The sequence below is a fragment of the Amycolatopsis sp. NBC_00438 genome (assembly GCF_036026695.1).
Lineage (GTDB): Bacteria > Actinomycetota > Actinomycetes > Mycobacteriales > Pseudonocardiaceae > Amycolatopsis.
On the sequence record NZ_CP107923.1, the window covers coordinates 5,408,914 to 5,466,584 of the forward strand.

The 57,671-nt window shown below is 66.3% G+C and carries 50 protein-coding genes and 1 pseudogene (1 of these 51 running past the window's edge); 34 read left to right on the forward strand and 17 right to left on the reverse strand.

Annotation, left to right across the window (positions count from 1 at the left end):
* Positions 1–552: the start of a tRNA (N6-isopentenyl adenosine(37)-C2)-methylthiotransferase MiaB gene (gene miaB, locus OG494_RS23825; RefSeq protein ID WP_328442724.1), read on the reverse strand. 942 nt of this gene lie to the left of the window's left edge; the window shows 552 of its 1,494 coding nt (coding positions 1–552); the start codon lies at positions 550–552; the stop codon falls past the left edge of the window.
* 170 nt (positions 553–722) lie between these two features.
* Between miaB and OG494_RS23830 the strand changes: the two genes are divergently transcribed.
* The 11 genes from OG494_RS23830 (at position 723) to OG494_RS23880 (ending at position 9,839) form a co-directional block, all read left to right on the forward strand.
* A complete protein-coding gene (locus OG494_RS23830; RefSeq protein WP_328442725.1) occupies positions 723–1,079 on the forward strand; it encodes a hypothetical protein in 357 nt (118 codons plus the stop codon).
* Complete coding sequence (locus OG494_RS23835; protein WP_328442726.1) at positions 1,076–1,495, forward strand: hypothetical protein; 420 nt, start codon at positions 1,076–1,078, stop codon at positions 1,493–1,495. The genes OG494_RS23830 and OG494_RS23835 overlap by 4 nt, the downstream gene beginning before the upstream one ends.
* Positions 1,492–1,986 (forward strand): Mov34/MPN/PAD-1 family protein, encoded by a 495-nt coding sequence (locus OG494_RS23840; protein WP_328442727.1) that lies wholly within the window; start codon positions 1,492–1,494, stop codon positions 1,984–1,986. The genes OG494_RS23835 and OG494_RS23840 overlap by 4 nt, the downstream gene beginning before the upstream one ends.
* A complete protein-coding gene (locus OG494_RS23845; protein WP_328442728.1) occupies positions 1,980–3,518 on the forward strand; it encodes a hypothetical protein in 1,539 nt (512 codons plus the stop codon). The genes OG494_RS23840 and OG494_RS23845 overlap by 7 nt, the downstream gene beginning before the upstream one ends.
* A gap of 23 nt (positions 3,519–3,541) precedes the next feature.
* Positions 3,542–4,159: an RNA polymerase sigma factor gene (locus OG494_RS23850; RefSeq protein ID WP_328442729.1), complete on the forward strand. Its 618-nt coding sequence runs from the start codon at positions 3,542–3,544 to the stop codon at positions 4,157–4,159.
* A complete protein-coding gene (locus OG494_RS23855; RefSeq protein WP_328442730.1) occupies positions 4,156–4,905 on the forward strand; it encodes a hypothetical protein in 750 nt (249 codons plus the stop codon). Before OG494_RS23850 ends, OG494_RS23855 begins: the two co-directional genes overlap by 4 nt.
* Entirely contained in the window at positions 4,902–5,915 is a 1,014-nt protein-coding gene (locus OG494_RS23860) for an ImmA/IrrE family metallo-endopeptidase (protein WP_328442731.1), read from the forward strand. The genes OG494_RS23855 and OG494_RS23860 overlap by 4 nt, the downstream gene beginning before the upstream one ends.
* A gap of 351 nt (positions 5,916–6,266) precedes the next feature.
* Positions 6,267–7,090 (forward strand): IS5 family transposase gene (locus tag OG494_RS23865; RefSeq protein WP_328442732.1). Its coding sequence is split into 2 segments (ribosomal slippage): positions 6,267–6,603 and positions 6,603–7,090, totalling 825 coding nucleotides; the frame shifts between segments, so codons are not numbered across the junction.
* Between the two features lie 994 nt (positions 7,091–8,084).
* Complete coding sequence (locus tag OG494_RS23870) at positions 8,085–8,621, forward strand: hypothetical protein (protein WP_328442733.1); 537 nt, start codon at positions 8,085–8,087, stop codon at positions 8,619–8,621.
* Positions 8,602–9,339: a hypothetical protein gene (locus tag OG494_RS23875; RefSeq protein ID WP_328442734.1), complete on the forward strand. Its 738-nt coding sequence runs from the start codon at positions 8,602–8,604 to the stop codon at positions 9,337–9,339. Before OG494_RS23870 ends, OG494_RS23875 begins: the two co-directional genes overlap by 20 nt.
* A 200-nt stretch (positions 9,340–9,539) precedes the next feature.
* Positions 9,540–9,839, forward strand: a complete 300-nt coding sequence (locus OG494_RS23880) for a hypothetical protein (protein WP_328442735.1) — start codon at positions 9,540–9,542, stop codon at positions 9,837–9,839.
* 65 nt (positions 9,840–9,904) lie between these two features.
* Here OG494_RS23880 and OG494_RS23885 read toward each other — a convergent pair whose 3' ends face one another.
* The 3 genes from OG494_RS23885 to OG494_RS48425 form a co-directional block, all read right to left on the reverse strand.
* Entirely contained in the window at positions 9,905–10,810 is a 906-nt protein-coding gene (locus tag OG494_RS23885; protein ID WP_328442736.1) for a hypothetical protein, read from the reverse strand.
* A 21-nt stretch (positions 10,811–10,831) separates the two neighbouring features.
* Positions 10,832–11,203 carry a hypothetical protein gene (locus tag OG494_RS23890; RefSeq protein WP_328442737.1) on the reverse strand — a complete coding sequence of 124 codons (372 nt, stop codon included), beginning with the start codon at positions 11,201–11,203 and terminating at the stop codon, positions 10,832–10,834.
* Positions 11,204–11,402: 199 nt separating this feature from the next.
* Positions 11,403–11,936, reverse strand: coding sequence for an RICIN domain-containing protein (locus OG494_RS48425; RefSeq protein WP_442874266.1), 534 nt, complete (start codon positions 11,934–11,936; stop codon positions 11,403–11,405).
* A gap of 873 nt (positions 11,937–12,809) precedes the next feature.
* On the opposite strand from OG494_RS48425, the gene OG494_RS23895 reads away from it, so the two are divergent.
* The 5 genes from OG494_RS23895 to OG494_RS23915 all read left to right on the forward strand — a co-directional run bounded on the left by OG494_RS23895 (position 12,810) and on the right by OG494_RS23915 (position 17,856).
* Entirely contained in the window at positions 12,810–14,402 is a 1,593-nt protein-coding gene (locus OG494_RS23895; RefSeq protein ID WP_328442738.1) for a hypothetical protein, read from the forward strand.
* 991 nt (positions 14,403–15,393) lie between these two features.
* Positions 15,394–16,107 (forward strand): hypothetical protein, encoded by a 714-nt coding sequence (locus OG494_RS23900; protein WP_328442739.1) that lies wholly within the window; start codon positions 15,394–15,396, stop codon positions 16,105–16,107.
* 12 nt (positions 16,108–16,119) lie between these two features.
* Positions 16,120–16,470, forward strand: a complete 351-nt coding sequence (locus tag OG494_RS23905) for a hypothetical protein (protein WP_328442740.1) — start codon at positions 16,120–16,122, stop codon at positions 16,468–16,470.
* Positions 16,471–16,472: 2 nt separating this feature from the next.
* Positions 16,473–17,225 (forward strand): hypothetical protein, encoded by a 753-nt coding sequence (locus tag OG494_RS23910; RefSeq protein ID WP_328442741.1) that lies wholly within the window; start codon positions 16,473–16,475, stop codon positions 17,223–17,225.
* A 16-nt stretch (positions 17,226–17,241) separates the two neighbouring features.
* Positions 17,242–17,856 (forward strand): hypothetical protein, encoded by a 615-nt coding sequence (locus OG494_RS23915; RefSeq protein ID WP_328442742.1) that lies wholly within the window; start codon positions 17,242–17,244, stop codon positions 17,854–17,856.
* 159 nt (positions 17,857–18,015) lie between these two features.
* Here OG494_RS23915 and OG494_RS23920 read toward each other — a convergent pair whose 3' ends face one another.
* Together OG494_RS23920 and OG494_RS23925 are read right to left on the reverse strand one after the other, a co-directional pair.
* Positions 18,016–19,296, reverse strand: a complete 1,281-nt coding sequence (locus tag OG494_RS23920) for a GGDEF domain-containing protein (protein ID WP_328442743.1) — start codon at positions 19,294–19,296, stop codon at positions 18,016–18,018.
* A gap of 282 nt (positions 19,297–19,578) precedes the next feature.
* Complete coding sequence (locus OG494_RS23925; protein ID WP_328442744.1) at positions 19,579–20,838, reverse strand: MFS transporter; 1,260 nt, start codon at positions 20,836–20,838, stop codon at positions 19,579–19,581.
* A gap of 1,013 nt (positions 20,839–21,851) precedes the next feature.
* Here OG494_RS23925 and OG494_RS23930 point away from each other — a divergent pair.
* The 4 genes from OG494_RS23930 to OG494_RS23945 all read left to right on the forward strand — a co-directional run bounded on the left by OG494_RS23930 (position 21,852) and on the right by OG494_RS23945 (position 24,952).
* Positions 21,852–22,544, forward strand: coding sequence for a hypothetical protein (locus OG494_RS23930; RefSeq protein ID WP_328442745.1), 693 nt, complete (start codon positions 21,852–21,854; stop codon positions 22,542–22,544).
* A gap of 221 nt (positions 22,545–22,765) precedes the next feature.
* The gene (locus tag OG494_RS23935) at positions 22,766–23,152 is read left to right on the forward strand and encodes a hypothetical protein (RefSeq protein WP_328442746.1); all 387 of its coding nucleotides are present in this window, start codon (positions 22,766–22,768) and stop codon (positions 23,150–23,152) included.
* Between the two features lie 72 nt (positions 23,153–23,224).
* On the forward strand, positions 23,225–23,800 hold the full coding sequence (locus OG494_RS23940; RefSeq protein ID WP_328442747.1) for a hypothetical protein: 576 nt from the start codon (positions 23,225–23,227) through the stop codon (positions 23,798–23,800).
* A gap of 918 nt (positions 23,801–24,718) precedes the next feature.
* Positions 24,719–24,952, forward strand: coding sequence for a hypothetical protein (locus OG494_RS23945; protein ID WP_328442748.1), 234 nt, complete (start codon positions 24,719–24,721; stop codon positions 24,950–24,952).
* 326 nt (positions 24,953–25,278) lie between these two features.
* On the opposite strand, the gene OG494_RS48430 is transcribed toward OG494_RS23945, so the two are convergent.
* Both OG494_RS48430 and OG494_RS23950 read right to left on the reverse strand, forming a co-directional pair.
* Positions 25,279–25,572, reverse strand: a complete 294-nt coding sequence (locus tag OG494_RS48430) for an abortive infection family protein (RefSeq protein WP_442874497.1) — start codon at positions 25,570–25,572, stop codon at positions 25,279–25,281.
* A gap of 566 nt (positions 25,573–26,138) precedes the next feature.
* Positions 26,139–27,062, reverse strand: coding sequence for a hypothetical protein (locus tag OG494_RS23950; RefSeq protein ID WP_328442749.1), 924 nt, complete (start codon positions 27,060–27,062; stop codon positions 26,139–26,141).
* Positions 27,063–27,084: 22 nt separating this feature from the next.
* On the opposite strand from OG494_RS23950, the gene OG494_RS23955 reads away from it, so the two are divergent.
* The 4 genes from OG494_RS23955 (at position 27,085) to OG494_RS23970 (ending at position 33,889) form a co-directional block, all read left to right on the forward strand.
* Complete coding sequence (locus OG494_RS23955; protein ID WP_328442750.1) at positions 27,085–29,790, forward strand: phosphopeptide-binding protein; 2,706 nt, start codon at positions 27,085–27,087, stop codon at positions 29,788–29,790.
* A gap of 181 nt (positions 29,791–29,971) precedes the next feature.
* Positions 29,972–30,100 (forward strand): hypothetical protein, encoded by a 129-nt coding sequence (locus OG494_RS23960; protein ID WP_328442751.1) that lies wholly within the window; start codon positions 29,972–29,974, stop codon positions 30,098–30,100.
* A 943-nt stretch (positions 30,101–31,043) separates the two neighbouring features.
* Positions 31,044–32,528: a UvrD-helicase domain-containing protein gene (locus OG494_RS23965; protein WP_328442752.1), complete on the forward strand. Its 1,485-nt coding sequence runs from the start codon at positions 31,044–31,046 to the stop codon at positions 32,526–32,528.
* A complete protein-coding gene (locus OG494_RS23970) occupies positions 32,528–33,889 on the forward strand; it encodes a competence protein CoiA (RefSeq protein ID WP_328442753.1) in 1,362 nt (453 codons plus the stop codon). The genes OG494_RS23965 and OG494_RS23970 overlap by 1 nt, the downstream gene beginning before the upstream one ends.
* 19 nt (positions 33,890–33,908) lie before the next feature.
* Here the strand turns inward: OG494_RS23970 and OG494_RS23975 are convergent, their stop codons facing one another.
* Positions 33,909–34,742: a hypothetical protein gene (locus OG494_RS23975; RefSeq protein WP_328442754.1), complete on the reverse strand. Its 834-nt coding sequence runs from the start codon at positions 34,740–34,742 to the stop codon at positions 33,909–33,911.
* 168 nt (positions 34,743–34,910) lie between these two features.
* Positions 34,911–35,597 (reverse strand): hypothetical protein, encoded by a 687-nt coding sequence (locus tag OG494_RS23980; protein WP_328442755.1) that lies wholly within the window; start codon positions 35,595–35,597, stop codon positions 34,911–34,913.
* 155 nt (positions 35,598–35,752) lie between these two features.
* Here OG494_RS23980 and OG494_RS48435 point away from each other — a divergent pair.
* Positions 35,753–35,869 (forward strand): annotated as a pseudogene (locus tag OG494_RS48435) (NADP oxidoreductase); the annotation flags it as partial.
* A 207-nt stretch (positions 35,870–36,076) separates the two neighbouring features.
* Complete coding sequence (locus tag OG494_RS23985) at positions 36,077–36,199, forward strand: hypothetical protein (RefSeq protein WP_328442756.1); 123 nt, start codon at positions 36,077–36,079, stop codon at positions 36,197–36,199.
* A gap of 1,036 nt (positions 36,200–37,235) precedes the next feature.
* Here OG494_RS23985 and OG494_RS23990 read toward each other — a convergent pair.
* Both OG494_RS23990 and OG494_RS23995 read right to left on the reverse strand, forming a co-directional pair.
* On the reverse strand, positions 37,236–37,694 hold the full coding sequence (locus OG494_RS23990) for a hypothetical protein (protein WP_328442757.1): 459 nt from the start codon (positions 37,692–37,694) through the stop codon (positions 37,236–37,238).
* 38 nt (positions 37,695–37,732) lie between these two features.
* The gene (locus tag OG494_RS23995; protein ID WP_328442758.1) at positions 37,733–38,275 is read right to left on the reverse strand and encodes a hypothetical protein; all 543 of its coding nucleotides are present in this window, start codon (positions 38,273–38,275) and stop codon (positions 37,733–37,735) included.
* A 438-nt stretch (positions 38,276–38,713) separates the two neighbouring features.
* On the opposite strand from OG494_RS23995, the gene OG494_RS24000 reads away from it, so the two are divergent.
* The 3 genes from OG494_RS24000 (at position 38,714) to OG494_RS24010 (ending at position 44,046) form a co-directional block, all read left to right on the forward strand.
* Positions 38,714–40,519, forward strand: coding sequence for a hypothetical protein (locus OG494_RS24000; RefSeq protein ID WP_328442759.1), 1,806 nt, complete (start codon positions 38,714–38,716; stop codon positions 40,517–40,519).
* Positions 40,520–41,119: 600 nt separating this feature from the next.
* Positions 41,120–41,776: a toll/interleukin-1 receptor domain-containing protein gene (locus tag OG494_RS24005; protein ID WP_328442760.1), complete on the forward strand. Its 657-nt coding sequence runs from the start codon at positions 41,120–41,122 to the stop codon at positions 41,774–41,776.
* Between the two features lie 77 nt (positions 41,777–41,853).
* The gene (locus OG494_RS24010; protein WP_328442761.1) at positions 41,854–44,046 is read left to right on the forward strand and encodes an ATP-binding protein; all 2,193 of its coding nucleotides are present in this window, start codon (positions 41,854–41,856) and stop codon (positions 44,044–44,046) included.
* A gap of 206 nt (positions 44,047–44,252) precedes the next feature.
* Here OG494_RS24010 and OG494_RS24015 read toward each other — a convergent pair whose 3' ends face one another.
* A complete protein-coding gene (locus OG494_RS24015) occupies positions 44,253–44,498 on the reverse strand; it encodes a hypothetical protein (RefSeq protein ID WP_328442762.1) in 246 nt (81 codons plus the stop codon).
* A gap of 823 nt (positions 44,499–45,321) precedes the next feature.
* On the opposite strand from OG494_RS24015, the gene OG494_RS24020 reads away from it, so the two are divergent.
* A complete protein-coding gene (locus tag OG494_RS24020) occupies positions 45,322–47,304 on the forward strand; it encodes a hypothetical protein (RefSeq protein WP_328442763.1) in 1,983 nt (660 codons plus the stop codon).
* A gap of 400 nt (positions 47,305–47,704) precedes the next feature.
* Positions 47,705–48,097 (forward strand): hypothetical protein, encoded by a 393-nt coding sequence (locus tag OG494_RS24025; RefSeq protein WP_328442764.1) that lies wholly within the window; start codon positions 47,705–47,707, stop codon positions 48,095–48,097.
* Positions 48,098–48,494: 397 nt separating this feature from the next.
* Here the strand turns inward: OG494_RS24025 and OG494_RS24030 are convergent, their stop codons facing one another.
* From OG494_RS24030 to OG494_RS24045, 4 genes are all read right to left on the reverse strand, one after another.
* The gene (locus OG494_RS24030) at positions 48,495–48,818 is read right to left on the reverse strand and encodes a hypothetical protein (protein ID WP_328442765.1); all 324 of its coding nucleotides are present in this window, start codon (positions 48,816–48,818) and stop codon (positions 48,495–48,497) included.
* Between the two features lie 124 nt (positions 48,819–48,942).
* Positions 48,943–49,425 (reverse strand): hypothetical protein, encoded by a 483-nt coding sequence (locus OG494_RS24035; protein WP_328442766.1) that lies wholly within the window; start codon positions 49,423–49,425, stop codon positions 48,943–48,945.
* 127 nt (positions 49,426–49,552) lie between these two features.
* Positions 49,553–51,133 carry a DNA polymerase Y family protein gene (locus tag OG494_RS24040; protein ID WP_328442767.1) on the reverse strand — a complete coding sequence of 527 codons (1,581 nt, stop codon included), beginning with the start codon at positions 51,131–51,133 and terminating at the stop codon, positions 49,553–49,555.
* A complete protein-coding gene (locus OG494_RS24045; RefSeq protein ID WP_328442768.1) occupies positions 51,130–51,837 on the reverse strand; it encodes a hypothetical protein in 708 nt (235 codons plus the stop codon). The genes OG494_RS24040 and OG494_RS24045 overlap by 4 nt, the downstream gene beginning before the upstream one ends.
* Before the next feature lie 338 nt (positions 51,838–52,175).
* Between OG494_RS24045 and ligD the strand changes: the two genes are divergently transcribed.
* The 3 genes from ligD to OG494_RS24060 are packed head-to-tail and all read left to right on the forward strand — an operon-like array spanning position 52,176 to position 57,568.
* Positions 52,176–53,828: a non-homologous end-joining DNA ligase gene (gene ligD, locus OG494_RS24050; RefSeq protein ID WP_328442769.1), complete on the forward strand. Its 1,653-nt coding sequence runs from the start codon at positions 52,176–52,178 to the stop codon at positions 53,826–53,828.
* 48 nt (positions 53,829–53,876) lie between these two features.
* The gene (locus tag OG494_RS24055; protein ID WP_328442770.1) at positions 53,877–55,130 is read left to right on the forward strand and encodes a tyrosine-type recombinase/integrase; all 1,254 of its coding nucleotides are present in this window, start codon (positions 53,877–53,879) and stop codon (positions 55,128–55,130) included.
* Positions 55,127–57,568, forward strand: a complete 2,442-nt coding sequence (locus OG494_RS24060; RefSeq protein WP_328442771.1) for a tyrosine-type recombinase/integrase — start codon at positions 55,127–55,129, stop codon at positions 57,566–57,568. Before OG494_RS24055 ends, OG494_RS24060 begins: the two co-directional genes overlap by 4 nt.
* The last annotated feature ends 103 nt before the right edge of the window (positions 57,569–57,671 follow it).

Below are 57,671 nucleotides of genomic sequence, written 5' to 3' on the forward strand. Positions count from 1 at the left end.
CTCGCCGGGCCGCCGGTCGCGTTCCTTGCCGCGCAGGGCGGGCACGATGCAGAAGGTGCAGGTGTTGTTGCAGCCGACCGAAACGGACACCCAGCTCGCGTAGGACGATTCGCGGCGCGCGGGCAGCGTCGAGGGGAACGTCTCGAGGGATTCGAGGATCTCGACCTCGGCCTCGGCGTTGTGCCGCGCGCGCTCCAGCAGCGTCGGCAGCGACCCGATGTTGTGCGTCCCGAACACGACGTCCACCCAGGGAGCCCGCTTGACGATCTCCCCGCGGTCCTTCTGCGCCAGGCACCCGCCGACGGCGATCTGCAGATCCGGGTTCGCGGTCTTGTCGGGACGCAGGTGCCCGAGGGTGCCGTAGAGCTTGTTGTCCGCGTTCTCCCGGACGGCGCAGGTGTTGAACACGATGAGGTCGGGCTTCGCCCCGCCGTCGACGGGCACGTACCCGGCCTCTTCGAGCTGCCCGGCGAGGCGCTCGGAGTCGTGGACGTTCATCTGGCAGCCGAAGGTGCGGATCTGGAAGGTTTTGCGAACCTCGTTCTCGGTCATCGTGCTTCAGGGTAACCCGTCGCTGACCAGGCAAAGCCGCCGCCTACCTCGCTGTTCCTCGCTCGTCCGGCGCAGCCGCGCAAAAGATGTTCGGGTGTCCGGGTTACAAGGCCTCGGGCTCGCTCGCCAACAGAGCGAGGCCCTGCAACGGGGCCACGGAAGGAGCGGCGATGAGCGCCGACGAGCAGGTCAAGGAAGTCGACGTTGATCTCATCGAGATCGACGAGATCACGGTGAACGAGCGCGAAGAGCGACGCAAGAAGGCCTACGTGGTCGAAGTGCGAACGCCGGCCGGGTTCGAAGCCCGGTTCCGAGTCCACCCCCAGGAGAAGGTCGAGAGGCTCGCCCGGCAGGCCGAACGCCATTTCGTTCGTCGCGGCGAGCTGGCCGCAGGTAACTACCGGCTCGAGAAGCTGGAGGGCGGGACGTCGGTGCCGCTGGTTCCCTCGGCGACGCTGAAGGAGGCGGGCGTGGTGGCCGGGACGGTGTGCGTCCTCGTCGTCGCGGACCCACAGGTCGACGGATGACGACGCATCCCGCGCTGCTCACGCAGCTGCTCGACGACGAGGTCGAGGTCGCCCGGTCCCGGCTCGGGGACCGGGCAACCGGGATCGAACGCGTGAGCTCGACGATCCGCGTGCCGCTGTCCGCGCCCGACGGCAGCCCGCTGCTCCTCGTGCTGGACGGGTCGAACTTCGACGCCGCGCCGTTCGGCGTGACCGTCACCGAGCCCGATGGCTCCCCTGCTCCGCTCGAGCGTTGGCCGGCTGGGCTTGGCGCGAGCATGCACCCGGTCTTGAACCGGCCGTTCGTGTGTGTCCGCGGGTGCGCGGAGTACTACAGCCACCCCAGCCACCTTCAGGAAAGCTGGGACACGGTCCGCAACACCCTCCGACTGGCTGAACTACTCGACCACCTCCTGAGGAGGGGCGGGAAACCATGACCGAGTACCGCATCTTGCTGCCTGAGCACGTGCTCGCCGAGGCGGAAGCCTTTCTCACCGAGCGCGGGAGCCACGGTGTCGAGGGCACTGGGCTCATCGCGTGCGCGCGATCGGGGGCCGGCAGCCACTGGGTCGCACGTCGCTTCGTCGCGCCCGATCAACGGGGCCAACGAGTGGGCCTCGGGTGCTGGGTCGAGGTCACCGAGGCCGGCAAGCGCGAACTCGCCAGCACGTTGGGCCGCGACGAACGCTATCTGGTCCGGCTGCACAGCCATCCGGGCGAGGCCTTCCACAGCTCCACAGATGACGAAAACCCGGCGCTGACCTTCATCGGCGCCTTGAGCATCGTGGCGCCCTACTTCGGGCTGGGCTTGCGGCGTGGACTCGACGCCTGCGCGACTTTCCGGTTGACCCCGCGGGGGTGGAGGCCAGTCGACCGCAGCCGAACCGAATGGCTGCGCACGGTGAGATCCGGGGAGACAACATGGTGACCGATCCGCGGCTGCGGCTGGTGCAGGGCACCGACCTCGCGGAACACGAACAACGCGTGCTAACCGCCCTGGACAGCGTGCGGGTGATCCTGCGGATGCGGCGTGCGCCTGCCAGCGCCGCGGCGGGCATCGGGCTCATGGTGAGCTTGACCGCGCGGCTCTTCGCCCACGTCGAGATCGACGGCGACGCACAGGCCAGCGTTTCCGGCTTCACGACGCCCGCGACCGAACTTCTCGGAAGGCTCAGCTGGCTCCGCCCACCCGCGGCGGCCGCCGCCACAAGTGACGCCGTGATCGCCATCGGTGACACCGAGGACCGGGCAGTCGACCTCGGTGTTGGCGGCGGCGTCTGGACAGCGACGCTGGCGAGACGACAGCAGGTGCCACTCGCGGCCGACACAAGCGCACCTCACTTCGGTTTGCAAGCCGCCGCGTGCCTTGCCGTTGCCGAACTCGTCAAGGAGGTCCTGGCCCCGCTCGGCCTCAAGGCCCGCGTCCTTCGGGACTACTTGACCTGGGACCTTTCGAACTACGGGCTCAGCGCGATCGACCCACCGCCCAGTGGCGACACGCGCAATGACCAGCACCTCGCGATCGCCGGGGTCGGCTCGGTCGGCACGAGCGTCATATCGGCCTTGCTCAGCAGCCCGGAGCCCTTCGTCTCGTCAATCGACCTCATCGACCCCGAGGACTTCGACGACCGGAACCCGTACCGCTATCCAGCCCTGCTCGACGATGTCGTCGGAGAGAAGAAGGTGCTGTGGGCACGCGACCAACTCGCCCAAGCGGGGGTTCGCGCGGCGCCGCATCCTGTCGGGCTGGCCGAGTGGATCTCCCAGCAGGCCCGCCCCGGACTTTCCGGCGTCCTCGTGGCGTCCCCGGACACGCTCGACGGACGGCGGGACGTCGCCGACATGCTGGCCCGGGAGACCCTGTCCATCGGCGTTGCCGGGATGGCCTTCCACGTCTCGCGCCACCACCCCGGCGACGGACTAGCGTGTCCCTACTGCGAGTACGTGGACAGCACACCGACGTCATCGCAGGCGGATGTCTTCGCGGCGCACACCGGCCTAATGGCGACGCGGATCCGGCAGCTCATGCAGCCCGGAGCCCTACTGACCGCGGCCGACGTGGCCGCGAGCGTTGCCGCCGGCAAGATCACCTCGAACTCGGCTGACCGGCTCGCCGGCCACCGGTTGGACGATCTGGTGGCCAGGGCGTACGCCGAGGTCGCCGTGCCCGTCCTGGGGCAACGCAATGCGGGAGGCCAGGTCTTGCTCGCGGCGCCGTACGTGTCCGCGTTGGCGGGCATCCTAGCCGCGGTCGAGGTGTACAAGGGTCACCTTGGAGTACCAAGGATCGACCGACGCGTTGACGTCGACCTCACCGGGCTCCCTCAAGGCTTTGTACGCCGTCCCGCAGCCGATTCCTCCGGGAGGTGCTTGTGTGCCTCTCCCTTTCGCCAGCGAGCGGCAGCAGCCCTCTACGAAGCGGACGACCAGGTCTCGGCGCGTCGAAGCGGCGCATACTGAACGTGATGAGGAACACTTAACGCATGTCGGCGGGATCGCGGGCCGCCTCGGATGGCCCGGACTGGAAGGCGCTCTACGACGAGCACCGCACGATGATGTACCGCGTCGCTGTGCGGGAACTCGCGCAGACCGGACGCGGCGACACAGACGCGATGGACATCGTCCAGGGCGTGTTCGTGTCCATGATCAAGGCATCACCGTCGGCAGTCGACGACTGGGCTCGATACCTGGCTACAGCAACGCGCAACCGGGTGACCAGCTACTTCAGGCAGGCCGAGCACCAGAGAGCGCAGCTGGCGCTACTTGCCGACGATGGCGAGCCGCGGACCGTCGAACCGCCTCCCGCCGAAGCGTCCTCCGAGGTCGCCGCCCGTCGGCTGGAAGCCGAGGAGGTGCAGCATCGGCTGCTGACCTTGATCGACGCGATGCCCACCGAGCGCGCCGCAGTTCTCAGGGCACGGATCTTCGGGCAGAAGGACGTCGGCACCATCGCCACCGAGCTCGGAAAGTCGTCACCCAACGTGAGCAAGCTGCTCAAACGCGGGCTGGAGGAGATCACGCCGGCCCTGCGCGAGTTCGGTGTCAACGATGATGTCCTGCAAAATCTCCGACGAACACGGAACCCGGGAGGTGCGCCTTGAGCCGTTTCGACGACGATCGTCCGGACGCTGACCTGCCGGAGCAGATTGACCTGCCAGCGGACATGCCACCTTCGGAGACTGCAGCGGCAGCAGCTGAAGCGGGTGCCCGGTACTTGGACGAGCCGTCGACGGCCCTGGAGATCGGGCCTGACCATCCTGCGGACGTTCGTGCAATGGTTTTGGTCCTGGCCACCGCTCGAGACGACGCAGTCGCGGTCGAGCACCTTCGGTCTGGCGCCGCTCCGGTGGAGCCTCCTCCTCTGGATGACGATCCGCTTGCAGTCGCATTGGGCCTCGTTCCAGCTCAACAGGCGGCGCTCTCCGGGCCCGCACTGCGAACTGCGCGCCAACGAAAAGGCATGAAGGCAAGTCAACTGGCTAAGGCTGTTACCGAACTCGGTCATCCCCTCCGCCCAGGTGAACTCCAGCGTTGGGAGAGCACTCCCTCGATCCCCCTCTCCATCGGGACGATAGGCGCCCTCGCAACCGTGCTCGGGGCCTCGACCGAAAGCCTCAGCGAGACTGTGGAAGTACCACCTGCCTACGTGAGCTCGCGTCGCTTTCATCAGCTCGTGGAGCGGCTCGCACGGTGTCTGAAGATCCCGCTCGTCCTGGCCCAGACACAGTTGCTTGCCAAGGCCGCAGCACCTGCCCGTCGTGGCCAGGGCTACACCGACGATCACGTCCTGGACGCGCTCGAGCAGTACGTCGAAGAGCACGAGCGTCGCGGAGGCTTTTCAGAATGACCATCCTCGGCCACGCAGACCGGATTGTTTCGTCGCTCTCGCCTCAAGTGCGCTCAGCATTCATCGGTGCGCCCAAGAGCGCAGTGGAACTCCTGGGGTTGACCGCACGGCCGGTCCCCCGCCTTCAGGAGCGACGCGGCGACGGCGGATGGTGCGACGGGCTCTCGTTCCTCGATGACGGCATCATCCTGTACGCAGAGACGCCCAACAGTCGACGCGAGAACTTCACTCTCGCCCATGAAGCGGCACACTGGCTGGTCGACCACGACGATGACGCAGCGGACTGGGTCGCCGACCACGAGTCTCCTGAAGTAACCCTTGAGCAGCTATGTGATCACATCGCTGGACGTTTACTAGTCCCGACGGAAATACTCTCGAGCGTAGTGGGCAATGGGCCTCCGCGGGCCAAGCACTTGCAGGAACTCTATGTCGCAACGAACGCCAGCGAGCCAGCATGTGCCATTGCCCTGACACGGCACCTCGGGGGCTTTGGTGCTGCCGTCCTGCTGGACTTGAACACGAGGATAGTGAAGTACGCGTCGATCGTCTGGGACGGTTTCGATGGGCGCCCTGTGGCCTACCCGTGGTCGAAGCAAGATGCACCTCAGGGGCACTTTCTTCGCGCAATGAAAGCCAACGAGCAGCGAACTGTCAAGTCTTGGTGGGCTACCCCCTGGGGAGAACGACAGGCGTTCTACGTAGACGCCATCACTTCCAGCAAGGTCATGTTTGCAGTTTTTAGCGCACATGATTTGTGGGAGATCGAAAGACTTCACATCGAAGTCGCCGAACGCCAGCTTGACAGGCCAACACAAGAACTTGCCTGCCAGTGCGGATTCACCGGAAAGATCTCCGGGTTCCCATGTCCAACATGTGGAGTATTGTTCTGCCCAAAGTGTAAATCATGCGGTTGCCAACGCCTGTTTTCACGCCATAAGCCATGCTCCAGGTGTTTCACATCAAGTCCGACACACACCCTCAAAGAGGGCCTATGCGTCGAATGCCAATAGTGTCACTGACCCCGTAAAGATAAGCGAACAAGAGTTACTACCGAGTTACCAACTCGCGCTCGGAGCGTCGCCGTGGCAATCTGGGAACACGCCCGTCTCAGCGATCTTTCAGCAGTCCCTGCTGAGGCAGCCCTAGACCAAGGTCTCCCCCGACTCGCCGGTCCGGCAGCGTAATGTCACGACATGGCGGAGTAGAAGGATCAGCAAGTCAGCGCCGGATCGTCACGGTCGGCCAACAGGGTCGCGCCTGTGCGGTTGACCTCTCCTGCGAAGTCGAACCGCCACCGGCCGTGCGACTTAGACCGCATCTCGTTTGGTTGTGTTGCTGGGGCGACGATATCTTGATCGGCGATGACCGATGTGGAGAAGTGGTGTCCGGAGCCGTTGTGGCTGTTGGCGTATCCGCTGTTGCCTGATGCGCCGCAACGTCACCAGGGCGGAGGTCGGCGTCGGCTGGATGACCGGGCGGTGCTGGCCGCGATTCTGTACGTGCTGCAGACCGGTTGTGCCTGGTCAGCGCCGCCGGCCTCGTTCGGCGTCAGTGCCCCGACCGCGCATCGCCGGTTCAGCGAGTGGGTCGAGGCGGAGGTGTTCGCCCGGCTGCACCAGATGATGCTGGACTTGCTCGGTTCTGCCGGAGCGATCGACTGGTCCCGGGCGTCGGTGGACGCGATGCAGGTCAGGGCGGTAAAAGGGGGGATCTGACCGGTCCCAGCCCGGTTGACCGGGGCAAGCCGGGCTCGAAGATCCACGCGATGAGCGAGCGTGGTGGCCTCCCGTTGGCGGTGGTCATCTCCGCGGCCAACCGCAACGACCACCTGAGTTTCGAGGCGGTGGTCGATCCGGTCGCTGGGCCGGTCGGACGGCCGCGGCGTCGGCCGCACAAGCTGCACGCGGACAAGGGCTATGACTACCCGGCCTGCTGGACGGTGCTGCGTGCGCGGGGCATCGTGGCCCGGATCGCCCGTCGGGGTATCGAGTCGGCCAAGCGGCTGGGTCGTTATCGGTACGTCATCGAGCGGACCTTGGAGTGGGTTTCCCGGTTCCGTCGGCTGGCACGTCGCTACGAGCGCAAGGCTGCTCACTTCCTGGGTTTCACCCAGCTGGCCTGCGCAATGATCTGCTACCGCCGAGCCGTCAAGCTGGATCTTCTAGCCCACAACAACCCCAAATGAGATGCGGTCTTAGCCACGCAAGGAGTCGGTCACGCTACGACCGTGACATCCTCGGCGTGCCGCGGCGCCGGTTCTACGTCGGCGTCGCCAACGCCAGGTCGACGACCCTCGCGAACCCGAGTACAGCGGCCGGCTGCGCCGGTCGCGGCGCAGGGCGACGAGCCGACCCTTGCGGTCTGACCGTGGCCCTCACGAGCTGGCGGCGTCGCGCTCGCGCATCGTCCGGGCCTGCGGGCGTACGCCGGCCGCGGCCGTGCTCCAGATGCCGCTTCCGGTGGGGAGCCCGGGTCTCAACCTCCACAACCTGCCGTTCCCATCCGAGGGCCGTGGCGGCGATGACATCCCCGCGTCTGCGCTCCGTCGAGCGCGGCCCAACTTCCGTGCCCGCGCGGCGACCACGTCGAGTAGGTGCCCGCCCAGCGCCGGGGTGGCCGCTCGGCTGCACCGAGGATCGCGAAGCCCGGCGACGGGGGTGGGTAGCCCAGCAGCACCACGCTCGGCGTGCCGTCCGCGGCAACCAGCCTCTACTCGAGGTTCCGGCGAGGCGTGCCTGACCTCCGTCGCGAGTCGAGAACTGACCGAAAAATCTCGGCCGCGGCTCCCCGATCTTGATGGTTTTCGGCCACGTACCAATCGAACCCCAACGACAGGTGGGGATGATGCAGGAGGAGGTACTTTGTGGAACCCGTTTCTCTCGCGACGGCGGTGGCTGCGGCCACAAGTGTGATCGGCACGGTGGTCACGATTTGGGCACGCAGCCGGGTCACGTGGCAGCAGGCCCGGGAGCGAGCCCGTGCCGACCACATACGCCACCTCCCACCGGGAAGCCGGCTGGTCGATCTCGGCTCCCGCGGACTGACCATCGAAGTCGGCGGCAGCCCGCTCTCAGACGATCCGACTGCCCATGGCCAGCGATGAACACCAGCCGGATGCGGCGGGCGCCCCCCTTCGACCTGACTACTCCTCCCGAGCTGGGGCCATCAGGATGGAGGCAATGCGCGCCCAGTGGATCGCCTTCTACGACGCCGAGTGGGCGCTCGTGATCCGGTTCGTCATGAAGGCCGGCCCGGCCAGCCTTGAGGACGCCCGTGACGCGGCGCAGGAGGCGTTCGTCGAGTCGTGGCGCGAAATGGCCACGCGGCCCGATGAGTGGTCAGGGGTCAACTCACGCGGGTGGATCCGCACCGTGGCGCTACGCCGATTCCGCCGGCCACCCGGGCCGCGTCGCCGTCCCCTCATTGAGCCGGGCGTGGCGATGCCGAACCTGCCCGCGCCCCCTGTGGAGCCAGGCGAGTACACCGTGCAGGTCCACACCGTGCTCGACGCCCTCAGCCGCCTGGAGCCCATCGAACAGGAGGTGATGGCCTTCCTCACCGACGGATTCCGGTTAATCGACATCGCCGGCCTCGTCGACCTCACCGAGCAGAAAACCCGGGACGTAGCCCGCTCCGCAAGAGCGAAGCTCAAATGCCACCTCGCCGCAACCGCCACCTTGGAGGGAGGAGCACAGGATGAACGTCGGCGATCCTGAACACCACCACCTCAATGACGACCAGCTCGATGCGCTGCTGGCCGCCGCAGACCGCGAACTTCTGCAGCACATCCAGACCGAAGCCGACCCCACGGCCACCCTCCTCGCGGTCATGACTGGTACTGCGGCCGAAGCCTCAGTACCGCCGCCTAGGCAGTCCGAGCGCGGCGCGCGCAAGCACCACGATCACACAGCCGGTCAGATCACCTGGCGCTTCAACGTGCGTCGTCTCGCCCGCGACGTTGAAGTCGCATACCGCCTTGCCTGCGAGCTGACCCCGATCTGCGACCGCCACCTCGCGCTCTCCATCTACAACCTCCTCGAGCGCGTCCTCGACCTAGACCTCAACCTCGACCTAGACCGTGGCCTTTTCGACGTGCTCACTTGCGCCCGCGACCAGGCCCGCTACCTCGCCGACAACTTGGTCCTCGGCCTTGACCGTGAGCGTGTCCCCGCGCTTGTCCGCAACCTCTTCAGCGCCCGTCGCCGCGCCCGCGACCTTTCCTTGGTGGGTGGTGAGATCGACGCCTCCGGAGCCGACCTTTCTCGTCTGGAGATAGACGACCTTGACCTGGTAGCTGGCGTGGTGTGGACGGCTGGCACGGTCTGGCCGCCAGAACTCCGAAGCCGAATCCTGGCCCGATCCAGAGAGATCTGCGCCGGCGTGTTCCAGGTGAGCAACGGCACCGAGAGGACCTCCTTGTTTACCGATCGGTGAACCGAGTTGCAGCGCCCGACGTCGCGCATCGTGCCCGAGGCCCACCGACGAAGACGGAAGCGTCGGGCGGGCGGCGCGAGGCTGGCCACGGCGGCGGAAATCAGGTCGGCGATCGGGCCCACGATGACGGCGCGGTGCGGCGCACTGTTGATGGCGGTCCCTACTGCGAAGCGGCCGTCGTTGCGGGCTCGGCTGGCGGGGTGCCGCAGCAGTTCGGGCAGGATGTACTCGGTCGCGGTGACGATGCTCCGTCTTGGATGGATGCTGGGCGTGCAAGGCTGCCAGCGGCGGGTCAGCTCGGCGGTGGCCGGCTCGGTCAGCGACGCGTGGCGCAGTTTCCAGTTGTTCGCGCGCCCCGCCGGAAGCCCGGTCAGCTGGAACTGCTCGACGAAGACCTGACCGGCGTCGGTGAGCAGGATCTGCGGGGCGTCGTCGGGGACTGGCTCGGGCGCGGCCTGCAGGCAGCCACTGCCGCCGACCAGCTTGAACGAGATAGTTGACAACGCAGTTCCGTCTATCGCACTTTTCGGAGACCGTCCGGCACAATCGTAGTTCGACCTAAGAGCTAAATATCGACCTTGACCCCCTTCCGAGCGAGCAGGATTCGGTACAGGTGGACCGGCCAGCCCTTGTCATCGGATTTCAACCGCAGCATCTTCTTCCAGTATTTCGAATATGATTCGTCGAGTTTACGCCCTTCGACACCTTCCCCCGGATTGACGGCCAAGTAACGTGCACGAACCCAGACCGGACGCCCGACAAGTATCAGATCGAAAGGTATTTCACTCAAGATTCCACCAGGCTCGATCCGATACGATTCGTAAATATGCGCCAACCATTCAGTGTATTTTTGTTCCATTAGCGCAACGCGCGCGTAGTTGCTTGAGGGAAGCGGCATTTCCCGATATGGCGAAGCAATCTTGTATGCAACCATTCCGACCGGCTCTCCCCAGCGTCCGGGGAACTCCTTGTTTTCTTCGATCCAGGACAGCACATCCAAGGCAGCCGAGTTAGCCACACCCCTCACATTCTCTGGATGTATATCCTGAATCGACATGTCAAAGTTGCCCATGCTGCCAAAGAGGCATACCGCAACCCGAGTACCATTTACCTGAAGGTCGGAAAACAATGTAACACGACCAGTCCCCGTCGGCCCGCCCTCATTCGAACCCCATGCAGTCGCGTAGACCGTACCGGATCCGGCCATCAATGCATTGCCCACCTCCGAAAGGGTGGCCGGGTCGACATGGACATGCTCCGAAAACCGAATCTCGATCTCCGTGGCTACCGCATGGCGCCCAGACCTGGCCGCCGCTTGTTCAAGACTTAACTTCAGTCCAATAATCGGCAGACCCAACTCTATGCTCTTCACCGCCGGCCGTGACCGCGAGACAGTATCCCCGACGAGGTCGTCGATCGCTCGCTGCGACCAGTAGGTGTACCGGTACGGCGCAAAGGATCCCGACTGCATGAAAGGACGAGCTGGTTCACCTCACAGCTCGAATTTACCCCCGCCGGTCAGGATTGCGCCAAGTGCCAGCAGGAGAATGCCAACCAAGACGACGGAGGTCACTACTTCAGGCCAGTACCGACCACCAGGCCCGAACCAGCCGACCACGGCTAAGAGGACGCCTACCATTCCGAAGGCAGACGAACCTAGCCGAGCAGCTTTAGGCGCCCGCCAGTAGATGGCTGTGATTACGGCCACTTCGACTACCACAAGGACGGCTGCGATCTCTGGCTCCAGCGCGCCCACCCACAGCAGGAGCCCTACCCAGATCAGGGTGTAGGCAAGTGTCGCGAAACCGAGCCGGACATGCTTATAGAAGATTCCGGCCAGAAAGCATGCCTGCCACGCTGCCATTACCACAAGTGACACTATCGGGTTCACGATGCAACACGCTCCGATCTTCCCAGTAACCTTGCTACGCGAGGGTCGCAGTGTCGCATGACCGATTTCCCTAGAAGCGAACGTTGTCGATTGACCTCTACGTGCGCCAACCTCGGATATACGAAGCTCCTGTCACGGCGTTCCATGATGGCAGTTCGCATTCCTGAAGGTCTCAGCGCACGCCTGCGCCTCGACCGAACGGCAACCCGAGTAGCCATTGCTGCGAACGTTGTGCGTGGCGATCCTCAAACCAAGGCTGCCACCTGCGCTCCGCAGCCCCACTCAGCGTCAGGTACCGCTGGCTATGAGCCGATCGGATCAGATATCCAATTCCGTCAGGGCTGTCCTCCAAACGCCATCGCTGCCAGGGCTCACGGTTAATTTCCCACATCACTGGCTTAACGTCACCAGTCGTGGGAACGGTTGCGTCGAGGGCTAGGCCGTTAGCCACTGAGACGATGAGCGTCTGACCGGCGATCCCGCTTGGTCGCAGCTCCCACATTTGATGTTGAAGGCCGTGCGGCGTCCACATATGCGGAGCGGCACCAAGATCACTGCCAAACGCCGTGTCGATCGCCAACCCACAAGACCTGTTGATGATCAAGCACGGTCCACTCACCTTTGACTTGCGTTTGAAGATCGTGCGCACGTCATCGGTTCCGATTGACAAGCCAGGCAACCGCAGCTCGACCTTGACAGGACTCATGCGGACGTTATCGCTTGCCAGGGGAACAAACGTTTCATAGATACCAGAACGAGATCACGTCGTAGCACCAGACGGTTGCGCGGTCTTCCCTGAGGCGGTCAGCTGCGGACTGCCTGGTGACCGACGCAGAGCAGCAGTTCGGCCGTACTGACGACCTACGCGCAAACAGCATCTTTCCAGCGCCGACGCGATGCCTTGGCCTGGCAAATTTTACCCAACTGGCAAGCACTCCGAGCCAGTCGACCGCCGAACGCCCAGTTCTGAAAGTCGACGGCCTGGCCGTCCGCACTGACCGCGACCACCACGCTCATGGTGGGGATCAACGCCACGGTCAGCAACGGCCTACGCAGACTTCACCTCGCTTCGAGGATCCCAACCCGAGCCGGCCCAACAACCCGACCAGCTCGCCACGCTCCTCCCCCGGCTGATCCAGCTCCGCGACCAGTAACGGCGCCAAGAACTCCACCGAACCGCGAGGCGCGACGAAGGCGGCGAGGGTGGCGGCGAACAGGCTGTCGGCGACCCCGGCCTGGCTCCCCACCCCGGCGTCCACTGAGAGCTGTTCACCGACGCCACTGGGGAGGGGCTCTGGTGGTCAGTGTAGGAGAGGGGCTCGGCGCTTTCGTTGTGCCCCGCACGCTGGCCGAGCCGATGTCGCCCGTCTGGCTCATCTGATACGAGGTGAACGGCAAGGCAGTGCATAGGCGACCCAGCTGCGACGCCGGACTAACCGACCTCACCGCAACGGGGCCCACGAGCCCTCTCGCTGAACACGATCCGGCGGACCCCACCGTCTATGAAGATGCCACGCGCGGGCGACACCACTCGATCGTTGCCGCGGCGGAGACCAGGCAAGGGCTATCGTAACCACCCATGGCCGGGCTTTCGCAGTTGAACCGCGCGTTGACTAAGATCCCCTCGCGGGCTGAGAAGCGAGACACCAAGGAGCTGCGAGAGACCTTCGTTGACTCGGGCGTGGCCGACCTGCTGGACATGGTCGATCATCAGGTCCTTTACGGTCGACGCGGCACGGGCAAAACGCATGCCGTCTCCTACCTGGTCGCAGAGGTCAACTCGCGAGGAGACGTCGCCCTGAACATCGACCTGCGCACCGTCGGCTCGCCCGACGGCCTGCTGGATCCGGCAGCCGCACCGCTCTCCCAGCGGGCATCCCGGCTACTAGTAGACATGCTCGGACAGGTTCGTGACGGCCTTCTCGAAGCGGTACTTTCCGACGAAGAGTTGGTCAGCGACGGTGCCTTTGTTGACAAGCTGGACGAGTTGCTCCTGGCTATCACCAACGTCGAGGTAACTGGCGACGTCGAACTGTCGCGAGAAGCCGAGAGCAAGGCGGCTAGCAAGAGCGGCGCCAGCATGAAGGCCTCGCTGGGCTCCAGCCCAGGACTCGAAGCCCAACTGACGGGCGAGCGTTCCAATGAAGGTCGTGACCTCCTGCGCGAGACACGCCGAGGCGCGGAACGGCTCAGCCTGAACTTCAGCGACGTCGCCCGATCTCTCCGCGAACTGGCGAAGACGCTGTCGAGCCGGCGGATCTGGTTGATCTTCGACGAGTGGAGCAGCGTTCCGCGGGACATCCAGCCGTACCTCGCCGAGTTTCTCGTTCGCTGCGTACTGCCGCTCCAGCCGTTCACCGTCAAGATCGCCGCGATCGAGCAACAGAGTACGTTCCGCATCACGACGGCCGGCGATGAGACGGTCGGCATCGAACTCGGAGCGGACGTCGGAGCCAACCTCAACCTCGATGACTTCATGGTCTTCGAGCAGAACCAAGAGCAGGCCCGCACGTTCTTCAGCAACTTGTTCTTCAAGCACCTGACGTCAGGCGCCGACGAAGACATGCAAATCGCAGGCCTTGAGCGAGCCATTGACCTTATTCGACTGGGGTTCACCGATACTCGGGCCTTCGACGAGCTCGTTCGCGCCTCAGAGGGTGTCCCTCGGGATGCGATCTACATTGCAGCGAAAGCTGCGATGCAGGCCCGAGACAGCAAGATTTCCGTTCCGATCGTCCAGGACGCTGCGCGAGCGTGGTACCAGTCCGATAAGGCTCGCGCACTTCGCGCGCATCCCGAGCCGGATCGCCTCCTGAAATGGCTCATCGACAAGGTCATCCGCGCCAAGAAAGCCCGCGGATTCCTTGTCAACGAACGCGACGCCGACGATCCAGTCCTCCTCGCACTCTTTGACGCCCGCGTACTTCACATTGTTCGACGTGGCTACTCAGCCCAAGATCAGCCCGGCGAACGCTTTGATGTATGGGTGATCGACTATGGCGCCTATGTCGACCTGATCCACACGACCTACGCTCCCCAAGGTCTGCTGCCTTTCGATGGAGAGAACGGCGAAGAGCAGCACATCGGACTGGATGTTCCAGTCCAAGATCTCCGGGCAATTCGGCGCGCAATCCTTGACCTCAACGATTTTCGAACACAAGGCGGAATTTAGGCGAAGTCCGTGCCGCCCAGCGGCGCAGCTACGACTTCACCCCGCTTAGCTCGCCTTCACCCCGCCTGTGGAGTCGACGCACTCCCGTCGACTTGATCTCCGGCACGGTCCGAGGTCAACGCCACCGAGCGAACGCGGCGAGAACTGCCGACACGAGCAGACCGGCCGCGACAGCCACTAGAACGATCGGTTTAGAAATGACATAGAGGCTGCCCAGACGTGCCATAACGGCGTCACAAACGGCGACCAGCACCTGGTTGCGATCCCCGGAGCGCGAGGTCTGCGGAGGCTGGTCTCCGCTGTTCGACGCAAGGTTCATGTAGTTCTAGATTCGCAGCAGTGAAATCTGTGCAATCTCGCGGAAACCCCTGCACATGCCCGGCACATGATCGTCAGGCAAGCTAGTGGAGATTTGGCACTGTGCCTCGGACACGACGGAGCCGGCCTCCCATCCGACACGCTTCTGAACCGGCAGAAGATTCAACCAGCGGTCGGAGTCATGGCCGTTGCTCATTCCTCAGTTCAGCTAGCATTGCCGACGTTGCCAGTCGTATCCGTCTCCGAGTTCACCTGATGGAGTGATCTTACGCAGCCTTACGACATGCCACAGCTTCACCCTGGCCTTGAGTTCGTCCACACCGTCGAGGTGATCGAGCGGACCATGCGGTCACGCGCTCGCTAGCCGGCGGAACCGCTGCACTATCGCGACAAGAAGGGACATGGTCGACCAGTGACCTGACATAAGAGCTGTTATCGGCACATCTGACGGCTTTGATCGCTCTCGATCAACGTCTGCGTGAGCCGGGCTCGCGGAGCGTGTCCCCGAGCAGAGCGGCAGCGACGCGGGTGGGGCGACGACCGTGCACCCGGAGCTGCCACAGGCACCGCACGTTCGCCATGTCACTCTTTCCAGTGAAACCGGGCGAAAGAAACCAACCACCTGTAGGGTTTCGCGACGGTGTAGCCAGCCATGGCCGCAAGGGGAGGACCGTTGACGTTCAATCTTGACCACGTCGTGCTCGCCCAGCTTGACGTGCCCGACGTTGCCACCGCGAACGCACAGCTGAACGAACTGCTGCAACCCGGCGGGCAGCGAGTAGAGCCCGCCGCTGAATACGAAGCCCGGGACTCCACCGGCACGATCAGGGTCGCAGTCGACGCGCGACGTCAGTTGACCAGCGTCGACATCCAGCTCAGCTGGGCGACTCAGATTCCCGCCGCGCAGTTCGCCGCAGTGCTGTTCCAGACCTACATCACCGCCATCCAGCGCGCGATGGTCGTCGAACTCGCGAACGCCCAGCCGCGGGCTGCGGCTCTTCCGGCGAGCGAGTCTCCCGTTGCCGATGACGGTTCTCGATCGTTCGACGAGTGGAACGCCGTGATTCGTGCACGGATGAGCGACGTCGACGAGCAACTCGAGCGTATCCATCGCCTTGAGGCGAACCAGCCGGCTCCGACGGTTCGCGACGTCCGCAGTCCGCGCGGGTTCTTCGTGCTGCACCTGCGGGGCGGCAGTCCCGCCGGCCTGACCGGCTCGGCCAACGCGTTGACCAACGCCGGCGCGGACCGGCTCCGACTGGACCTCCTCGAGGTGTTCGCGGCCGCCGGACTGGCCTCGCCGGTTGACGAGCCGGCTCCCCGGTCCGCGCGACAGCCGTTGCCCGATGACGACGAGGAACCTTTCGAGTTCCGCTACGACGATTAGGGGGTACTGACGATGGTCGGCTACAAGGTGATCACCTCGGCAGTGCGCGCCGAGGGAACGAAGTGGCGTGGGTTCGCCGACACCGTGAACAAGGTGAACCCGGTCGTGAAGAACGCGACGCTGGGCTCGACGGCGTTTTTCGTCGGCGACCCTCTCACGCTGGCCAGTGAACTGCTGAACGCGTCGTTGCTGAGCGACACCTACGAATCGTTGCGCAAGTACGTGGAGACAGCCCTCGACGGTGCTGTCCTGGAGTTCGACCAGATCGACGACGCGCTGCAGAAGACAGCCGGGATGTACGACCTGGCCGAGGAAGTCACCGAAGTCGACCTGAAGAAGATTTACGGAACGGCGCAGAAGTAGACATGACCACGCCATCGGGCCCCGAGGCCTTCACCGGACCACTCGACACGATGTTCGGCACGGTCGAGGGCGAGATCCGGAAGATCATCGACAAGTACAACGCCGCGGTCGGGCACATCAACGACTGGAAGTACGTCCTGGGTCCGGTCATGATCTGGATCTCCGACGAGGTCAAGAAGCTGCGCGAAGCCCTGGACAAGGTCGTGAAACTCGTGCAGTACGCCGCCGAGCACCACATGCCGGTCGTGTCGCTGATCGTGCAGAGCTTCAACTGGCAGGACCACGTGCAGAAGGACATCGCCACCATGGTGGGCTCGGTGGAAAGCCCCGCCGACCCCAACCTCGCCTACTGGGAGGGTGCGGCCGCGACCGAGTACCGCAACCGCGCCAAGGTGCAGCGCGACGCGGTGGACGCGATCGGCGGCCAGGGCGGGAAGGCCGACGCCATCAGCAAGTGGCTGATGAACATCGCCCAGCTCAACGTCGAGTTCATGACCGGGCTGGTGAAGATCGTCGCCGACTTCCTCGGCGCGCTGGTGTCGGCCGCGATCGAAGCTGCGACGGTCGTCGAGATCCCCGCCGCCGTCATGGACGTCTCCGGCGCGGTCGGCGGAATCGTCACCGCCGGGATCAACCGGCTGGGCGAGATCGCCACCCGGCTGATGCAGACCCTGGACCAGATCCGCGACGCCAAGAGCCTGATGAACGACCCCCGGCTGCCCGGAGGCCAGTGGCCGCAGGCGGTCAACCTGTGACGCGGGAGACGCAGCCGTGAACGCACCGGTCCCCCAGGGCTTCCCGCCGTACCACGGCGGCGGTCCGCCGCCGCCGAAACGCGGCCTCGCCACCGGCTGGATCATCGCGATCGTGGCCATCGGCATCGTCGTCGTGGTCGGCCTTGCCGTCGGCGTGTTCGCCGTGCTGCACCGTGGCAGCAGCTACGACGAGGTCGACGGCAAGTACGGGTCCGCGCCGCTGGCGAGCTGTGACGACGTCGCCGGCCGGGCAGCAAACCTGCCGCGGAAGAGCTCCGACATGCCGTTGCAAGGGAGCAAGGGCTGGCTGTGCACCTTCACGGACTCGGCGAACGCGGTGACGGTTCATCTCGATGTCGAGGTGAACAGCGTGCAGCGCCAGCGCACCGGATTCGACGTCTATACCTCCTCCGGCGGCTACGTGCTCGACCCGGCGGTGCATCTGGGCGAGAGCGCGGCGTGGGGGCCGGCGCCCCGGGGAACGACGTGCGACCTGGTCGTCTTGGACAGCAACGCAACGTTCAAGGTCGGGATCTCTGACTGGAAGACGCCCGCGGATGACACGCAAGCCTGCAAGGACAGGGTGAAAGCCATCGCGCAGGCGTTCTACGACGTGATGCAGCCGCACTGATGCCCGTTCTGCGTTGGCCTGAACGGGCCGGCGCGCGGTGCGGTACCAACGGACGTCATGACCCGGCTCCAACTCGCGAAACCGTGGTCACAGGCCGGCGATATACCGCCCCACAGGATCACACGACAGATCGCGCAGCGGTTAACCTGCTGTGGCCGCTCAAAGGCTTGCCAGAGCAACCCGGTCACGACCGTCCCGCTTACCCCTGTAGAGCGCGTTGTCGGCTGCCTGGACGAGTACGTCCAGGTCGGGTTCGGGGATCGCGGGGTAGATGGCAGCTCCGACGGTGACCGTCAACGGGATGGGTTCACCGGTGGGCGCGGTGATGCGGAGAGCTCGGATCCGGGTGCGGATGCGTTCGGCGATGGTGCGGGCTTCGGCTTCGTCGACGCCGGGCAGCAGGGCTGCGAACTCTTCTCCGCCGTAGCGGCCGACAGCATCGCCCCGGCGGACGGCCTTGGTGAGCACGGTGGCGACCTGCGCGAGGACGTCGTCGCCGACAGGGTGGCCGTGTGTGTCGTTGATGCGCTTGAACCAGTCCAGGTCGATCATCAAGACACCGACCCGACCGTTGGTCGTGTGGGCACGGTCCACAGCGTTCCTTGCCTGCTCGTGCCATGTGACTGCGTTGAGGAGTCCTGTGCGCTGGTCGGTGCGCGCGGCGACCTTGTACTGGTCGAGCTGGACACATTGGTGTAGCGCGAACGTCGGGACGATCATCAACAACGCCGCAGGCGACCACCACAGCAGCGCGAGCGCGACGAACACCCCCAGCGCGAGCTGGGCGACCTCGAGCAGGTTGTCCGAGGCACTGCCGATTACCTGCCGCGGGTGCTCGATAGGTACCGTCCAGGCGATCACCGTGCCGACCAGCGCGGTGTTGACTGTCCACTGCGTTCCGCCGGCGGCCACCACCGCCGCCAGGTCAGCCAAGCCCGGCCGGACACCGGCAGTGAGATAAGCAAGGTGTTCGTGGGTGCCGGTCAACTGCAGCACCGCTATGGCTCCGGTAGCGGACAGGGCAAGAGTGGCGGCGGTGAACACGGTTCGGTGCGGTGGACGGAACGCGTCGAACCGGTTAACCAGCACCCACCGGTGCCCGTAGATCACGGCAACCAGGAGCAGCTCAAGGGCCAGCGGGAGGGCGATGGCGCCGGCGAAGATCCACACGCTGCACAGGTCGACATACGGCGAGTTCGACCGGTCGCGGCGTCGGCGCTCGATGAGGTGCGAGGCATGCAGGTGCAGCATCGCCGCGGCCGCGAGCCAGCCCGCCGTGGCCCACGCTCGTGGCTCGGGCACCGTCCGCGCCGCGAAGAACAGCACACCGAGCGCGGCCAGGTCGACGAGCAGGACGAGGGCCTGCACGCGTCTGGGCAGCGTCCATAGCTTCCATCGTGGTGGTGACCAGGTTCTGGGTGTGATCTTGTGGTCGCTCATCGCAGTGCCTCCCCGCGCCGCTCTGTGCCGGTAATCACATGCTCGCCAAGGGTAGTCGCGTTGCAGTCGGGTGTCAGCCATTTCCCGACATCGCCACGCCTCTAGGCGGCTGAGACCATTCCCCTGTATCTGTCACCGGACATACCGCACGGAAGGCAGGGCTGATGAGCGACAAGGGCTGGTGAACCACCACGACCGCCACGTCTCCCCCGCCCATCTGGAAGGAGCGCGCCATGAGCGACAAGGGCTGGTAAACCCACCTGCGACCACGACATCTCGAGGTCAGGATTCAGCGGGGAGGACAGCTGAGATCGCCGCCGGTTCCCGGCGCGACCAGACCGCGGCTGCGGCGAGCGCGACCAGCGCTCCCGCGGTCCCCGCCCATGCAATCGCCGTCACCGCGCCGACCTGCTGCGCGAGCACCCCACCGAGGACAACCCCGATCCCCTGGCCAGCGATCATTCCGGTCCGCGCGAACCCCAGCGCCCGCCCCCGCACCGACGGCGGCGTCAGCTGCACGAACGTCGCACCCGCTGTCACCTGGTAGGCCGAGCACAACCCGGACACGAACAGCAGGGCCAGCGCCATTCCGAGCCCTGGCTGGGCCCAGTACGCCAGCAGCGGGACCGATGTCCCGACCGCAAGAATGCCCAGCGCGCGGACCCGCGCTCGTCGTGGCACCAGGCGCAGCAGCAGCGCCCCGACGACGGCACCGGCCGGTTCGGCCGCGAGGATCACACCGATCCAGCCGCCGGCCGCGCCGACCTGCTGTGCGAACGGCACCGCGAGCCCTTCGGGTACGACGGTGAACAAGGCCAGCCACCCCAGCCACACCAGCGTCCGCAGCCTGCGGTCCTTGGCCACCAGGACCGCGCCAGCGGCGACTCGGTGCCACCCCGACACGATGACCGGCCCGCCGTCACCATCTGCGCCCGGCGGGTAGGGGCCGAGCCCGGCCTGGATCAGTACAGCGGAGACGGCGAACGTCACAGCGTCGATGGCCAGCGCGGTGTGTGCGCCCACGCCGACCACGACGAACGCGGCAGCCGCGAACCCCAGCACCAGGCACAACTGCGTCGTGACCTGCAGCACCGCCTGACCCGCCTCATACCGGGCGCCCAGCATCTCCGGTAGCACCGCGCCCTGCGCCGCCGAGAATGGTGCCTCGAACAGCTGGACCAGCACTAGCAGCACAGCCAGCAACCACAACGGCACCGCCGGCACAGCCATGACCGCGACCAGAGCGGCCCGAGTCACGTCGCAGGCCACCATCACCAGGCGACGCGGGAATCGGTCAGCCAACCACGACAGCAATGCCCCTGAGATCAGGGCGGGCAGCATCGACAGCGCGTACGTCGCGGCGCTCCACGCCGCAGAGTCCGTGCGTTGGAAAACCAAGATCGTGAGCGCGACCCGGGCCAGCTGGTCCCCGGCGACTGAGAGCAGTCCGGCCAGCCATACCAGCTGGAACTCTGGCACGCCGAAGGCGCGCAGCGTCCCTGCTCGTCGCTGACCAGCCATCCCCACCCCACAGGCCGTCACGCACAGCTCCTCAAGGAACGCTGACGGTAGTACTCCCCATCGCGTTCCGCCACCGCCTGTCGACCTGAACATCGTCACCGTCAGAGTCAGAAGGTGGTTGCGCCGCGGATACCGGATGCGGGCGCGTCGCCTAGCGTGACCAACGAGTTCCGGCTATGCGCGGCCGGTCCAATGGACCCTGCCGGGTGGTTTCATGGGCACCTTCGAGGGATGCCGCCGCGTCGCGGTTCCGCCGCAGATCGTCAGGCACTACAAGGATCCAGTCGGTGTCCGGCGTCTCGGCAGGTTCGGGGGGCCGACGCCCTGCCGGGTCCGGGCACCGGCGCGTCACTCAACTCGGTGATCGTCGGCCCGAGGCGTCATTCCGGCCGCGTCCCGCCCTCTTATCTGGTGCTGAGGTGATCGGTCCGGCACGCCCCCCGACCGTCCCGATTGCCGGCGGTTTGGCTCGGCGGCAAGACGCCCCCCGTTTGCCGCCGAGCCATACCTCCACGACACGACCCCGACGCGTGACGCTGGCGCACGTCATGCCCTAACAATCAACCACCTGCGGATTAAAGCGCAGCTCCTACAGATTAGCGATCGCAAGCATCGCCGCTTTGAGCACTTCTACCTGCGAAAATGCGCTACGTCCGCATCTTGCGTTTTCCCTCTGAATTGCCGGGCCGGCCAGGCCTTCGCCCGATCCACCGTGCTTGCATGCTCCGCCTAGCGCAATGACACCCCGATGAAGCGACTTCGCAACAGCGCAACGTGCCGGCAGTTCACCTCCTAGAGCCCATTCGCTGTAACGGCAAGCACGAAGTGCACTCTCAGAGTGACCTCACCTCACTCGAATGTGTTCAAATGTTCGCACTCAACTACTCGTTCGGTCGCTGTTGAACAGTCAGTGCTTCTGATCTGCTGATCGGATGCCCTTGATTCCTCAACGTGGCGACGCCACGAAGACCGCTGACTCCATCGAAGAGTTCTGGAACGGATGGAGAGCTGAGCGTCGCGAAAGCGGAGTCACCATGGATTCAGTCGCGGCGCGCTCCAACATCAGCAAGACCGTCCTCTACGAACTCGGCAAACCCGGGAAAAAGGCGTTTCTTGACAATGAAGAAGCCGTGAGAGCGCTGATGACCCTGGCCAAACTGCCGGAGGATGAGTGCGATGCCCAGGTCGCCCGCTACCGGCGACTGCGTGCAGCAGACACCACCACCGACGGCACGCCAGCACCGACGCGCCTGTCCTGGCGGCGCCTGGCGCTGATCCTCGGTGCCGCGGCCATCCTCGTCGCAGCCGGCTACGTCAGCGCACTGCTGTTCCAACCAGACGAATCGCCCTCCGCCGGCGTCCCCTACGCCGCGGTCAGCGTGCAGAACATGGTCGCGCTCGGCGAGAGCGACCTGCGGCCGGACTCGACGCCGGCATACCTCTCCACCGAGCGGGTGTCTCGCTGCGCGACCCCGACGAAGAACTGCAAAGTGGCCGGCACCGAGATGGACACTGGAGTACTGCTCGTGGCGACGTGCCAAGCCGAGGGTGAGGAGTTAGTGAACTTTAACCTCGACTCCACCTCTCCGGAGAACCCGAACCGGGCGCGGTCCAAGCGCTGGTACGACGTGCGCCTCCCCGACGGCCGCACCGGGTTCATCAACGAGGTCTACCTCGCCCCGCACGATCGCGGCGGACTCGGTCTGCCCAGCTGCCCACGAGCCTGACCACGTCCGGGACTCCGCCGAACGTCCGGCGGAGCCCCGGACCAGCGAAAATCTCGACCAGCAGTGGTTCATTGATCTCAGCGGGCACCCGCTCGCTCCTCACCCGGCAACGGCTCCGGAAGCCTCCCGCGTCTTCGGGACTCTGCCCCGTCACGGGCCTTCCGAAGATCAGCCGCGCGCTGATGGGGATGTGGTAGCACCAATGATGAGAGGGATGGACTATGCGGTTGACGACGTCGAGGCTGGCCAAGGCCGCCGCCGTTGCACTACTGCCGCTGGCGGTGGGCGTGACGGTCGCTCCTGCCGCGCACGCGAGCTGGAGCGAGGCAACGAGCTGGACGGGCGACGAGGTGAACATCCGCGACTGCAACCACCCGAAGCAGACCCCCAACGCCACCTACTGCCAGTCGGTCGCCAAGATGCCGCCGGGCACCACGGTGCACATCGTGTGCCAGGCGCGCGGAGCGACGGTCATCAACGACAACGTGTGGGACTACGTGGTCTGGGACCACGGCGGCGTCCGAAGTGAGGGCTACACGTCGAACTACTACCTCAGCACCAACCCCCGGAGCCCGTACTGGCTCCCGGGGGTCGACACCTGCAGCTGATCCGCCCTCGTTGTTCCGGGACCGGGGTTCCCTGGTCCCGGAACAACCCCCGTCGGTGGGCAGCCTGAGGCGGTGAACGAAAGGCGCAAATCGAACATCAATCGGCGCCCATCAGCCGCCCTTGAACTGCCCGATGATGATCGCGATCAAGGCGACACAGACGGCGTCAGCGATCAGTCATCGGCCCAATTATTGGTCCACGAACCAAGGAGACATGCGATGTCCAAGAGGCCCACCCAGACCATCACGTCCCGCGGCCGTCGCGCGCTGGCCGCAGTTGGTTCCGCTGTCACCGCAACTGCTGTTGCCGGCACGCTTCTGGCGACCGCAGCGCCAGCATCGGCCGCCGATGGCTGCACCTACGGCGGCTACCCGGTGGATCGCTGCGTCCACGTCGAAGGTAGCGGCACCTACGTGAACTACGTGACCGGCACGATCAGCTACCAGACCGGCCAGTACCTCGAGATCGAGGTCTGGGGTGACGGTATCTACTACCGCGGGCACGGCTCGCCGGGCACACCGTCTGACACCACTGCGGTGCAGATCAACGTCAACCGCAACCTCGCCAACGGCAGCTGGGTGTGCGTCGCCGCCCGATGGGTGGACGGTACGCAGGTCTCGCCAGCGTGCCTGCAGATCCACGGCTAACCGACCGCTACCGCAGTGGCACCCCTCTGACAAGGACGCCACTGCTCCGCGTCAAGCAGCCGAGATGTGAAATGAGGCGCGACATGAAACACGCCGAGTCACTCACCCTGCAGGGCTCGATCCACGCCGGCACCCGTCTCGCAACGTTGTCTCGTGCTGCCATGACCGCCTCCGTCCCGGCCGCCTAGCTCCCGCAGATCGACAGGCCGCTGGTCTCCGCGGGTAACCACGGTAACCCGAACAGCCCAGCCGACCACTCAACTGCCGCGACCGTCCGCCGGAATCCGTCACCGAGGCGCTACCTCGTCCACCTACAGAGGTCCGCGGACTGCGACGTCGGCTGAAGTCTCGTGACGTTGCCGAACATCCCCCGGTCGGGTGTTCATGATCCGTAACCTCGTCACGGACTGCGGGAGCGCAGGTTTCACCGGTGTGTGCGTTGTCGGGACCGTGTGCGGGACCGGTACTCATCGACGGCTAGGGAGCCGGAGGACGCCACCAGGGGATACGGTGTGCCGGGCTCGCGTAGGGGCGAGCCCGGCATACCACAAATGTCGCCGCCGACGACGAGGTCGACGGCGAAGTCTCGGTGCTGCAACTCGTGCGCAGACGCCGACGACGAGCGTCGACGTCGTAACAGCTGTGCGCACCGGGTCGACATCGGCACTGCGGCACCCGCCGCGGGCCTGGGACCGGCGACAGCTTTCCTCCCCCGAGACTGCCGCCGGCCCCGGGCCTTTTCACCATCTCGCCGGTTTCGACCGCGCCTTCGCCCGGGTTGCGGACGTCGAGCCAGTAGGCACCGGCCCTCCGGAAGCTGCCGCCGCACACGACTCGTGCCACACCCGAAAAGGAACCTGCTACAGGTGATGATCGATGCGCGATGATCCTGTCGAGGATGCACCGGAGGTGGGGCGTGTGACAGGCGAACGCCGGGTGCGGCTGGTCGTCTCCAGCCGCGAAGTCAGTATCTCCGCTGAACCGGACAGCGAGGTGCTGCGATACCCCGGGATCAGCGTCGTTCGTGTCCAAGACGGGCAGCCGGTGACGCAGACCTGGGTGCCGCTGGGCACCTTGCCCAGCTTCGCCGACGACGAGACCTTGATCGCGGCCTGGCGCGCGGCCCTGCAGTGGCGACAGGCCTGCGCTTAAGCGCAGCGGCGGCACACCCGCCGAGCTCAGCGTCCCGCATCCGCCTGGTCGGCCGCCGATGCTCTGGACCTCCTGCACGGTCGTGACGGCGATCGTCACGGCGATGGACGGAGTAGCTTCGGTGGCGCCGGCTCGGCTCGCCGCAGCCGCTGTGCACGGCGGTGGTGCGGGCGCTACCGGGACATCCATAACCGGGGCTCTGAGCTGTTCGACATCGTTGAAGACTGTCACACTTTTGGATGTCAAGGTGTTCGTCAAAGCGTACTAGTGTATGTCATTGCTGATTAGCGGCTATCAGGGATTCACGCTGATGACTCATCCCGTGTTCAGCGAGCCGCTGATAGGTCTTGCTGGCAGCGTCCAGCGTGGCCAGCGCCACGGCCAGCCCGGCGAGGGTGTTCAGCAGCAGCTGACACCAGGTGGTCGCGGCGTTGACCGTGAGCCGTGCGTGGCGTGCGCCGAGCCCGGCCCGGGGCTCGGGCTTGGCCGTGCCCGGTGCAGTAGCCGCGGTTGCGCAATTCGGCCAGCCCGATCGCGATGACGGACACGCCGCCGAGGATGTTCTTCAGCGCGTCAGCGCCGTCCGGGCCTGGCTGGACTGCCGAGGGATGCAGGCGCAGGTCTACTGGGCGCCTTTGACCAGGTCCGGGACGGTCGCGTTGTCGTCGACGGCTTGGATGAGAACGGCCTGCTTGAAGATCGCGGCCAGCTCGCCGGCGAAAGCGCGGTACGGCACAGATTCAGGGACACCTCACCGACGCGTCGTCGCCGTGACAACCGAGAACGGCCGGTCGACCTCGGCAGTGCGGCATCGGCCGCAGGCCTAGGACCGGCGGCAGCTTCCTCCCCCCGAGACTGCCGTCTCCGCAGGTCGGGGCGCACCTGCTACGGCCTCCGCGGATCGACCCACTGTCCGTCGCCGAGGCGATGGCCCTGGAGGCCCGGATCGACGCCCGGCTCGCCCGGGAGGGGCTCACATGACTGATCTCGAACCTTGATGGCTGATCCCCAGGCCGCCCGTGGAACCGGCGGTGGGCTGCCGCGATCACGTCACCGCCGCGCGGGACGCGGCTCTGTCGTGGCTCTACGACCGTGACGACGAGCTGGCCGAGCGGGACGGGCGGGGTAGCACTGGCGCATCCATTCCGTCCACAGTGGACTTACCGGACGACGGGCACCGGCTTGATCAAGGCTGTCCGTCCGGTCGCAGAACGGCGGCGACTGCAGCACCGACTTCGGGCTTACTTAGATAAAACGTCGCTTCGTGAGGCTTAGCTCCGTTGTCGACGGTGTACCGGCTCTCCAGTACTCCGTCAGCCCCGGGGAACCACGGCGTGAGGTCGGGGCGCGCCGCGACGAGGTCGTCCCGATCAGCCAGGTTCAGCCAGCGGGCCAGGTGCGCGGGAATGTGGGGCGGCTGCGGCCGGGTGCGGTCGTAGACGATCGTGCGCAGGCCCAGCGGTGACCCCAGGGTGACCAGCAGTGCGAGTGGTCGCTCGTGTCGGTGGACGGCTTCGTACGCGACCACGGATCCCAGCGAGTGACCGATCACGATGTGGGTATCGGGTCCCAGGTGCTCCGAGACCCGGGCTTGCGTGCGCTCGCGGACGTCGTCGTCGGTCAAGTAGCGAGTCACCTGACGCAGGGCCTTGACCACCGTGCGCTCAGCCATCGTGACCCCGAAACGCGCAAAGGGGCCCACACGAGCGAGGGCGTTGATCACGGGCCGGGCCGCGGCGCGGGCGCCTTGCGGTTCACCGGCCTGGCCTATGAGAGCGTCCAGCTCAGCTCGGGCGGCCTCCCGGTCGGCGGGATCGGACGCGGATTCGGCGAATCGAGTCAGCCATTCACGAGCCAGTGATACGGCGAAATCCAGCTCTTCCTCGTCAAGCGAGTCATCGCTGCCCTGGATTTCCCGCCGTTCGAAGACGTCACCGTAGAATGCCATCCGGACGTCACCCGGCGTGCCGCCACGCCAGAGGCGGTCGGCGAGATCGGGATATCCGGCGAGCCGGACACCGCCGGCCAGCGCGGGCAGCCATTCCGCCTCGAGCGTGTCCGCCGACTTCTGTTCCTGCCCGATACCGTGTAACAGAACGATCTTTGCCACGACTAACTCTACCGTGAATACCGTGGGTGGGCGGCGTGCTCTGGTGATCGGCTCGCAATGCGAGTCGCTCAACCTGCTCTCATTTCTGCCGGACGCGGCACGGGAGGTGGCCGCGACACTTCGCGATCCGCAGGTCGGTGGCTGCTTGCCGGCGCTCGGAGACGGGCGCGATCTGATCATCGACCCGTCCAGAGACGAGCTCGACTCGGCCGTCACGGAAGCCATGCGGAGCGCCTCCGAGGATCAGGCGACCTTGTTCATCGCCTTGGTCGGGCACGGTGATTACGCCAACGACGACTTCTACTTCCTCACCCGGGAAGCGACGTCACCACCCTCCAGCCGGAATTCGTTTCTGCTGGCGCAGCGAATCAAGGAGCTGCTCGGGGAATACTCCCTCGTCGATGGTCTGGTCGTCCTGCTCGACACCTGTCACGCGGGCATCGCCGCCGAGCAGGCCGCGGCCTCGTGGGTCAAGATCGTCGGCCAGGCGGGCAAACGGTTCGAAGTCCTCACCGCGTCCGACGAGCGGACCGCCGCGAACGGCTGTTTCAGCCGGTCACTCGTCCAGCTGCTGCGATCCGGTCGCCCGGAATTCGGCGAGCGGGTCCGATGCGCGGACCTGAAACGGGCAATCAGCCCGCTCTGCCCCACTCAGACCGCGGTACACCTTGCGTTCGACGGTGTCCGCCAGGTCCCAGCCGGTGACCGGGGTCTGTGGCTCGCCGCGAACGTGGCCGAACCGTGGGCACGATGGTGCGGAACTTCGGCTGCGTCCGAGATCGACCGGCTCACGTCCCGGTACAAACCGGACGACTCGCTACGTCAGGTGGTGAGCAAGCTCCTGACCGGAACGCGGTGCGTGACCGTGATCGGCGCCGAGAATTCCGGGAAGTCGACCTTGGTCGCGGCGCTCGCCCGGCCAGCTGTCGCCGACGAGATCGTGCCGCCCAAACTGATGCACGCCGTGCTGTTCCTCCACCCGGGACAGCCGCTCCAGCACGTGGCCGACGATCTCTCGGCCCAGCTCGAGCGCTGCGTCGAAGGGTTCGGCTCCGCCCTCCGCGAGTATGCACAGCAGGCGGAACCCGGCGCCGACGCCCTCGACCGCGCGATCATCGGGCCGTTGAGGCTGCTCGGCCGCGGCTCCCGCAGCCCGGTCCGGATAGCCATCGACGGACTGGACGACCTGGCAGTGCCGGATCGTGACCGATTTACCAAGTCGCTCGGGGAACTGACCGTCCGTGCCACGCTGCAATGGATTCGGCTTGTCGTGGTCTCGCGCCGCGGTCTTCCCTTCGGAGAAGTGGTACAGCTGCCGGATCCGATCTGGGCACGCACAGCTCAGGCGTCTGGAGCCCTGGACGTGCCGCTGCCCCAGGTTGTCGTGGACCGACCCCGGCCGGAATCTGCCCCGACCAGCCAGCCGGTCCCGATGGCCCCGCCGCGTCGGTCGCCGGCACCCACTCGCCCGCGACAACCGGTGCGCGCGCTGGCCGGTCCGCCGCCTGGCCGCCCCCGCCGTGGCCGGCTGCGTGATCGTTTTCCCCAGGTTCCGCGACTGGCGGTGAAGATCTTCGCGGTGATGGTCGGTATCGCGGCGATCGGGTTTCTGCTGGCCGCCTTCTTCTCCGTTCCCTGGTGGGTCCACCTATCTCTGGTCGTACTGGCTACCGGTGTGTCGCTGCTGCTCGAAATAACCGGCCGACGGAAAAACAGATACCGCAGAGAAGTGCGCTTCGATCAACTAGAGAACTTGATGCAGGGAGAGAACTTGATGCAGGCCAGCCGAGCGCTCACCGTCGGAGATCTCAACAGGATCCTCGTCTCGTTCGACTCGCCGACGTTGATGCGGCAGGTTTCACCTGGGCCCGACTCTTGGGAGATCGTCCGGTCGCTGCTGACGGTTGCACAGCGACGAGGGCCGCTACCTCTGACCATTCTGGTGACCGCATCGGCCCTCCGTGACGGCGTGCGCTCGGTATCCGAGGTGCGAGACATTCTAGTGCGGCTCGGCAGAGAGATGATCCGGAGGAATCCCGGAACCGACCGGGAAACGGTCCGCATGCGATCACGGCGAGGAGATCCTGCCGACCATCAGGAAGCATTGATCGCCTTGGCATGGGCGATTGCGGAGGAGGCACCGCCAGGCGCGGGAAGCAGCGACGCACTCGAGTACCAGTACGCCCAGGCCTGCGAAGCCGGCTTCTTGTTCGACGCCGGGCTCTACGAGCAAGCCATGCGCAGCGTCGGCGACCGGCCGTTCACCGTGGCCGCGGAGAATCGTGCGCGCTGGTCGTCCTGGTCGGACCGCCTCGAGCGCAGTCCGGATGTCCCGCCCTCCCTGGCGCTGCTGGCCCGGCATCGCGAAGCGACCTGGACCAGGCAATGCGGCGAGCCGGATGAGGCACTGCGCCTGCTGGAGCGTGCCTGGAAACGAGCACGCACTCTGCCCGGTTTCACACCGTCGGAGATCAGTGCCGAAGTCCTCGCCGATCTCACACACTGGCGCGCGGAGCAACCAGAAGTACAGGAAGTCCAGCAGGGCGTCCCGGATGTCGACCTGACTGAGCTCAGCTGGCCCGATCTCCCCCTCATCGAGCCTGCCGACCTCGATCTCCCCTTCATCGAGCCTGCCGACGGGGAGAGCGACCTGCCCGACGTCAATCCGACGGGTCCGGAGACCACGGAGGAAACCGATCCGCCCGCCTTCGGGGCAATCGACCTATAGCCATGGCGGACTCAGCGTCGAAGTCCTCGGTCACCTATTCACCGGTCACCCACCGCCACCGACGCGCGTCGTCGCGGCTACCTTCGACGGCACGCCGAGCTTCATCACCGTGGCGTAACCGCCGCAACCAGGTTGATCGTTCTTGCCGCGCAGGCCGGTGCCCCGAGTTCGGGAAGTACCTGTGAGCATCCGCAGCCGCTCCCCGGTTCTCCTCTACGCCCACCGTGGGGTCGTCATCGGCATCGGCGACTGCGCGCACACGCGACACGGGCGTCTGGTGGTGATCCGGCTCGGCATCCACGGCCGGTGAACGGCCAGCGGCTCCAGGAGGCGGGCCCGGTCATCGAGGGGAGGTAACAACCGGGCCCGCGCGCACAACTTACCCAGCTCCACGGCCGGAAATACCTCGTTTCCCACTTCCCCCCGTGTGGCTGCCGAGCCCGCGTCACGGTGATCAGGCGGGTCGAGGTCGGCGACGCTCATTGCGACGGCGTGGCTGAGTACTCCGAGCAACCCGCGCCGAAAGCACAGCGGGCGCTGCAAGTCGCGCCACGTCACGCAGAACATCTCGATCACCCGGCGTCGGCGCTCAACCTCGAACGGGTCACTGACCCGAGAAGTGATCATGTAGGCCACCGGGGGCGCAATATCGCTGCACAGCTCGCCGAATGCGTCGCCATCGCCGGCCCGAGCCGACTCGCTGCAAGCGGTAGCCTGCAGCGTCCTTGACAGCCGCCCCGTCGCAGTCACCACCAGCAACGACACCACCGCACGACTCTGGGACCTGGCCAACGGCGAAGAGATCGGCATCTTCGACGTCCGGAGTTTCGGCGGCGTAGCGATCGGGCGTGGCGGCGAGATCATGATCACGGCTGGCTGGGACCTCATCATCCTCGATCAGATCGCTCGATACTAATTCGTAGCCATGCCTACGTGTCCAACGCAACCGACCAATTGTCGGCTTGCCGCAGGTGAAGCCGCTGGGACGATGGCAACGTCGCCCACTTTGCTGGTGGACTGCAGATATTCGATGTTGCGATATTCCGACCGGGCGTCTCCAGGGCAATTTGTGTACCTGCAGTGATGAGGTCAGCCGGCACCAGCGTCGGCTCCGTCGGAGGTGACGGGTGACCACGACCAGCTCTCGCAGCGCCCGATCAACCATCGACATAACGGCCCGGTAACGGGGCCTCGAAACTGTCGTACCCGCATGTGATCGTGTGCTCGCTGGTTGTGTCACGGGAGGGAGCACGATGCCGGGACGACGCCCCACGCCGGAGCAGGAAGCCGCGGTTGCGGCGTTCCGCCGCGGTGATCATCTGGTGCTGCAGGCCGGCGCCGGCACCGGCAAGACGACCACGCTGACGATGCTGGGCAAAGCCACCCGCTGGCAGGGCCGCTACCTCGCATTCAACAAAGCCATCGCGATCGAGGCCGAGAAGAAATTCGGCGGCAACGTCCGCTGCTCCACCGCGCACAAGCTGGCTTTCAAGGCCGTCGGGCACCGGTTCGCCGAGCGGCTGAACCTGCCGCGGATGTCGACGACGAAATTGGCGCAGCTGCTGGGCATCACGATGCAAGTCACCATCGGCGCCCGGAACCTGAAGCCGATGTCCCTGTGCTCGATCGCACGGGAGACAGTGCTGCAGTTCTGCTACTCCGCCGACGAGTTCCTCGGCCGCCAGCATGTGCGCTGGCAGAAAGGCATCACCGCCGAGCACGAACACGACCAGCTCACCGAGCTCGTGCTGCCGATCGCCGAGCGTATGTGGGCCGACCTGCAGACCCCCGACCGCGGCAAGGTCCCGTTCAAGCCCGACCACTTCCTCAAGATGTGGGCACTGACCCGCCCCCGGATATACGGCGAGTTCCTGCTCCTGGACGAGGCCCAGGACACCAACCCCGCGGTCGAGCAGGTCTTTCTCGCCCAGGACACCCACGCCCAACTAGTCATGGTCGGCGACTCCGCGCAGGCGATCTACGGCTGGCGCGGTGCCCGGGACGTAATGACCGGCTTCGCCGGCCACCAGCTGGCACTGTCGCACTCGTTCCGGTTCGGCCCGGCTATCGCCGGCGAGGCCAACCGGTGGCTCACGATCGCCGATGCCCCGATTCGCCTCACCGGCTCGCCACAGGTGTCCAGCAGCCTGCTGACGTTGCCGGGCACGCCGGACGCGATCCTATGCCGGACCAACGGCGGCGCCATCGCCGAGATCCTCACGCTGCTAGCCGACGGCCGCCGCGTCGCGCTCGCCGGACGCGCCGAACAGCTCAAAAGCCTGGCCGAGGCCGCGCAGAAGCTGCAGGCCGGACACCGCACCGACCACCGCGACCTGGTGCTGTTCTCCACCTGGGGCGAAGTCCAGGACTACGTCGAATGGGACCCCGACGGCCGCGACCTGGTGGCCTTCGTCGACGTCATCGACGAACACGGCGCCGACGTCGTCCTGGCGACCCTCAACCAGCTCAGCGCCGAGGCCGAGGCCGAGGTCACCGTGTCCACCACCCACAGCGCCAAGGGCCGCGAATGGTCCCGCGTGCGCATCGCCGCCGACTTCCCCGAACCGACCGACCCCGAGGAGGTCGACCCGGCCGGCAACCCGCTACCCGGCGAGATCGAACCCGAGGAGGCCCGCTTGGCCTACGTCGCGGTCACTCGCGCCCAGCACCAGCTCGACCTGGGCGGGCTGTCCTGGATCAACCAGCATCCCGACGGCAACCCATCCCGGGACCGGTGATGGCGTTCTCCGCCATCCACCCGGATGCCGGGCGCGTCGACGCGACGCTGCCCGACCTGGGCTGTGTCCTGGCCTGGGACCTGGTGCACAAGGTGCGCCCTCGGGTCGCGTTGCGTTGCCGGGCGTGCGGGCATGGCGTGCACGCCAAAATCTCGCCCCGGGGCCTGCGCTACTTCGCCCACGACCCCGGCCGCCCACCCGACTGCGCGTGGCTGAACGAGTCCCTGGAGCACCACCAGCTGAAACTCGTTCTGGCCACTGCCGTGCGGGCCACCGGCTGGCACGCCGAGCTCGAGGTCACCGGCCCGAACGGCGGCTGGCGAGCCGATGTGCTCGCCACATCGCTGGATGGGAGTCGCCGGATCGCCTGGGAAGCCCAGCTCTCGCCGATCACCGACGACGACATTCGGTACCGCACCACCCGCTACCAGGCCGACGACGTCGAGGTGTGCTGGGTCAGCCCGACCCGGCCGCCGTGGATCGGAGTCGTGCCATCGGTCCAGGTGGCCGAGGACGACGACGGCACGGTCGCCATTGTCGACGGTGCTGCGGAGTTCTACTACACCGTCGGCGAGTGGCGGATGAACCGGAGCCAGCCCTTGGCCGAGTTCATCCGCCGGGTTCAGAACCAGACGGTGGTGTTCCACGAGGTGCTACCCCGGTACCGACGGATCCGGCTCAGCGCCGTCAGCCACTCGCGACGCCGGGGATTCTGGGTCAGTTCGGCGAGTGTCATTGCCGAGTCAGGCCACGAGGCGATACGTCAGCGTCAAGAGGCGTGGAAGCAACGGCAGAAAGAGGAAGCCGAAGCACGCCGTATGGCCGAGGAGCTGCAGCGCGAGATCGAGCTTAAGGCCGAGCAGGCTCGGCTGGACAAGCAACGCGAGCAACAGCGCGCCGAGCAGCAGCGGCAGGCAGCGATTCAAGCAACGCGCGAGCGGCTGCGCAGAGAAGAGGAACAACAACAGCAACAGGCCGTCGAGCAGGAACGTCTGCGCCTGGAGCAGATCGAGGCCCGAGCCGGCGATCGGTGGCATGCCGACGTCTTCGAGACCCGTCAGCGGGAACTACGCGACAAGGTCATCGACCATGTGTGGCTGAAGGAACGAACCAAGACGACTTCCTTCGCCACGAGCGGGCCTGCGGTCGAGTTCGCCTACGGCACGCCGGTCTATGTGCGAGACCGGCTCTACGGTGTTCTGCGTCCCAGCCCACTGTCGCTGCACCGGCTGCCGCGCGAGGTCGTCGTATTCATGCTGAATGCCCGAGAGGGCGCGCGATGCGTCGACACCGGGCTGGTTCCCGCCGAGCGAGTGGTGTTTTTCGACTTTCCCGACGCCGAGCAGCTTCAGCTGCTGTGACTTTCGGGAAACCGTGACCTCAGGCTGCGGCGCAAAGCAGGTCGTAGATGCGCCACGCCTCGTTCAACCAGAGCACGATCGCGGCGGCGGCGGTTCCGACCTCGCTGATGCTGGAGGTGGCCGAGCCGGTGAGGGCGCCGTCCGCGTTGCGCTGGAGATGCTGTCGATCGATGTGCCGGATCCGCGCCGACGGTGTGGCGTGCGCGTGCCCGCTGTGCCACCGCCATAACATCGCAACGCCGTACCGGGTGTCCTCGTTACCGTCATCGGCGAACACGAGATCGCTGACCTGCGTGATGACTTCGGTCATCAGCAGTCGCCAGCCGGGAACCTTGCTCGCATCAAGCCCCGCCGTGGTGGCCGCGGCCTGCAGCTCAGCGAGGTACCGATCGAGACGCGCACGCTCCTTGTCGACGTCGTCTCCCAAACCCAGGTGGTCGGGAAGCTGGACCGAGAGCAGGCCCTTGCGCTGGCGGAGGTCATCACGGGCGATGATAAGGGCATGCTCCACCCTGGTGAGCCGCGCCGGTGGCTTGAGAACCCACAGCGCCTGAGCCACGCCCATCAGCGCGGTGCGTAACACCGTGAAGTAAGCCGCAGGGGGCTGCTTCCCTCCGGTCGAGAGGAAGGACATCCGGAAGAACTCGAGATGTTCGACCGCAGTCACCATGCCGCCGTAGGCCACATGCGAGGCCGGCAGGTTCGGATAGGCCTCGTCGTCACGGGCCAGGCTACTGCCCGCGACCGGGGTGACCGGCGGCCGGGTGACCCGCTGGAACCATCCCTCAACCCCCGGAAACAGAACGGTCTCGAGCCGCCGCTGCCACGCGCGCTCGTCCTCCTCGCTCACCATCTGACAGTCACCTTCCATTCGGGATCTGGACAGTCTCGCGCAGCGAACCGGCGACATTCGAGCGATCTCTTCGGCACGGCAGGTGGTCACCGCGCAGACATGGTGTCGACGTCAGCGGCGGCGGGGCACCACACGGACACGTCGGCGGAATTCTGATCTCGGTAGCCGCTACAGCGAGACCGGCCTCGGTTCACCCCGCCCTCTGCGTTCCCAGCGTTGCCCGTGCTCGTCAACATAGGTGATGATCCACTTGAACAGTGCGCCTTCTCCCGAAACGAAAGGCTGAGGCGTACCGTCCTCGTTGAGGAATTCAACCCAGAAGTCGCACTCGCCCCCAGACGGCGCAATCCTGTCCCGGACTCGTGGGTTGTTCTTGGTCAGTCGCCATCCTGCCGTGGGTGGGTCGACGCTGTTGACTTTTTCGATGTGCTCGAGCCGGATCTCGTAGAACGCCTCGTGTGCGTCGTTGGTGACCCTGACGTTGTAGGCGCCCATGGTGCGGACTCGACTGGTCACCTTGCGGGCATGAGCAAGAGCCGCGGCAGACCGGGCGGTCTCTTCCCGCTCGTGCTGCCGCTGAGTCAGGGCATTGGCCTTTCGAGCCTCATCGGCGCTGGCCTGGGCCGACCGCGCGGCATTCTCGGCGGCATCCAGGCTCAACGCGGCAGTCGTGTTCGCGTCTCGGGCCAACCCGGTCTGTGTCCGGGTTTCTTCCAGCGCCCCCTGCGCGGTGCGAGCCTGTTCACTGGCTATCCGTCGAGCACTGCGCGCCTCGCGCGCCTGCCAGATCGCGACCCCCATCGCCGCGAGGGAGATGGCGGCCGCGGTGATTGCGACGATGGTCTGGGCGTCCATCGCGCCATTCTCACCCACCTGGACGGGCTGGCGCCCCGTCACCGGAGCCGGCGTCGAGTGCCAGGTCGGCATCGCCGACGGCCTGATCACCGCGCGCCGCGCCACCTTCGTCCCGCCCGCCGGATCGGCCGGGTTCCTGACTCGGGCCCGGCGCTATCGCCGCAACGAGGGACGAGGCCGCGCAGGCCGAGATCGTGGTGCTCGCCGTGCCCCACCCGCAGGCAGCCAATGCGCTCGCCGGACTGCCAGACTGGAACGGCCGAGTGCTCGTCGACGCCACCAACGACTTCTCGGCACGCCCGGCACTCGGGCAGCCGACGTCGAGCGAGCAGATCGCCGCTGGCCCCCAGTGCACACGTGATCAAAGCCCTCAACCACCTCGGCGCGGTCGTCCTCGGGGCCGAGCCCCAGACCGCCGGCGGAAATCGCGTGCTGTTCGTCTCGGGAGACGACGCAGCCGCCAAAAGACGTTGAGCGCCGTGCTCACCAACCTCGGCTACGCGCCGATCGATCTTGGCCGCCTCGCCGAAGGCGGAAGGCTGCACCAACTCGGCGGGCCGCTCGTCAGCATCGACCTCGTCCGGCTGGAGCCGAGTCGATGAACAGACTCGCCCTCAACGCAGCAGCAGCGGACAGCCTCGGTTCACCTGCAACTGCATGCGCAGTGCCTCCGGGACTCCTTGGTGGCGTCTCGGGCGCAGCAGGGCGCTGACCCAGGTGGTGTCGGGCCCGCCGCGATCCGTGACGTCCGCACCGAAGGACAGCTGGCCGCCCGTGATCCTCTCTCGGTTGGCGGAGCCTCTGCACGAGATCTCGGACAACCGGTTGCATGGCGGCGGCCAAGACGTTCAAGGGTCAGACATGCCTCGCATCGGCCTTCTGCCTCCGCGACGATCAGGCCCTGCTTCCTGTAGACGCCAGCGATGCTGGGATGGCACGCCATCCCAGCATCGGCTTTCGCCGCCGCGCAGTCGGCTCGTCGCTGCCCACGTGAGGCGCCTTACCCCGCTGATGCCTGTCGGAAGTAGATCAACGGCACGATTCGCGAAGTGAACCGCGCTCGAGCGAACCGGTTCCAATCGCGAGAGCCTCAGCCGTCGGCGACCTCGGTCCAGGCGGGGCGATCACGCAGGGTGTGCGCTGGGATGAGCGATTGACGTAGCTGCCCGTCGATCGGCTGGAAGTACGTCGTGTCATCGGGCAACGCGTACCACCGTCCACCGCCGATCGACGGCCGCTCGACGGCCTCCTACACCGTCGCCCCGGTCAGTGTCAAGCGACAGCAGAGCTGGCCAGCCGCGTGGCGATGAGCTGGGACAGGCCAGGTACTTTGACGCGCCTGACGGACGTTCGCGTCAAAGTACCTGGCCTTTCAGGTCGCTGAAAGACCCGTCCCTCAGTCTCAGGCCCTGTCAGCCGACACCAATGTCATGATCGGCGGCTTGATCCGGGGCGCGCGGATCGGGTGGGAGCGGGGCTGCGCTCGGCGCAGTCGACCGCGTTACCGATCATGGGCACCTCGCTGTGCTGGACGACTCCTACCGGTACTTGTGTCCTCGGCCGCCGCTGGGGCCCGACGGCTATCAAATGAGCCGTGACCTTCCGAGGGGAAGGTCACGGCTCATTGACGAGGTGACGTTACCGATCGCTGGTGTGCCTGACATCCAGTGCGTCGAGCACGATCGTTAGCTTGAACCCGGCGTAAACCTCGGTTCGGAAGAAGTCGCGCAACGCCCGCCGGTCGGTGTGCACGGACCCGTCTGCGGTTTTCCCAGCGAACCATTCGGCGTAGCTGGTCTTCTCCTGGTGGTACCGGTTGTGAGCTGCGGCCAGCAGATCGGCGCGGTCAGCCTCGGGCAGGCCCGGCTCGAGGATGGTGAACATGTCCTCGAGCTTCGTGAGGTCCTGCATCCCGTGGGCCACCCACTCGTTGCCAAGCTGCAGCAGCAGTGCCAGCGAGCCGGTAAGCACTGCGGAGTCGGCCCGGTAGGCGCCGAAGGCCATGTCGCGCGTCCGCTCGATGACCCGCATCGCCTCGGCCGGAAGCTCGCCCAGGCGTTCGGCGAGCCGGATGTCGACAGTTTCCCTGGTGATCATGGCAGTCCTCCGGTCGGATTGGTGATGGAGAGCTTTCATTACTGGGCGCGGCCGGCGAGTTCCGGCTCGGACTCGGTCTTCGTCATCTTCGGCTTCTTCACCGAGGTGTGGTCGACGGTGGCGGGCACCGGGCCGGTGCCTGCCTTGTCGTCAGCGGGCTCTGCCTTGACGGCGAGCAGGGCGTTGGTGAGATCGGCGGCAGGGCAAGTGCTGGAAGCGGAGGCCAGGTTGCGCAACGCCTCGGCGAGCGCGCGGACGAACGCGACCTTCATCCGGTCGAGCATCCGGCCGACGGCCGCGCGCACCGAGGGCGCAACTGACTCGACGGCGTGGCCGCCGATCAGGATCAGCGTGATCGCGAACTTGCCGTCCTGGCCGCCACTGAACGTGGCCCACGCCGCCGTGAGCAGCCCGACGAAGGTCGGCAGGGTGTGGAAGAACCAGGGGAGGTTCGCCCGCCGCTTGCCGGTCACCCGGTCGGCGTTGCGCTTCTCGAGCTTCCCGCCGATCGCGGCGCTGCCGATGGCGAAACCCACGCCCAGTGCGACGCTGAGCCAGATGGCGGTGACGTTGTCCGGCATGACGATGCTAGCGGCGTTCCAGCAGCCGGAGGTAGCCACCCACGTCTGAAGACTGGTGAGACGGTGACGAACTCCCGAATTGAGGCTACTCTGAGCTGTCGACATTTTGTGCTCCAAGGCGCGGTGTCGATTTGATCAGGGTCGACCCGGGGCAAACGGTTCGGCCCTGACTTATTTCGTCACCAGCTTAGCCGCGGAACCACACATTCGGGGGACGTTTTCGCAGGTCAGGTGCGGTATGAACAGCTATCGCGCTGACCGATGACCAGCACTCGTCACCTCGTTGACACCTCTTCACTTCCCGGCGGCATGCAGGAGGTGATCCGGCCCGAGCGGGCAGGTTGTTTTTGCAACAACATCCCAGATTCAACTCGGAACGGCGTGCAAAGCGGTCTAGCGTCTTGACGCGTTGGGGGCGAAGGTCTTGCATGTTGCGCTATGCCAGTTGAAATCAGCAGCATTGAGGACGCCAACCAGCTGCTGTACTACGCCGTGACGGCGCAGCTGGAGCGAGTGAAGCGCCGCGGTTACACCCAGGAACGCATCGCGGCGTCGATGGAGAAGTGGAAGAGCAACTCGAACTTCGGCAGACGACTCAAGGAACCTCCGGACGAGATGCTGGAGATGCTGGACCGGCGGCTGATGGCTATCGAGCCCAAGCTCGACCGGACCGGAGGGTTGCTGGCGCTGGCCGCTCGACTGCGGCGGGTCGGGAACTTGCAGGCCCTGGAGGCAGGCATCCCGCCAGCCTGGTGGCAGCGAAAGATCGACCGGCCCATGGTCACCGAGATGAACGTCCTGGAGACCGGTGCGGCCCTACTGAGCAAGATGCGGACGGTTCCGGACAACGCGATGCAGGTCCGCGACCGCAACAAGGAGAAGCTTCAGGAAGTGGTCACCCGGCTGATCCTGATCGGCGCAGCCCCACCCACTCCGGACAACGTCGAGGCTTTGATGCTGCTCGGACGCATCGCCGGCGCCGAAGGCACGTTCGAGATGGTCGAAAAGATCCTCGAGAATGCCCTCAGCAACCATCCACTCGGCTTCCGGGTGTGGCGCGCGGTCACGACGGTCGTCATGATCAACAACGCCAACGCCAATGCGGAAGAGGTGATCAAGCCGTGGGTGCAGGCACAGCTGGAGGAGGCTGAGACCCGTCGGGAGATGAGCCTGTTCCCCGCCCGGTCCCTCGACCTCGAACTCGCCATCGTCATCCCGCCGAAGTGGTCACCACCTGGGGGCGACGACTGGGTGAGTGACGCACTAAAGCGCAGGGCATCCAACAAGGATGCCACCGTGCGCGAACGGGGCATGGCCGCCGCCGGACTGTGGGAACGCGCGCTCCTGCACGGCGACCGGAGCTACCAGGGCAACATCAAGGATTACCTCGGCCAGATGATCGCCACTTTCCGCGCTGAGGCCAAGCAGGATGACCAGGGTGTACCGCGCGGGCTGCACTGGGCGGCCACGACCTTGGAGCAGAACATCGAGGAGGGGAAAGCAGTTTGTAACTCCTGGCCCAACGTCACCGACGAGCCAGCACTCGATGTCATCCGAGAGGCCATGCAGGAATTCGTGACGCAGCGCACGCCCCAGGCGGTGCTCCCGGCGACCAAGACCCTATTCGAACATGCTCTACTGCAAGCCGCTGGCGTTCACCGACGCCACGCCATCGACACCCTCGCCGCGGGCGGATGGACCGGTCCCGTCGTCGCGGCGCTAGGACGGGTGATCCGACACGACGACACGGCAACCTGGCTGCGCTGCCGAGCCCTGTTCGCCATCAGCTTCCTGCAAGACCGCGACCGCGCGGTTGAGTCGCTCATCCGGTGGTCCTGTCAGGACATCAAGCGGCGGATGGACATCCACTTCAAGGACAGGCCGGGCACCCCGGTCCCACCGGCCCTCGCCGCCGACATGCACGCCGCGCTGTTCGCTGCCGGCGACTGCTTCGGCCCCGCCGGCGCCGAGGACGGAGCCCGGCGGCTACGCACCGCGCTGGACCCCATGCTCGGTGACCTGCTGCGAAAGGGCCAATCCGACCATTCGCTTGTCCGCGTCGGCCGTGCCGCGGCCTACGCCATCGCGGTCACTGCGCAACCCGGCGACAACTCTAAGAACTTACTAGGGCTGCTCGCCGACCACGCCGACCCGGCTGTCGTCCGACTCGGGAAGTGGGCACTGCGTCGGTTCGACGGCCAAGAGAATGGCGGCGTTCGACCACTTCACCACCTGACGTTCTGAGCGAGACATCGCATGAACTCCGCCCGCAGCGGCGGCCGTCACGCCGAAAACCCTCTCCTCCGCTCGGCTGCCGAGCAGCCATGCCAGGTACTTCCGGCCAACCTCGGTAGCGACACAGGCGGCCACGGCGGCGGCCCGTTGGGCACGGCAGCCCTCTGATCGACGAGCGCGATTTGAAACTTCGGCGAGAGCACAGGCGACGACCAGACTGCCTGAGACGACGCCAAGTTCAGTGTCGCGCGGCCACGAGAGTGACCAGAATGCCCGCCGGATGGCCAGCTGGCTTATCGCTCGACAGGCCACTCTGTCCACCGACAGTAAAGCTGGCCTGCCGCAGCACGGCGAGCTTCGACAGGCGAGGTAGTTTGACGCAACTTTCCACCGATCGCGTCAAACTACCTGACCTTTTTCATCGAGGTCATCGCTGGGGGCCGGGCTCTCCTCGACGCCTCGTAGCCGCAGGTAGATAGCCGTCAGCTGTTGGTCAAATAGTGGACAGTTCCTATCCTCCGAGGTTGCTAAGCGACGTATGCATGTGTGGTAGGGCATCCTTTTCATCGGCAGCTGGCCAACACAGGACAGGTACGGATGGGAGCCGCCGTGGGCGGGGTGTTCATCAACTACCGTGGCGACGACAGCCGCGCCATGGGCGAGCTGCTCGACCGCGATCTCGCCGCGACGTTCGGCCGGGAGCAGGTGTTCCTGGACTGCTACTCGATCCCGCCAGGTGCCGACTTCGTCCAAGAACTGATGACACGAGTCCGGAGCTGCAGGGTTCTGCTGGTCGTGATCGACCGCGACTGGCTAACCGTCACCACACCTGCCGGCGGTCGACGAATCGACGACCCCGCTGACTGGATCCGCGGCGAGATCGTCGAGGCATTCGACGCCGGAGTCCGAGTGGTACCAGTTCTGGTCGACGACACGGACACGCCCACCGAGGGGCAGCTGCCCGCCGACCTGCAAGCACTCGCGCGCTGCCAGGCTGTGACCGTGCGCCGCCGTCATACCCGCTTCGACGTCAGCGCCTTGATCCACCAGCTGTGTGAAGTCGAGCCCACACTCGCCCTGGCGGCCTCAAGCGCGCCGAGCGCCCAGGACACGACGATCACTGACGCTCCCGGGCCGCGCGGCGTGAACGTCACCGGCGGCGTGCACGGCACTGGAGCAGGAATCACGATCGGTGCGGCCACCGGCGACCACTTCACCATCGGCACACCACCGCCTTCTGCGCAGCAGCCGCACCACCCTCGTTAGCCGACGCGGACCACGGGCACACCACGTCGGCGACCGACCCGCCCGACCTCGGCCCCACCCCGGACACCGGCACCGCGGTGACCACGAACATCCACGGTGACGTCATCGCCACCGATCACGGTGCCGCCGTCGGTGTGGTGCACGGCAACCTGAACCTGCACCCGCCACCCCCGCGACCCGCGCCGACCATCCCGCGACAGCTGCCCGCCGCACCGGGACTGTTCACCGGCCGGACCACGGAACTGTCCCGCCTGGACCGCGCCCTGACCCACGCCGCCGCACCGCAGGGACCAAGCACCGACACGCCGGAACCGACCACCGCAGCCCCAGCCAGCGGTCCGGCACATGTGGGGATGACGGTGCTGGTCTCGGCGATCGGCGGTGCCGGGGGCATCGGCAAGACCTGGCTCGCCCTGGCCTGGGCACACCGGCACCTGGAGCGGTTCCCCGACGGGCAGCTGTTCGTCGACCTGCACGGCTTCAGCCCCACCGGCGAACCGGTGCAGCCGGCGACGGCGGTGCGCGGGTTCCTCGACGCCCTGGGCGTCGAGGCGAACCGTATCCCCACCGACCTCGACGCCCAAGCCGCGCTCTACCGCAGCCTGGTGGCCGGGCGGCGGATGCTCATCGTGCTGGACAACGCCGCCACCAGCGACCAGGTCGCCCCCCTGCTGCCCGGCTCACCGTCCTGCACGGTGCTGGTCACCGGCCGGCACCGGCTGGCCTCACTGATCGACCGGCACGGCGCCCGCCACCTGCCCCTGGACGTCCTATCCCCCGAGGAGGCCCGCGACCTGCTGGCCGCCCGCCTGGGCGCCGACCGCGTCGCCGCCGAACCCGAAGCGGTGGACGAGCTGATCAGGCTGTGCGGAGGCCACCCGCTGGCGTTGTCGATCACCGCACGCACCGCCGGCACCCGCCCCGACGTCGCGCCGGCCGAAACCGCCGCCGAACTGCGCGACCTCGGCCTGGAGGCGCTCGACCACGACACCGACCCGGCCGCCAGCCTGCCCACCGTGCTGTCCTGGTCCCTGCGCCACCTCACCGACACCCAGCGCACCGTGTTCGCGCTGCTGGGCATCGCCCCCGGCCCCGACACCACCCCTCCCGCCACCGCCGCCCTCACCGGCCTGCCCGACCCCCTCGCCCGCCGGGCGCTGAGCGGGCTGGAGAACGCCTCCCTGCTGGAAAGGCGGCCAGACGGCCGGTACGCGATGCACGACCTGGTCCGCCGCTACGCCACGGACACCGCCCACACCACCCTGCCCGAGGAGGTGCGGGATGCGGCCTTGACCCGGGTGGAAGACTTCCACCTGCACTCCGCCCACGCCGCCGACCGCCTCCTGTGGCCTCACCGCCCGCTCGTGCGGCCCGAGCCGCCCGCGCCCGGCGTGCACCCGCACCCGCTGCCCGACACCGACGCGGCGCTGGCCTGGCTAGACGCCGAGCACGCCACCCTGCTGGCCACCCAGCGCACCGCCGCCACTCTCGGCCACCACCACACCGTCTGGCATCTCGCCTGGAACCTGCACACCTTCCACCTCCGACGCGGACACCGGCACGAGGCGATCACCACATGGCAGGCCGCTCTGCGCGCCGCCGACCACCTGCCCGACCCCGCCACCCGCAGCCGCGCCCACCGGTTCCTCGGCCGTGCCTGCTCCCGGCTGGGCCTGCACGACCAGGCCACCACCCACCTGGAGCGGGCGCTGGACCTGGCCCTGCGCTACCACGCCCCCACCGAACAGGCCCACACCCACCGGGCGCTCGCGTTCGCCTGGGAACGACGGGGGGACGCCCGGCAGGCCCTGTTGCACGCAAACCATGCCCTCGCCCTCTTTCGCGCCCTCGACCTGCCGGTGTGGGAAGCCGACATACTCAACGCAGTGGGCTGGTACGCCGCGCGCCTGGGCCGGTTCGACACCGCCCGCGAGCACTGCCAAGCCGCCCTCACCCTGAATCGGCACCACCGCGATCCCGTCGGCGAGGCGGGCACCCTGGACAGCCTGGGCTACATCGCCCACCACACCGGCGACCACCACCAAGCCCTCGACTATTACCATTCCGCTCTCGCCTTGTTCCGCGGCCTCGGCAACACCTACGAGGTCACGGACACCCTCGACGGCGTGGGCCATCCCCTCGCCGCCCTCGGCCAGCATGAGCAGGCTCGGACGGTGTGGCGGGAGGCGCTGCGGCTGTACCGGGACCAAGGCCGCGACGCCGACGCCGAGCGCGTCCAACGACAACTTGACGACCTCAACCACACCTGAACCGCGACGCTGGTAGAAAGCGTCCAGGTCCGCGACCCCGACCCGCGCCGAGTCGCCCGGTGGCGGCCCCGTCGCCCGGCCGCCACCACCAAGGCCGGCGTGCCTTGGTGGTGGCGACCTCGCCGCCGTTGCCCGCCATCAGCCGGCGCGCGGTGCCGCACCCGAGGCAAGCGCCCCGGTAGCGCGGCCAACCGGCAGCGACGACCTCACTTTCCCGCCCGCCCTCGTCGTGAGCGGCCGCCCCGCTTCCGCTGCACGACAGCCCTTCCGAGCGCGCCCCCGCCGAGCAGCCAGCCACCCAGGGTCGCTGCCACCCCCGGAAGCTGCAGAATCCCGAACAAGCACGCGAACAGCGACACCACCAGCAACATGATCAACACCCCGGCACGCACCGTGTTACTGGTGTCCGAGACGATCGCCAATACGAACTGGAAAACCTCAACCTGATCCATAAGTACCTCCATAAATTGAATTTAATGCTGGCCCACCTCCCGTTCGGATGTGAACTACAGGGATACTACATGCGGGGGTCACGGCTTCAAAGAACGTGTTTCCGCCTGCTAAACGCAGATAATTAGGAACGTGATTTGTTTACATAAAAGGGATTCCGAAATACCAAGTTGAGGATACTTGGTACGTAGAGCCAGTACGCCCTCAACGGTCGTCCGAAACCACCCCGGCCACCCGACGGGTACGGTGCCGGTCGGGTGGCTGCCATCACGGGGTCAAACGCGACGGTCGGGGACTCGACCGGCGGCCGGAGCACGCCGCGCTGGACGGGCTGCTGGTGGTCGAGGCCAGCGCGACTATGCGTGCGGGTTCATCGGGCGCCGGTCGTCGGGAGTTCCGTCCGGCTCGTTCTGCGGCGCGAGGGTGCGCGCGAGCGGCCAGCGGATGTCGCAGTCCTCCCACACGACCTCGCGCCGGGGTTCTCCTTCGGGGACGTGCGTGGTGGTGCGGCGGCCGGTGGGGACCGCGCCATCCCGAGACTTCCGATGACCGGTATAGCCGCCGTATAGCTGGGGCGTCGCAGCCCGCGGTCAGCGGCATGAGAGTGCGTTCACGCAGAGTGATCGGATATGTAACGGTGCAGGAGTTCGAGGCGACTACTCACACGCTGAAGCTGAGGGTGGTGGAGCCCACAGTCATGATCGACGAGCCATGACATGGGGAACTCAAAGGCTTCATGCATCGCAGGGGCGGACGGATGCTGAACCGGGTAACCCACCTCGGAGGTAGCCGACTCCGAGGTGTGAATCTAGTATAGTAAGAAGAATGACCATCGAGCCCGCGCCACATCGACGTCTGAAGTTCTTTGGTCCTGCGGACCTCGGAAACTATTTCCAGGCGGGACGCGCAGCTGAGGTTCTTAGTCGGTTCGACGCATCAGTCACGACGTACACTGCTTCTGACGTTCTCGAACTGTATAATTCCCGACTCTTCATGGAGAACGGGTACTTTCCTGCATCCTCTTCCGAGGAGCAGCGCGCGGCACTTAAGGCGCTCATTCCCGGATTGCATGAAGTCGAGTCCAAATTCTTTGGCTCTCTGACCGACGAAACGCTGAGTTGCCGGATCGCAGGGGTCAGTAATGAGTATCACGCGGACTTGCTGGAACTCCTGTCACGACACAAGGTCTACAGCCGTTGCTCCGCCGCGAATGTGCTGGCAATCCTAGACAGCCTGAACGTCAGTACGGGCACGATGCTCTCATGTGGAAGCCTTGTGCGGGTTTACGATGAAGAGATACGTACGCGTCTTGTTTCAAACGTGGCCAACGCTGAGCATGTGATTCGACTATATCTCAGCGGTGATGTTCGCTCGCAGATGTACTTGCCGCAGAGCTTGAAGAGTTCGGACAAGCGCGCACTGCTTGACGCGTACATAGATAGCGAGGAGGCGCATCCGAATCTTCTCGAGCTGATCTCTGTCGCGCGCGTCAACGCGGCTGCTGGAATCGACGAGAAGATGAAGCTCAAAGCGAAGCGCAAGCATGAACGATGGACAAAGGAGTTCTTTGAGTCTAGCGGTGGCGGAATGGTGATCGGCTGTGAAATTACTGTCACCAAGGGGCAAGATGAGCCTGTGGAGGCATCAAGGGACGGGCTCGTGGCGAAGTACTCCTACAGTCGCGAGTGGTTCGATGAGAACCTCGATTACCCCACGGTCCTCAACAACTTTCTCTATGTGTTTGAGTTCGTAGATCGTCACATGCTGTTGACGCTACCCTCGTATCAGGCGGAACTCGGAGCGATTGAACGCGTGATGGGAACCGTAGGAAAGGATGCTTACCCAGCGGGTTTCGCCTTTCGTCTTAAGGAGCAGAGTTCCTTCCTGCAGGTCTCTATGTATGAGCGACTTCTCAGACACAACGATGTTGAGCTTGAGTCGGTAATCGCGTGGTTCTTCGCGGACTACTTGAGAGATGGTTTTGGCGCGACGAATCTACGGTTCGCGCCTTCAAGTAGGACTGCAACATACCTTGAGAAGAGTCGGCATCTGTTCGCCGAGATGGAAAGTATCGTCATGCAGTTCTCGCTCTACGTGGAGAACGGCGAGTTTGACCCTGAGCTGCTGGCTATGATGTCTGCCCAGGTCAAGTACCGAGACGTGCCGAGCTGCTTGGTCGGCAAATATGTCTATGCAGGCGAGAGCCCAGACATCCACAACGTCATTCACCTACTCTTCTCGGATCAGTCCGGCTTGGGGTACATAAATGAGAGCCTTAGAGCTGACAACGGTGCTCGACTACTCATCGAGCACGATGTTTTTTATGATGACTTCCATGACTACCAGAAGGATCAAGTCGACTATCTAATCGCGCACGGCGTGGCCGAGAACGCGGGGGGACATATCCGACTAGCAAGTGCCGACCAGTTCGTGGTGCTGCGCGATCTCTACGAGTTGGACGCGGCAAGTTACTACCATCACCACAAGGGTGCGCGCGAAGCAATTGATGAGATGGTCGCAAAGGGTTGGCTTGTGCGGACCGAGTCGCTGTTGTCTAAGCCTGAAGCAAACTACTTCAACTACTGCCTCAATCATCAGGACTTCAGCGATGGCCTGAACCTGCGCAACAAATACCTGCATGGCGCAATTCTTGACGTCGCCGATGAAGAGGAGCACTACCGTACCTACATCACCGCGCTCAAACTACTGGTTGCGCTTGTAATTAAGATGAACGATGATCTCTGGCTGCGCGAGAGTGAGGAGCTCGCTAACGGAACCGAGGCGACTCCGTCTGAGCAGGACTGTTAGCCCGGATCTTTCGCGTGGGTGACGGCCTGGCTTGAGACTGTGGTTGTTGCGTGTCGTCCTTCGGTGCTCGGGATGGTTGAAGTGGCCCGTTGTCGGTCGGGTTGCCGCGGGATTTCATGCCCCAACCGAAGACCCGGCCGCGGCCACCGGATCGTGTGGTGGCCTGCACCTCGCGGTGTCCAGCGCTGGCTCAGCCGGAACTGGGCAGTTCGGCCGCCTGGGCAACCCGGAGGGCCTTCCCGGGCGTCAGTCCGGCAAAGAACGCCGGGAGGTCGCCGTGGGTGTGCCGACGAATATTCTGTTGCCGGGTGAGCGGCTGCTGTGGTCGGGACGGCCGCAGCGGCTCACCCTCGCGCGGTTCGACTGATACCAGTTCGGGTTCGGCCTGCTCTGGGTGATCATGGCCATCGTGGTCCCGTTGACCAGGCGCCACACGCTATCGCCGTTCGAATGGGCTCTCGGGGTGTGCGGTGTCGCGTTCGTCTGGGTTCCGGTCGCCGTCAGGTTGCGAGCGCGGCGCGGTGCTGAGTACGTCGTAACCGACCGGCGGATTGTGCTGGCCGATCGGTTCTCGGGGAGGACGCGTGCGTCGGTGTATCTCGGCACGCTGCCGCCGCCGGTCGCCCGGATCCGGCAGGACGGCAGCGGAACGATCGACTTCGGCAGGTTTGTCCGTGCACCTGTAATGCCCTTTTCTTCGTTGGGATCCCTGATGTTGACGGGTCTGGTCGCCGTGCCGGAGGCGGGGCGTGTCCGCGACTTAATCGCGCGGGCGCAGGCCGGGCAGGGCTGACCTCATTTGGACGACGGCGTCGGGGTAGGTGAGAGCGCTGTCCTGTCTCGTCGATGTTGATGCGGCAGCACACCCTCGGGATCTCCTGACGGGGACCGGTTACCACCCGATCGCACCGACTACGCACTCATCGGCAGAAGCGGACGTTCAGGTCCGTCCGCGGGCCAGTTCACGCCAAACGATGACTGCTCGGGCATCGGCCCAGCGATGGGCAAGTCAACCCCATCAGAAGCCGGTCAGCCGCGCTCCACGGCGCTGGACGTCGAGGTCGAAACGCGAGATCCAGCCGTCGTCAACACCAGGAGACGGGCACCTCGATGTTGACAGGGCCGCCGTGGCGAGTGCTCATGATCGTGCTGTCGAAGGTCCCCACTGGCGATTACGGCACGGGGCGGAGTTACAACCCTGCTTCATGGCCTCGATCATGGATAATGGGGAAAGCTTGCTCTGCCGACAGGATCCAGGCGTCGATCCGGTCGGGTGAGCACCTGATTGCTTCGATCAGCGCTTCGACGGCGTTCAGCTTGCCCACGCTCACGTGCGCCTGAAGTTCGCGTGCCGACACCTCTTGGTAGGTCATGGCCAGTTGCCACATGAACCTCATGAGGTAGCGGCATTCATCCTGTTCTCGGTCATCCGCCAGCCGTTCCTCAATCACGGCTTGCGCGCGCCGACACTGTGCCCCGTCACGGAAGCCACTGCTGAGGTCGGTCAGGTTCACGCTCGGAAGTTACCAAGAGAACACGTTGATGGCTGACATATTTAGTGGCCAGGCGGCGCCTGCGGCGTCCGTTTCGCCACCCTCCGAGCGTTCTCGGCTCGTGTCGCGCGCCCCGCTCTGTCGGTCACCACGAGGTGTCATCGACTGCAAGCGCATCGGCGAAGTCGACCAGCTTCAGCCGCAATTCGGCGACGTGGACGTGGCTCAGCTCGACCGTGCGGTCATGGATCCGGGTGGCAGCATTGGTGACCGGCCCATCGATCGTGATCCAGCCGTCCTCGGCGTGCGGGGCTGTCCATCGGCCGAGGTCGACGTTCACTCGGCCGATGTAGTCGAGGTACAGAGGATCATCGAGGACTTGGTCGAGGGTGGCGATCACCGGTGCGAGGTCGGTGACCTCGAACCCGAAGCCTCGATCTGACGACGCCACCTCGACGTCCAGCTCCGGCAGCGTGACGTCGTCTTGCGCAGGATCAGCAGGCATGGCTGTACGTGCGCCGGCGGATGCGCTGTCGGCGGGCGCCCTCCGGCGAAGGCAGGTCCGGTCGGTGAACATCTCGACGACCCAGGCGCCCATGTCCGGGGTCGGTCTCAGCAGCACGCCCACGATGTCCCCCGTTCGCTTTCGACTCGGCCTGTTCTGACGTTCAGTGTCGGGAAGACCGGCTTCGCAACGGAGCGAACCTCGGGCAACCACCCAATCGGGTGCAGTCCATCGGAGGTTTCGGGACGGGTCAGTCGTAGATCCCCTCGACTGTCCATTGTGGGTTCTGGTCCAGCGTGACGGCCAAGATCAGCGCCCTGTCCCGGCCGGCGGCCGCATCGGCGAGGACGACCTGCACCCGAGCCACACGAGAGATCTTCTCGGCTTGGAGGGCGGGGCGGTGCAGCCAGGGACCGGCCCAGCTGATCACCGACAGCGGAACTTCGTCCCCGACCGCAACCGTCGCCGGTGGCTCGGTCAATTCACCTCGAGTCGTGCACCCGACATCGCGCCCGCCGGCGTCCCGGACCACAGCCGGGACCGTGCGTCGTGGGGTAGTTGCCGGAGACGGCGCCGGCAGCCGGCCCGGCCACGGCGCATCCGCAGTCAGGGTGGCCCGCGGATCTCCCCAGGGAACGAGCCGTACGCGCTCAGCTGAGGTGCGACCACCGTCCAGCAGCGGCGTCACCACCGCTTCGGGACCGAGCAGACCCTGGATCCGCACCATCGCCCGACCGGCACGTTCTGCGGAGTCGGCGTCGCGGCCCATCGCACCGAGCTGCAGCTGAAGCGCCTCACCACCGACCAGCTCCTCCGGCACCAGGCGCAGCCGGATGATGCCGGAGTTCGGCCGGTCCCCCGGCGCGGCGGTGAGCCAGCCTTCGCACTGCCACCGCACCCGATCCGCCGTCGCCCGCGCGGTCAGCGGTTCCGCGCACCGCCACACCCGCAGCCGCTCCTCGCCCGACTCGGTCACCGCCACGATCGCCAACCGTGTGCACGCCATGCCGTGCCGGGCCAGGCCGGAGAAGAACCGCTCCCCCAGCGTCTTCGCGATGAACGCCGCCTCATCGATGCGCTCCAGCGGCGTCTCGAACTCCTCCACCACCTCCAGCTCCGGCGGCAGCGCGCGCCGCAACGGCGGCCGCTGCGACAACCCCCTGGCCAGCCGGTGCGCCACGATCGCGTCCCGCCCGAACCGGCCGGCGACGTCGCGCTCCGCGACCGCGGCGAACGCACCCATCGTCCGCAACCCGAGCCGGCCCAGCAACCCGACCAGCTCCCCGCGGTCCTCGCCCGGCTGATCCAGCTCCGCGACCGGCAACGGCGCCAGAAACTCCGCCGAACCACCCGGCGCGACGAAGGCGGCGCGGCGGGCGGCGAGGGTCGCGGCGAACAGGCCGTCGGCGATCCCGACCTGGCACTCCACCCCGGCGTTCGCCGACACCTCGTCCAGCAGTCGCTCGGCCAGGGCTTCCTCGCCGCCGAAGTAGCCGGCCGCGCCGCCGACCGGGACGGCGACGATCCCGGGGCGTACGACCTCGACGCCGACCGCGTGCTGCTCGACCGCGGCGGCGACCGGTTCGAACACCCTGGCGTCGCGATCCGGGTCGTGCTGGTGCACCACGAGCTCCGGGCATCGGGATTGCGCGTCGCGGCGTCGCATCCCGCGCCCGACACCGCTACGGCGGGCGGTTGCGGAGCAGGCCACGACCCGGTTGGCCGAGAACACCGCCGCCGGAACCAACGGCGGGGTTCCTGCGGCGGCGCCGGCAGCGACGACCGGCCAGTCGGGACACCACAACACCAGCAGGCGCGGCGCGTTGTTCACCCGGCTACCTCGACCAGGGGCCGGGTGGCGCGGGGTTCGCTCGCGGCGACTGCTCCGCCGGTGCCCGGCAGCTGCAGGGGCATCGTGTGCGGGCGGGTGGCGGCGCCGCGGCCGCGGCTGCTGGCCACGACGTCGCAGGCTTGCAGGTAGCCGTGGCCGTCCGGGGTGGTGCCGCGCCAGGTGTGGCCGGACAGGCGCAGTTCGACGTCGGCGCCGGGCCAGGGCCCGGCGGTGAGCAGTACGGTGCCGCGGGTGCGCAGGCGTCCGGCCAGCCGCCGCGCCAGCTGCGGCGGCGCCCCGCGGCACACGGTCGGGCCCAGCACGACCAAGTCGAAGCCATCGACCAGCGCCGAGAGCACCGCCATCAGCTCCGCACCCGGATCGGGGACCAGCGCGATCCGGTCCAGGTCGACGCCGATCTCGGCGGCCGCGACCAGCCCGAGGTCGGGCATGCCGGCGATCGCGGCCCACGACCCCGTCTGGGTCGCCTCCGCCAGCAACGCCAAGACCAGCGACGTCGACCCGAGCACCGACACCGTGCTCCCGCGCCGCAGCCCGCCGCTGGGCAACAGCCCGGCCAAGGTCGACAGCACTGGAAGCGTCTCGGCAGGTCCCGCTGGGTCTGCGATCGGCTGTCGTAGCTGCGAGGCCGTGCTGACACCGGCGATCGCGGTCAGCTCGGCAAGCGCTTCCGGTACCGCCACTGCCGCTCACCTCCAGCACCACGAGCCCGCACCGGAGACACCCGCGCACCACACCCGCGGGCGAACCCGACCACTCTCATCGAACACCTGTTCGGAGGATGCGAGAGTGGCGTCGGTCTGTCAAGTCACGCCGCCTGACGTCACTCACTCAGGCGAGAAAGGTCGGCGCAGCGCGGCCGAGACGACACCGACCGTTACCGGTCAGGTCATTGACCAGCGTAAACACAGCGGAGCTGGGCTGATCGGGTTACCGTCAGAGCACACCGTTGGCGTCGGGACGGAGGCTCCGTATGGCCGGTCAGGGCGGAGCATCCCGCGTCCCAGCATGGGTGGAGCCGATGCTGGCCAAGGCTGATGGCGGCCGCCTGCGCAGCGGCCCCGAATGGGCCTACGAATACAAGCTCGACGGCTACCGCGCAGCCATGCGCATCGGCGTCGACGGCACCACGGTGCTCACCAGCCGCAACAACATCGACTTCACCGCCGAGTTCGCCGACCTCACCGGCATCCTCGCCCCGGCGCTCGACGGGCAGGCCGCCTACCTGGACGGGGAGGTCGTCGTCTACGGCGAGGACGGCCGGATCGACTTCGAGCTCATGCAGGAACGCCGCGGCCGCTACGTCAAGCACCACAGCTCCCTGCGCCGCGACGAGCCCTTCGACGACATCGCGGTCCGCTTCCTGGCCTTCGACCTGCTCCGGCTCGGCGACCACGACCTGCTCAAGGAACCCTACGACGAACGCCGACGGCTCCTGGAGAGCCTGCCGATGCCCGACCCCTACCGCGTCTCCGTCGTCCGCGCCGTCACCTTCGACGAACTGGCCGCCGACCGCCGCACCCCGGCCGACTTCCTGGCCCACGCTGCGTCCGCCGGCTACGAAGGGGTCGTCGCGAAGCTGCGCAACTCCACCTACGTCCCCGGGCACCGACCGGACTCCTGGCTCAAACACCCCTTCATCCAAACCCAGGAAGTGATCATCTGCGGGTGGCGGCCCGGGCAGCGCAGCTTCGCCGGCACGCTCGGCGGGCTCCTGCTCGGCGCACACGACCCCGCCTCCGGCGAGCTGGTCTACATCGGCGACGTCGGCACCGGCTTCAGCCAGGCCGCCCGCACCGACCTCCTCACCCAGCTGCAACCCCACGAGCGCCGCACCCACCCCTTCGCCACGACACCGCCGCACGAGGACGTCCGCGGCGCCCACTGGGTCCACCCCGAGCTGGTCGGCGAGATCGTCTACCGGCAGTTCACCCGCGCCGGGCGCGTCCGCCACACCGCATGGCGCGGCCTGCGCGCCGACAAGAAACCCGCCGACGTCCTCGCCCCGCGCTCCGCCCCCACCGCGGCGCCGGCCCCGGCAGCCTCCCCGCCCGAGCCCACACCCGCAGCACCTGTCGGTCAGCGCATCACCGTCCAGGCCGGCCCTCAGCGCCTGACTCTGTCCAACCTGGACAAGCCGCTGTATCCCGACGGATTCACCAAAGGCGAGGTCATCAACTACTACTCCCGGATCGCCGAGGTGCTGCTGCCGCACCTGGCCGGGCGGCCGGTGACGTTCATCCGCTTCCCCGACGGCGTCGGCGGCCAGCAGTTCTTCGAGAAGAACGTCCCACGCGGCGCCCCGGACTGGCTGCCCACGGTCCGGCTGCCCAGCACCGGCAGCCGATCCGTCAAGGGTGAAGGCGAGATCGAGTACGCCCTGCTCGACGAACTCGCCGCGCTGGTGTGGACAGCGAACATGGCCGCCCTCGAACTGCACGTCCACCAGTGGAAGGTCGATTCCGACGGCGTCCGGCAGGCATCGGATCTGCTGGTGTTCGACCTCGATCCCGGCCCCGGCACCTCCATCGTGCAGTGCTGCCGGGTCGCTGAACGGCTCCGCGACGTCCTGCTCGAGGACGGTCTGACACCGTTCGCGAAGACGTCCGGTTCGAAGGGATCTGTTGACCGGACTACGGGACGACACGCCGACGCGTTCGACGCGGTCAGCTGACCCGACCGGTACTTCTCACACACCTTGATCAAGAAAGGTGATGTGAGCGTGTTCACTGAGCTAGAACGGAACATCGCAGCGATCCGACTGCCGCGGTGGGGTCGAGTGATGATGGCCAAGGGGCCGGTGCCGTGGCTGGTCGTCGACGACGACGGAACGCCAGTGCATCCCATCCTGCGTTACCTGACCAACTTCGTGGCCAGCAGCGCCAGCCCGACGTCAGTGCGCAGCTACGCCTACGCACTGCTGCGATGGTGGCGGTGGCTACGCGCGGTCGACGTGCCGTGGGACAAAGCAACCTCGGCCGAAGTCCGCGACCTGGTGCTGTGGATGAGCCAAGCCGACAAGCTGAGAACGACACCGCGAACGGAGTCAACCGTCACCGCCGGCACGGTGAACCCGGTCACGGGCAAGAAGCACCTCGGCGACCGATACGAACCGCGTACCGTCCGGCACTCCAACGCGGTGATTCGAGCCTTCTACGAGTACTGGATCGACGACGTCCAGCAAGGTCCGCTGATCAACCCCGTCCCGCTGGACCGCCGCCACCGAGGCCGACGCCCCCACGCGCACCACAACCCGCTGGAGCCTGTCCGACCGGAGGGCAGGATCCGGTACAACCCTAAGCTGCCGAAGCGGCGACCACGGGCCCTGCCTGACGAGCGATGGAACGACGTATTCGGTGGCCTGCGGTCCAATCGGGATCGAGCATTGCTGTCCCTGGGGGTCAGCTGCGCGGCGCGGGCCTCCGAGCTGCTCGGGATGAATGGAGTCGACCTGGACTGGGGGGATCAGCTCGTGCGGGTGATCCGCAAGGGCACCGGCGCCGAACAGTGGCTGCCGGCCAGCCCAGAGTCGTTCATCTGGCTTCGCCTCTACCTGGCCGACCTCGGAGGCGTGCTGGACCCGAACACCCCGGTCTGGTGGACCCTGCGTCGCCGCGATCACGGCAACGGCCTGCGACACCACCCGATGAGCTACGAGGCCTTGCGCGCGGTCTGGCGGCGGGTCAACGCCCTCCTGGGAACGAATTGGACCATGCACGATCTCCGCCACACCGCCTCCCTGCGCATGGCCCGAGACGAAAGCCTGTCGATGCAAGACGTGCAGGTGATTCTCGGCCACGCACACCTGGCCACGACCGCCGACATCTACACCGTCGAGGACGAGGCCCAGGTCATCCGACGGGTTCAGCAACACCTGACCGAACGTGAAAGCCACGCCCGGCAACCACCCCCGCCGCTCACCACCGGCTACAACACCGACGACTGGAATGTCCTGTTCGGCCGGGAGCCACAGTGAGCAGCCCGAGCGATACGCAGCCGGCGCACCCCCGACGCCGCCGGGGCAGCCCCTTCTCTTTCGAACGACACGATGATCTGCTCGACGCCGTCATCCCCGGCGGCGAACGCGATCACTGGCCGATCAGCAGCGTTCTGGATCTCTTACCGGGCCTGCCGAACTGGCCGTTACCTGCCAACGATTCCGGTCGCCGGTCCCGATTCACGCGCGGCAGCAGCACGATCCTGGAATGGCTGGCCTCCCACCCCGGTGACGGCTGGCAGCAACGATGGATCAATTCCGGTGCCGACATCAGCACCGAGTGGATCGACACTCTCGCCGCCGCGTCCTCACCCGGCGCCGCCGCGGCTCGGGACGAGCTGATCATGGGGCTAGGCAGCCTGTTGCTGTGCCGAGTCTTCTTCCCCAGCTATGATTTTCTGGCCGCATACAAGGCAAAAGCCCTCTACACTCATGCGCGACGGGCGTTCCGCCCGGACCTGTTTGACCGGCTCGAAGCGCGCAGCGGAGAACTCCGAATCTCTCCTGCCGCCCTCCGACGAGCCGAGCTGGCGATCAGCAAGATCGTGCTGCACACCGGTCGTGACGTTGATCGTCTGTCCGCCGACGATATCTTGGCCTTTCGCACCTGGATGCTGCGCGACCCCGATCGACGCAAGTACTCCCCGTTGGACACCGCATGGCAGTTGCTGAGCGGCATCGCTGAACTTGGTGATCACGCCACGCTCAAGGACGCGATCCGGCACGGTCAGCGGCCAACGGCGGAACTAGTGGACGCCTATCAAATCCGGTGTCGTCCGGTACGCGATATGCTGATCCGTTACCTCGACGAACGCCGCCCCGCCCTCGACTACGGCAGCTTCACCGGCCTGGTCGGCACCTTGGCAGGCAGGTTCTGGGCTGACATCGAACACCACCATCCCGGCATCCAGACTCTCGATCTTCCCGAGGCTGCCGCGACCGCCTGGCGCGATCGGCTGAAGACCGTTGTCGGGCACGACGGAAGCAGCCGTCCACGGAAGAACCACCACGACGTCCTGCGGGACGTCCGGGCTCTCTACCGTGATTTGCAGGAGTGGGCCGCGGGAGACCCGGCCTCCTGGGCGGAGTGGAGTTTCTCCAGCCCGGTCCGCAAGAGCGACATCGCCGGCCAGGCGAAGGCCAAGCGGAAGACGACGGCGGCCATGCACCAGCGGATCCGGGAACGACTTCCCCACTTACCGGCCTTGATCGACACTGCCGAGCGACACAAAGCCGCGATGACGGCCCTGCACGCCGCGGCCTCGGCAATCAGGACCGGGGAAATGTTCGTGCACGGCGGACGGCAGTACCGACGCATCGTCCCGAAGTCCTACACGGACGACACCTACTATCGCGACGCCGCGCCACCACTGCTCATCGAGGACACGACCACGGGCGAGGTTGTTGATCTCGGCCAGGCTGAACACGACGCGTTCTGGGCCTGGGCTGTCGTCGAAGTCTTACGCCACACCGGGGTTCGCATCGAGGAGATGCTGGAAATCACCCACCTCGGGCTGGTGTCTTATAGGCTGCCTGACACCGGCGAGATCGTGCCGATGTTGCAGATCGTTCCCTCCAAGTCCAACGAGGAGCGCCTTCTGCTGGTCAGCCCGGAGCTGGCCAGCGTGCTGGCCGTTGTCATCACCCGGCTCCGGCGTCACAACGACGGCGCCGTTCCCCTCACCTCACGCTACGACCCCACCGAACACCTCGTCGGGCCGCCGCTTCCGCACCTGTTTCAGCACACACGCAACGGCTGGACCTGGGAAGTCCCAGCCCAGACCACGATCTACAAGCTGCTCGACCAAACCGTCGCCCGTGCCGGTCTGACCACCGCCGACGGCCACCCCTTGCGTTACCGGCCTCACGACTTCCGCCGGATGTTCGCCACCGAGGCCGCGGCCGGCGGGCTGCCGGTCCACATCCTCGCCCGGATACTCGGACACGCCAACATCAACACCACCCAGGCCTACATGGCGGTCTTCGACGAAGCGCTGGTCCGCACGTATCGCGCGTTTCTCGACCGCCGCCGAGCTGCTCGGCCCGAAGCTGAATACCGGGAACCGACTCCGGAGGAGTGGGCGGAATTCCAGGCGCATTTCCACACCCGCAAGCTCGAGCTGGGCGAATGCGGTCGCCCGTACGGCACGCCGTGCAAGCACGAACACGCCTGCATCCGCTGCCCGAGCCTGCGGTTGGACCCCTCAGCCCGGCCACGGCTGGTCGCGATCATCGCCAACCTCCGCGACCGGGTCCAGGAGGCTCAGCTCAATGGGTGGCTGGGCGAGGTCGCCGGCTTGCAGGTCAGCCTGAACGAAGCCGCCCGGAAGCTGACCAGCCTGGACCGAGCGCGCGCCCGTGGTCCTGCCGGCCCTGTTGACCTGGGTGTGCCGGTCATCGCCGACTCGCCGAGATGAGCACCGAGTTCACGGTCGCCCGGCCTCGAGGAGGCCGGTGCCTTCCGTGGACGACAGCGGTCAACCAAACGAACCACACAAGCTAGCGTCCTGTCATGCCGAG

Excerpts from the sequence above, each read along its gene's own strand:
- OG494_RS23910 (WP_328442741.1), top strand. The coding sequence starts at position 16,473 with ATGACCACGCCATCGGGCCCCGAGGCCTTCACCGGACCACTCGACACG.
- OG494_RS23850 (WP_328442729.1), top strand. The coding sequence starts at position 3,542 with ATGTCGGCGGGATCGCGGGCCGCCTCGGATGGCCCGGACTGGAAGGCG.
- ligD (WP_328442769.1), top strand. The coding sequence starts at position 52,176 with ATGCTGGCCAAGGCTGATGGCGGCCGCCTGCGCAGCGGCCCCGAATGG.
- OG494_RS23885 (WP_328442736.1), bottom strand. The coding sequence starts at position 10,810 with ATGCAGTCGGGATCCTTTGCGCCGTACCGGTACACCTACTGGTCGCAG.
- OG494_RS23840 (WP_328442727.1), top strand. The coding sequence starts at position 1,492 with ATGACCGAGTACCGCATCTTGCTGCCTGAGCACGTGCTCGCCGAGGCG.
- OG494_RS23835 (WP_328442726.1), top strand. The coding sequence starts at position 1,076 with ATGACGACGCATCCCGCGCTGCTCACGCAGCTGCTCGACGACGAGGTC.
- OG494_RS23970 (WP_328442753.1), top strand. The coding sequence starts at position 32,528 with ATGGCGTTCTCCGCCATCCACCCGGATGCCGGGCGCGTCGACGCGACG.
- OG494_RS23930 (WP_328442745.1), top strand. The coding sequence starts at position 21,852 with ATGGATTCAGTCGCGGCGCGCTCCAACATCAGCAAGACCGTCCTCTAC.
- OG494_RS23890 (WP_328442737.1), bottom strand. The coding sequence starts at position 11,203 with ATGGCAGCGTGGCAGGCATGCTTTCTGGCCGGAATCTTCTATAAGCAT.
- OG494_RS23990 (WP_328442757.1), bottom strand. The coding sequence starts at position 37,694 with ATGATCACCAGGGAAACTGTCGACATCCGGCTCGCCGAACGCCTGGGC.
- OG494_RS48425 (WP_442874266.1), bottom strand. The coding sequence starts at position 11,936 with ATGAGTCCTGTCAAGGTCGAGCTGCGGTTGCCTGGCTTGTCAATCGGA.
- OG494_RS23995 (WP_328442758.1), bottom strand. The coding sequence starts at position 38,275 with ATGCCGGACAACGTCACCGCCATCTGGCTCAGCGTCGCACTGGGCGTG.
- OG494_RS24020 (WP_328442763.1), top strand. The coding sequence starts at position 45,322 with ATGACCATCGAGCCCGCGCCACATCGACGTCTGAAGTTCTTTGGTCCT.
- OG494_RS23920 (WP_328442743.1), bottom strand. The coding sequence starts at position 19,296 with ATGAGCGACCACAAGATCACACCCAGAACCTGGTCACCACCACGATGG.
- OG494_RS23965 (WP_328442752.1), top strand. The coding sequence starts at position 31,044 with ATGCCGGGACGACGCCCCACGCCGGAGCAGGAAGCCGCGGTTGCGGCG.
- OG494_RS23845 (WP_328442728.1), top strand. The coding sequence starts at position 1,980 with ATGGTGACCGATCCGCGGCTGCGGCTGGTGCAGGGCACCGACCTCGCG.
- OG494_RS24000 (WP_328442759.1), top strand. The coding sequence starts at position 38,714 with ATGCCAGTTGAAATCAGCAGCATTGAGGACGCCAACCAGCTGCTGTAC.
- OG494_RS23980 (WP_328442755.1), bottom strand. The coding sequence starts at position 35,597 with ATGGACGCCCAGACCATCGTCGCAATCACCGCGGCCGCCATCTCCCTC.
- OG494_RS23975 (WP_328442754.1), bottom strand. The coding sequence starts at position 34,742 with ATGGTGAGCGAGGAGGACGAGCGCGCGTGGCAGCGGCGGCTCGAGACC.
- OG494_RS24025 (WP_328442764.1), top strand. The coding sequence starts at position 47,705 with ATGGCCATCGTGGTCCCGTTGACCAGGCGCCACACGCTATCGCCGTTC.
- OG494_RS23830 (WP_328442725.1), top strand. The coding sequence starts at position 723 with ATGAGCGCCGACGAGCAGGTCAAGGAAGTCGACGTTGATCTCATCGAG.
- OG494_RS24015 (WP_328442762.1), bottom strand. The coding sequence starts at position 44,498 with ATGGATCAGGTTGAGGTTTTCCAGTTCGTATTGGCGATCGTCTCGGAC.
- OG494_RS23905 (WP_328442740.1), top strand. The coding sequence starts at position 16,120 with ATGGTCGGCTACAAGGTGATCACCTCGGCAGTGCGCGCCGAGGGAACG.
- OG494_RS23870 (WP_328442733.1), top strand. The coding sequence starts at position 8,085 with ATGCGCGCCCAGTGGATCGCCTTCTACGACGCCGAGTGGGCGCTCGTG.
- OG494_RS23860 (WP_328442731.1), top strand. The coding sequence starts at position 4,902 with ATGACCATCCTCGGCCACGCAGACCGGATTGTTTCGTCGCTCTCGCCT.
- OG494_RS23895 (WP_328442738.1), top strand. The coding sequence starts at position 12,810 with ATGGCCGGGCTTTCGCAGTTGAACCGCGCGTTGACTAAGATCCCCTCG.
- OG494_RS23875 (WP_328442734.1), top strand. The coding sequence starts at position 8,602 with ATGAACGTCGGCGATCCTGAACACCACCACCTCAATGACGACCAGCTC.
- OG494_RS23935 (WP_328442746.1), top strand. The coding sequence starts at position 22,766 with ATGCGGTTGACGACGTCGAGGCTGGCCAAGGCCGCCGCCGTTGCACTA.